Origin of the sequence: Dokdonella koreensis DS-123, assembly GCF_001632775.1 — a bacterium.
GTDB lineage: Bacteria > Pseudomonadota > Gammaproteobacteria > Xanthomonadales > Rhodanobacteraceae > Dokdonella > Dokdonella koreensis.
The window spans coordinates 403,701-460,792 of sequence record NZ_CP015249.1 but is presented as its reverse complement, the minus strand read 5'-3'; the positions used below and the strand labels follow the sequence as shown (position 1 = coordinate 460,792).

Sequence of the window (57,092 nt, the reverse complement as noted above, 5' to 3'; positions counted from 1 at the left end):
CGCGCCAGCGGTAGACCGAATGCGCGCTGCCGCCCCGCGTGGCGAGTCCCAGCAGGATCTGGCCGCGATGATCGGCCCCCAGCACCTCGCCCGCCGCGCCGGCCAGGATCTGCGTGCGGCCGTCCTGCCAAAGGACACCGCTGGCGCCCTGCGGTGTCTGCATCCAGCCGTAGACGCGCCCACCGTCGCCGAGCCCTACGGCATGCGTCGCCGCCCCGCGCGCCGGAACGGGCAGCTCGCGCAGGCCTTCGGCCGGTGACCAGACGAAGGCCGCCGGCCCTTCCGCGCGGCGGCGGGCGTTGCCCACCACGCGCGGCTCGTCGGAAATGCCGAACGCCTCGCTGACCTGGCCGATCGCTGCCCAGTCGGCCAGGCCGCCGAGGCGGTGCAACCGGCCGTCGGCATCCCAGTAGCCGGCCACCTGCCGCGCCTGCTCGTCGAACACCGATCCGGAGACGTAGCGGCCGCTGGCCGACAGGCCACGCACCGTCACGGCCTCACGCAGCAGCTCGACGCCGCCCGCCGCCGACCAGCGGAAGCCGCCGGCCGGGCCGCTGACCAGGCTGCCGGCAGCGAAGCAGCCATCGCGGGACAGCGCGACCACCTGGCTGCCCGGCAGGCCGAGGGGCGTGAATCCCGCGTGCGCTGCCGCCATCGGCAGCAGCGCGCCCAGCAGGCCGGCAAGTCCCTTGCGCATCGAGGGGATCTCTCTTCGGAACCGGTCCGGCACGGGCGTCAGGGCGCGGTGCCGTCGAAGCCGTCGCGGAAGATGTGCTCCTGCGTGTCCTCGACGAAGGTGGCCACGACCGTGCAATCGGCGCTGGCCGGCGCCGTGGTGTACTGGCTGCCGCTGAGCTGCCCGCCGCAGCCGGTGATCGTGTCGAGCCGGTGACCGGCGTCGGGCGCCACGGTGAACGTGAGGGTGGCGCCGTGCTCCACGACTCGCACGGTATCCGGGTCCAACCGCCCGCCGGGTCCGACGCTCGGCGTCACCAGGACCGTCGCCGCGCCGGACAGGTAGGCCAGGCGCACCGACGCGTGCAGCGATTCGGACGCCATCGACATCCAGTACGCCGGTGTGTGCTTCGGGATGCCGCGCGCGCGGACCCACACGTTGCGATTGCGCGGCAGTGCGATGCCGTCGATGCCCCAGCCGCCTTCGACGGCCTGACCGCTGCCGAGCCGGTGCCACGCTTGCTGGTCCTGTGACCAGTCGAACTCGACCCGCGCCAGCACCGCGCCGGCGCCACTGCGCCACCAGCGGATGCCGCGACCGTCGTCGACCAGGTCCAGCCGCTGCACCACCGCCTGCGCGCTCGACAGCCGCGCGACATTGGTGCGTTCGAGGCCGCCGGCGCCGGTGAACTCGCCGTAGACGATGGCCTTGCCGTCGGCCTGCTGCACGATGCCGCCGACGCGCCGGCCGCCCGTCGGCGAGCCGAACGTGCCGATGTTCGGGTCGTAGCCGGCATCGAGCACGCCGTCGCGGTCGAGCCGCGCGATGCCGGCCCGCGGCAGGCCGTTGACGCTGTTGAAGCGGCCGGCGACCAGCAGCGAGCCGTCGATCTGCTCGGCGAAGGTGTCCATGACACCGTTGACGGCCGCCGCCGCGAAACCGGTGTCGCGCGTACCGTCCGGCAGCAGCCGCGCGAAGTACGGTGCCGGCGCTCCGTTGATCTGGTCGAACTCGCCGCTGACCAGGATGCGGCCGTCGTCCTGTCGCGAAAACGAGGCGATGCGCGCGTTCATCAGCGGCCAGAACGTCGTGTCCATCGAACCGTCGGTGCCGAGCAGGCGCAGCTCGTTGCGGTAGTCGACCCCTTGCCAGCCGTTGGCGAGCACGCGGCCGTCGGGCAGCACCGCGACACCGTACAGGCCGCCGTTGTCGAGCGCGCCGGTGTCGAACGACGGATCGACGCTGCCGTCGGCGCGCAGGCGTGCGATACCGGTGCGCGGCACGCCATCGATCTGCCAGAAGCGGCCGGCGATCAACAGCGCGCCGGCCGCTTCCTGGCGAATGCCGTAGATCATGCCGGGCGTGGAGAAGTTGTCGAGGATCTCGAACGAGAAGTCCGGATCGAGCGTGCCGTCGGCCGCGAACAGGGCCAGGCCGGTCCTGACCTGGCCGTCGATGACCTCGAACGCGCCACCGGCGAGGATCTTGCCGTCGGGCCGGATCACGAGGCTCTTGACCCAGGTTCCGGCGGCCGGATTGCCGGCGACGCTGAAGTCCGCGACGTGGAAGGACGCATCGACCGAGCCGTCCGCATTGAGGCGTACCAGGGCGGTATGGCGGCCGCCCGGCGTGCTGCCGATGAAATCCAGGTTGCCGCCGATCAGGATCTTGCCGTCCGGCTGCGTCGCCACGGTGTGGATGTCGCCGAGCACGCCCGGAAAGACCGGATCGCCGCCGGCGAAGAAATCGACGTCGGCGCTGCCATCGGCGTTGAGGCGCGCCAGGTACTTCTGCGCCTTGCCCTGGATCGTGGTGAAGCCGCCGCCGAGCACGACCCTGCCGTCGTACTGTTGCAGCAGGGCCTGGACCTCGTTGTTCGTGCGCGGCTCGAAAGTCGGGTCGATGCTGCCGTCGACGTTCAGGCGCGCCGCGTAGTTGAACTGCGTGCTACCGGGCGCCGTGAACACACCGCCGATCAACAGCCGGCCATCGGCCTGCATGCTCACCGTGGAGACGATGCCGGTGACCCCGGCCGTGAAGCTGGCGTCGTGCGAACCGTCCGCGTTCAGGCGCAGGAGACCGGCGGCCGGCGTGAAGAACACGCCGGCGACGACGACCGTGCCGTCCGCCTGCGGGATGATCCCGCCGACAGGGCCGGTCGCCGGGGGATTGAACGTGGTATCGAGCGTGCCGTCGGCCTCGAGGCGCACGAGGCCGAGGCGCTGGGCGCCGCCGACCATCGAGAAATTGCCGCCGACGAGGATCCTGCCGTCCGCCTGTACCCCGATGCGCTCGACCGGCGCGTCGAACGACAGCGATACGAAGCTCGTGTCCAAGGTGCCGTCGGCATTCAGGCGCGCGAAGAACTCCCGCGGCTGGCCGCCGACCGCGGTGAACCAGCCGCCGATCAGGACCTTGCCGTCGGGCTGCAGCGCGAGCGTCGATGCGGGCGCGTCGAGCATCGGGCCGAACGAGGTATCGTTCGCGCCGGAGGCGTCCAGCCGTACCAGCCCCGGCTGCCCGGTGCCGCCGACCTGGGTGAAGCCGCCACCGACCAGCAGGCGGCCATCGGGCTGAAGGACGAGGCTTTCGATGCCGCCGTCGAACACGGGATTAAAGCTCGCATCGAGCGAGCCGTCGATGCGCAGGCGCGCGACGGAACTGCGCGCGACACCGCCGATCTGGGTGAAGTCACCGGCGATCAGCAGCTGGCCATCGGCCTGCTGCAACACGATGCGCGCCGGCAGATCGAGATTCGGCGCGAAACCATCGCGCACGTTCTGCGCCCACAGCGGTGCAGCGAGCACGAACAGCAGGAGCGACAGCGCGAGGCGCGGCAGGGCCTTCACGGCGGCGTGATTCATGGACGGATTCCCCGGGGTTGCGTTCGATAGGTTCGATGGTCTTGCCGGCCGCGCCGGACACCTGCGGGATGCGCGCAGGCTCATGGCCGTGCTCCGTCGAAGCCGTCGGCGAAGAGGCGATCGGCACTGCCGACGGTGAACGACAGCGGCAGCGCCGTGCGCAGATGCAGCGGATCGTTGCTGTGGATGCACAGGTTCGCGCGATGGACGCCATCGACCAGGCCGCTCGCGTCGAACGTCAGCGTCAGCGGCGTCGCCGGTGCGCCGGCGGCGATCGTGCCGCTGCTCGCGCCCAGTGCCAGCCACGGGATGTCGGCCGCCTGCGTGCACACCACGCCGCGCCGCGCGAACGCCAGCGCACCGAACTGGGCGTTGCTGGACAGGCCGGCGATCGGCGCCACCCAGCGGGCGGCACCGGTCTGCCGGTCGAGCGCGAACAGCGCCGAGCCGACCGGAAACGCGCCGCCGGCCTGCACGATCGCCGCCAGGTACAGGGTATCGGCGGCCGGGTCGAAGGCCAGCGCCGAGAACAGGCCACCGGTATCCAGGCCGATCGCGCCGATCGCCTGCGCCTGGCCGCTGCGCTTGTCGATCGCGATCAGTGCATTGAGGATGACGTCGAGGCCATAGAGGTTGCCGTCGTTGTCGAACTCCAGGCTGATCAGGCCGGGGGCGTCGTTGATGTCGCCGACCGGCCAGGCCGTCGCGGTCACCGGGTCGATCCGCCACAGCTGGCTGGCCTGGCCGTTGGCGGTGGCCAGGTACACCGCGCCGCTGGTCGGATCCTGCTTCAGTCCGCTGGCGAGGCTGCCGACCGGCAGGCCGGCGACGCGGCCGACCAGGTGCTCGCCGGCCGTGACACCGCTGGCGGCGTCGATCGGCGCGTAGCGCAGCAGCTCCTGGCGCTCGGTGTCGAACGCGTACAAGGTGCCGAAGTCGTCGTCGAGGAAGTCGGCGCCGGTGATCAGGCGCGTGTCGAAGGAGGCCTTGATCGCGGCGTTGCCGACATAGCCCGGCGCCGCCGGATCGGACACGACCAGGTAGCCGCTGCCGATGTCGAAGCCCCACAAGGCCAGCGCCGCATCGCCGCCGTGCGGCACGCCGGCGCCCGGAACGGCGAGCGGCGGCAACGCGTCGCGCTCCACGCGCACGCCGAACGGCGCATCCGCGGCGGGCGCGGCGAGCGGGCGCGGCGTCGCCGGCATGTGCCGGTTCGCCGCCGACAGGCCTGCGCGCCAATCGAGCCGGCCGTCGCCGGTATTGGCGATGCCCAGGACCGTCGTGGCCTGCCCGCCGGCCGGCGCCGCCGCTGCGACCGTCGTCGCATCCAGGTTCAGCACCGGCGTCCGGGCGTCGATGCGCACGGTGCGCGTACGCGTATGGATGGCCGGGTCGGACGGCGTCCACAGGATGCGGTTGACATGCTGCAGGCTCGGCGTGCGGAACGAGTACTGCTGCGCCTGGTCGTAGCGCTGCAGGCCGATCGAGGCGTTGCCGCCGTAGGCCAGCGTCGGCACGCCGCCGAAGACGACGTTGTCGTACTGGAACTCGACCCGGTTGCTGGTCTCGTGCAGGATCACCTGCGCGGTCAGGCCACGCTCCGGCGCCGGCGAGCCGGACATCACCTGCTGCTGGTGGTACTCGACGATGTACTTGCGTTTCGGCGCCTCGCCGATCGTCTTCTGGAACACCGTGCCGGGCGGGATCTCGTAGCCGTCCGCCGCGAACGTGGTCCAGTACAGCGCCAGCGAGGTGCCCATGATCGTCAGTTCGTTCTCCGGCAGGCGCTGCGGATAGGCGCCGGGAGCGACGATGTGCGTGGCATAGCCGGGGCACCACGGCCCCTTGGCCGAGGAGATCAGGCCGTAGTGCGCGACGCAGACGCGGTCGACGCGCTCGCCGTACAGCTGGAAATCGAAGTCGGCCGGGAACGCCGCGAACGCATCCACCGGCACCACGTCGCCGTCGGTGATGTCGATGAAGGCCGCCGGCTGGCTGTCATCGTAGCGATAGCCGGGCGGATCGGTGCGGGCAGTCCAGGTCGCCGACAGTGTCTGCGGCTGGCTCACGGTGACGGTGCGGTTGACCTGGTAGCTGGCGCCCGGTGCGAGCGGCTGCTCGCGCAGGTTGAAGATCACGCCGGCCTGGTCGTCACGCAGCCAGTGGTAGCGCAGCGGGGCATTCGTGCGGTTGGTCACGCGATAGCACAGGTTGACCTGGTCGCCGACGGCGACGTCGATCTCGGCCGCGCCGTCGCAGGCATCCGGGTCGGCCGGATTCGCGCGCGTGACGGTCACGTCCAGGTCGATCGGGCTCGGCGCGTTCTCGCTCTGCTCCAGCACGACGCGGTCGATGCCGATGTAGTTGCCGCGCAGCACGCCATCGTCCTGGCTGAGGAAGTAGCGGAACGCGATGCGGCCGCTGCCGGAGGTCGGCAGGCCCTCGGCGGCCGTCACGGTGTAGCGCGTCCAGCTCTCCGGATAGCCGCCGACCTGCTCGCCCGGGTTGATGTCGAGCACGAGCTGGCCGAATGCGCCGACGTCGTCCGGCTGAGTGCCGACGTCGCTGCAGTCGCCGCTGTTGCAGACGCGCACCTGCACGCGATCGGCCTGCAGGGCGCCTTCCGAGGTGCGTGTATAGAACGAGAACACGCTGTCGGCGGTGAAATTGACCGGCGGCGTCAGCAACCACGAGCTCATGCGGCCGTGGTCGAGGTTCGTCGCGTACCAGTTCTGCACGACGAAGGAACTGGCCGGCCCGTCGAGGGCGTTGAACACGTCGGCGCGGCCGCGGAACCAGATGCTCCACGGCGCATCGCTGTTGTTCTGGCGGATCCAGCCGCTGGCATAGAGGCCGCCACCGAGAACGGCGACCTGCTCGAAGCCTTCGTTCAGCGGGCGTGCCAGCGCACCGGTGCCGCGCGCCGCAGGCGGATTCGGTTGCGGCGGTCGCGCGTCCGCCGGGCTGCCCGGCAACGGGCCCTGGATCAAGGCGGCGTCCGGCGGCGTCGAGCCGGAGTCGATGCGTTGCGCCTGCGCGCCGGCTGCGCCTGCACACAGCAGCGCCAGCACGAGGATTCTCAAAACGGATTTCACGCTGCTCCCTCCCGCACGGTGAACACGCCAGAAGACCGGCCGATGCGCTCGGCATCCGCCGTCCTGCCTATCAGCAGCCTGCGTCGGGCGTGCGGCGAGGACCGCAACGGCGGCGCAACGCACCCGCAAAGCGCCCGCAAGGCACCCGGCAAACCCTTGCCCTGCAAGGAAAACGCGCCTCGGACCGGACGCCGGGGCGGCTGCCGGCCGCGCTCAGTACGGCAGCGCGGCGGCCTGCTCGCCGCCCAATGCGACCGCCTTGGCGACGGCGGCGTCGGCAAGCGCGCGATCGCCGTTGGCGCGGTACACCGCCGCGGTCGCCAGCGCGACGCGGTAGTCGCGGTCGACGAACCCGGCCAGGCGGCCGGCGACGGTGACTGCGCGCTCGGGTGCGCCGCCGTCGGCCAGCAGGTGGCGGATCTGCGCCAGTCCCGATTCCACGATCAGGTCGCTGTTCCCGTGCTGGTCGGCCAGGGCCAGCGCGCGCGCGAAATCGCGGTCGGCGTCCGCCGCCGCGGCCGGTGCCGCCAGCTCGGCGTGGGCCAGAGCGAGGGCGTACTCGTCCTGCCAGTCCATTTCACCGGCATCCCGGTTGCCGCTCTGGGCGTCGAGCCAGCGCCGGCCGGCCGCCGTGTCGCCGCCGCGCGCGGCGGCCGAGACGCACAGGCGCACCGCGTCGCGAAGACTCGCCTCGCTGGTCGGGTCTGCACGCCGGCGGATGCGCTCCAGCAGGCTGTCGCCGTCCCTCACGATGGCGGCGAAGTCGCCGCGACGATAGCGGATCTGGGCGCGCAGCAGGTCGAACTGCGGGTCGTCGCGTGCCGACGGCAGTGCGTCGAGGTAGGCGTCGAGTTCGGCGGTCGCCTCGGCCAGCCGGGCGTTGGCGGCCAGCGCACGCACGCGCGCCGAGGCGAGCCGGCGCTTGAGGATCGGATTCTCGAGCTGGGCCTGCAGGTCCAGGTAGCGCTGCGTGGTCGCCAGTGCGGCGGCGTTGTCGACCAGGTCCAGTTGCACGATGGTCTTGCCGTGCAGGCCGGTCGCCAGCATGTCGGCGACGCCGTAGCGCTGGCTGACCGCGATCGCGCGATCCATCGCCGCCAGCGCGGCGGCGTGGCGGCCGCGGTAGGCCTCGACCAGGCCGACGTTGAAGTCGAGCGCGCCGAGGGCGAGGGTGTCGCCGTTGCGCTCCATCTCGATGCGTGCCCGGCCGAAGTCGCTCATCGCCGCCTCGTACGTCCCGAGGCTGCCGGTGAGCATGCCGCGCTCCATGTAGGCAGTGCCGAGCAGGTCGCGCAGCCCGTGATCCTCCAGTAGCTCGATCGCATGGGACTGCGCGCGCGCGCCCTCGGCATAGTCGCCGCGGCGCAAGGCGACATTGCCGAGCCCGATGTGGGCGCGGGCACGGATCTCGCTGGCGATCTGCGGCGTGTCGGCGGCCAATGCCTTGAACAGGCGTTCGGCCTGGTCGAGCCGGCCGGTACGGAAGGCGATGCGCGCCTCGCGGATGCGCAGCTCCGGGCGCTCGCGGTACGCGGCCGGCGCGGTGTCGATCAGTTCGCGCGCCTGCGCGAGCTCGCCCTTCAGGAAGGCGGCATCGACGCGCTGCAGCAGTTCGGTGAATCCCGGCTGCGCGTCCGCCTTCGCCGGCACGGCGATGCCCTGCGCGGCCAGGAAGCTGCGGCTCGCCTCGGCGGCGGCATCGAGCGCACGCGCGCCGGTGCCGCTGTAGGTGCGCAGGTCGTCCTCGTGGTAGACGTCCAGCTCGAAGGTCCAGGCACTGGCGGAACGCGCTGCGCGCGGCATCAGCAGATAGGAGGCCCCGGTGATCGCGCGGATGCGGTGTACGTCGCTGGCATTGCGCAGCGCGCTCAAGCGATCCTCGCCGGCGACCGCCATCGCCTGGTTGCTGGACAGCACGCGCAGCCTGGCTTCCTCGCGCAGGCGCGCGGCGACGTATTCCATGCCGCCCAGCCGCAACCAGGCGTTCTCGACGTCGGCACCGGCGATCGCGACCGGCAGCACCAGATAGGTATCGTCTCCGTCGTTCACGGCCGCCACCGGCTCGGCGGCTGGCCGTGGCGGCGCAGCCTGGCGCAAGGCGTACGGCACGGCGACGAGCAGCGACAACACCACCAGCGCCGCAAGGCCCAGCCACAGGCGCCGGCGCGGCATGCGCGCTTCGGCGGTGGCCGGTACCGGTTCGCTCGCGGCCGGCGCCACCGGTGCGTCGGGAGCGTCATCCGCCTCGGCAGCGTCGGTCGCACCGCGTGCCGGCACCGGCAAATCCAGCGTCGCCTGTTCCACCGCGGCCAGCCAGCGATAGCCGAAGCGCGGCACGGTCGCGATCGTGGTCCGCTCGGCACCGGTGTCGCCGAGCGCCAGGCGCGCGCCGCGCAAGGTCTGCCCGAGCAGGTGGTCACTGACGTCCAGCCGGCCCCAGACCGCGGAAATCAGCTCGTCGCGCCCGACCGCACGGTCGCGGTGCTCGATCAGGTAGAGCAGGCAGTCGAACGACTTGGGCGGAATCGCGACCCGGCCGCCGTCGCTGCGCAGTTCGCGGAATTTCGCATCCAGCTCGAACCGCTCGAACCGGTAGATCAGCCTATGCATCGCGGGACCCGGTCAACGGCAACACCCTCATCGGCTACTCGGCACGGCGACCGCTCCCGGCCCCGCAGCACCCGCACGCGCATCCGGCATCCTCGGCGTCCGGCGACCGTCTCGTTCCGCATCGGCAGCCGGAGCGGCCACGGTGTCCGCGCCGATGCGCGCTGCATCGGCGGCGATCGTTGATTCTAGCGCCTGTCGCCGCGATGACGGGGAGACGGCCGACCCGGGGGATTGACGACAGGCCCTACAGCCTGCGGGCCTCGTGCCAGAGCCTGCGTTGACCCGTCCCGTCGAGCCAGGCCTCGAACTGCGCACGCAACGGCGCGAACTGCACGGGCATGTCCTCGGGCGGCGGCTCGCTCCAGGCGTAGGCCATGCCTTCGCGGAACCAGGCCGGCTTGCGCAGCATGCCGATCGCCCCGAGTTCCTGCGCTTGCAGGGCGTGGATCAGTTCGTGGCGTGCGAAATGCGGCGCCCACGACGTCGACGCGATCAGCGAGCCCAGCCACGGGTAGGTGATCGCACGCTCGGCGCCGCCGCCAAACGCGCGATAGCAGGCGTCGGTCGAGCAGAACGCCATGCGCGGCCGCTGCTGCAGCGGCGTGCCGCGCGCGGCGATCTTCAGCAGCGCATCCTCGTAGAGCGCCGCTGCCTCGGCCAGGCGCGCCGGCTCTTCGACGCAGACCGCACCGTCGCAGGTCATGCCGTTGAGCACCGGCGCCAGCAGCCGCACCGGCTTGGCCAAGGCCCAGGCCGCCGGCGGTGCCGACAATGCGGCCAGGATCACCCAGACCGTCAAGGCACGCGGCTTCTTCACCCCACACATCCGCTGCCCGACGGCCGGGCCGGGCCGCGCGCGGCCGATCCATGCGCGGAATGTCCCACCGGGACGGCCCGGTGCTCGGCCGGGCCGGCACCGGTCGGCACCGTGCCACGGCAGCCGGTCGATGCCGCCTGCCGTCGATCGCCATCCGCCCGGTTCGTGTCTGTCGCCATCGCCGTACTCTAGGGCATGTCATCAATCCCCCGGCAGGTCGCGTTGGCCCTGGAAAGTCGTCAGGGGGTGGTGTGTGGCGCCGCGCCTGACTGGCCGTCAGGTCAAGCCGCGCAACGCACGCTGGCGGCTTTCCAGGGCCAACCCGTAGGGCCGCTCTTGCGTGCGCCCGGGACTGCGTCATCGCTCGGGCGTGGACCGACGTCCACTGCCTCCCTCTTCCTTGTCACGGACGCACGCAAGAACGGCGCGGCCTACCGGGGGATTGATGACACGCCCTAGCGCACGCATCCGCCGGTGCGGCCGGTCATCGCGCTGCCGTCCCGGCGTCATCGGTCTGACGCAGGCGCTGCCTAGCCTGCCGTCCTGCTCATCGATCGAAACGACCGCATGTCCACGACGATCCGCCGCTGGGGAACGCTCGCTCCCCGGACCGAACTCAGTGTCGTCCTGTCCACCTACAACCAGCCCGCGTGGCTCCAGAAGACGCTGCTCGGCTACGCCGCGCAGACGGCCGGCAGCTTCGAGGTGGTGATCGCCGACGACGGCAGCGACGCGCGCACGAGCGAGGCGATCGAGCGCATGGCCAGCGCGTTCCCGGTCCCGGTCGTCCACGTCTGGCACCCGGACCAGGGGTTCCGCAAGAGCGTCATCCTCAATCGCGCGATCGAGGCCGCCCGCACCGACTACCTGGTGTTCTCCGACGGCGACTGCATCCCGCGCGCCGACTTCGTCGCCACCCATGCAGCCCTGCGCCGCCCCGGGCGTTTCCTCTCCGGCGGCTACTGCAAGCTGCCGATGACGACCTCGCAGCAGGTCGATGCCGAGGACATCGTGCAGGGGCGCTTCGCCGATCCGACCTGGCTGCGGCACCACGGCTGCACCGATGCGGCCATCTCGCGCAAGCTCCGCGTGCACGGCCTGCGCGCCCGCGTCTGGGACCAGCTCAGCACCGCCCGCGCCAGCTGGAACGGCCACAACGCCTCGGGCTGGCGCAGCGACATCCTCGCCGTCAACGGTTTCGACGAGCGCATGGGCTACGGCGGCCAGGACCGCGAGTTCGGCGAGCGCCTGGTCAATCGCGGCATTCGCGGCATCCGCATCCGCCACCGCGCGATCGTCGTGCACCTGGACCATCCGCGCGGCTACGCCACGGCCGAATCGATTGCGCACAATCGTGCGATCCGCGCCGAGACGCGGCGGTCGCGATCGACCTGGGCCGCCTCCGGCCTGCGGCCGGGACCGGCACCGGCGCTGGAAACCGGCACACCGGTGCTGGAATCGGCCGCCGGTTAGCGATTCCGCGACGGCCGCATCCTGCTGCCCGGGTCCGGGATCGGCAACCGCGAGAACATGTCCGGGAACGCGAAAGTACCGCACCGGAAACCGGCAAGGACACGCTCGCCCATCGTCGGCGGCGGCCACGACTGCAGCCGCACTCGGTACCGATCCCCGGCGCCCGCGCGGGCGCCGGGAACCCCTCAGGATTGCACCACCCGTGCGGTCAACTTGCGCACGAGCGGCAGGACCAGCAGCAGTACCGGGAACGCGACCAGCCACGACAGGCCCCAGGCACCGGGCCACATCCGCAGCACGTCCTCGCTCCAGCCCACGCTTCGCAGCGTGCTGATCAGCGAGACCATCGCGGTCATCAGGACCGACAGGAAGAACGGCATGACGATACCGGCATAGCGTGCCGGCAGCTTGCGCAGGCCGAAGGGAAAACGCGAAGAAGAAGTCATGAAAAGCTCCGTAAGCCGACCCAGCAAGGCGCCCTCCCCGTCGGCATCGACCAGGAGTACCGCCCCGGCGACAGCCGGCGGCAGTGGGCGCGTTGGTTGACGTGAACGCTTACGGCGGCGCCGCGGACGGGGCGCGCGGGCGCTAGCGTAGCGAACGGTGCCGGCCGGCGGCAAGCGGCCGCTGGGGTCCCGCGCGGCGCGCGCGACGGATCACGGCGCGATCACCCCTCTTCGGCGGCGTCCTGCGACTGCCGCGGCTGGACCAGGTCCCAGAGCGTGCCGTAGAGGTCGGCGAACACCGCGACGGTCCCGTAGCGCTGCTCGTTCGGCTCGCGGACGAACACCACGCCGCGGGCCTTGTAGGCCCGGTAGTCCCGCCAGAAATCGTCGGTGTAGAGGAAAAGGAACACGCGGCCGCCGGTCTGGTTGCCGACGCGCGAAGCCTGTTCGTCACCGACCGCGCGGGCCAGAAGCAGGCGCGACTCCGATGCGCCCGGTGGCGCGACCACGACCCAGCGCTTGTCCTGGTCCGGCAGGTAGGTGTCCTCCACCAGGGTGAAGCCGAGGACGCGGACGTAGAAATCGATCGCCTCGTCGTAGTCCCGCACGACGAGCGCGACCAGCGCGAGGGATTGCCTGCCGATGGATGAGGACATCGTTCGATCGCAGCCCGTGGCTGCCTCCTTGGAAGACGAGTGGCGGCCGGCACGACCAACGCCGCATCCGCGCCCCGGCTATCGGGGCGCCTCAAGCACCTGTGGCCACCGCCCGCGAGCGTACCGCGGCGACCGCCCGGACGGCGAAGCCCAGCACGATGAAACCGGCCAGGAGCCCGACCGCGTTCGCCAGCGCCCGAGCATAGCCGAGCTGGTCCACGTCGATGAACGGGTACGGGTAGCTGCCGATCAGCGCGCCACGCACCAGCGCATAGACGAAATAGGCCACCGGATACGCGCACCACGCCAGCGGCGCCCAGGCCGGCAATCGCTCGCGCGGCGGGAACGCGACCCAGCACGCCAGCGCCGCCAGCGGCACCGCGTAGTGCAGGGTGATATCGGCGATCCATTGCCAGCCCTGCGGGCTCCAGATATGACGCAGCAACAGGTGGTAGGCGATCCCGACCAGGACGATCGCGGTGGTGGCGCAGCCGCGCACGCTGCCGCTGCCGGGCCCGCGGACGAGACGCGCGGGCGAAGCGACCAGGCTCGCCGCGGCGGTCAAGGCCACGAGGATGTTGGTGAGCACGGTGAAATAGCCGAAATAGGCCACCAGGCCCTGGCCCAGGGATTGCCCGTTGCTGGCGGCGAGGCGAACCGACAGCCACAGCTGCAGGCATACGCCGAATCCCGCGAGGATCGCCAGGACCGCCAGCGCCGGACGACGCAAACGCTCTCGCTGCATGGCCATGGAGCCCTCTATCCGCCGTGGGTGGCGGTCGTCGTGCGGTCAGCGGGATTCGGCAGGTCCGTCATGCGCGGCCAGCCGCCGCATGGGAGCCCCCCGGATGCCGGACGAGCGGATCATGCCACGGCGCCTCGCCTGCCTGCACGGGCAAGCCCCAGCCGGGTCGTACCGTCAGGGAACGTACTCCAGCACCTCGTCGCCCAGGCCGTCGACCGCTCCCGTGGGCCTCCAGCCCAGGTGCCGGTAGAAGCCATAGGACCGGACCGCCGGGTTGGACGAGCAGCCGAGAAAGAGCCGCTCCAGACCCATCGCCTTGAACTGCGCGACCATGAGACCCAGCAGCGTCTTGCCGATGCCCCGGCCTTCGTAGTCCGGCAGCAGCGCGAGGACGACGATCTCCCCGGTGTCCCGCGCGCCGAAGCAGTAGCCCGCCAGCACGCCGTCGGCCAGCGCCACGTAGCCCGGCAAGGTATCGTCGGCGATGCCCGACCGCCAGCTTTCGAGCGTGACGCCCACGGCGCGCAGCTGCTCGGCCGAGAACGCGTTCTCGCGCGTCCTGCCGCGCAGGACGATGCAGGCCGGTGCGTCGTCCGGCACCGCCTTCCGATAGATGACCTTCATTGCAGCCCCCGAGCCGCGCATTGCGGAACCCATGACACGCGTCGTCAGCGCACCCGGCTCGCGTACGCATGCGCCGCCAGGCCCACGACGAGACAGGCCAGCGCGACGACATCCGCGGTGACGACGCGCCCGACCTGCGCATTGTAGCCAGCGACGGACCACGCCAGGCCGAGGAACGAGACGACGCTGACGACGCCCGCCACCAAGGCGCTCCACTGGTACGCGCGCCGGAACGCGGCGACGACCAGGAACACGCCGAGCAGGCCGAACAGCACCGCGCGATGCCGCAGCAGGATTTCGAGGTTCGGATCGGCCAGGGTCAGGCCGTAGAGCGCGGCCAGCCGCTCACCGCCGAGGACGCCGGGCAACGGCAGAAGGTGGATGAGACCGACCACGAGCAGCATCGCCGAGACGACTTGTCGCAGCGCTGCTACCGGTCGTCCTCGGGTGGTGCCCGGCACACTCACATCACGGCCCCTGCTTCGACGCGATCTTCTTGTGCGTCTCGTTGACCAGCATCAATCCGGCCGAGCCGTAGAACACGTGGTACTCGGCCACCATCTCGCCGTTGGCGACGACCGGGTCCTGCTCGACGTGGCGCTTGGCCTCTGCGGGATCGTCGGTGGCGAGGACGAAGAGACCACGCCAGCCGTCCACGCCGTCCAGCGGACCGGCCAGGGCGAGCTTTCCCTGGTCCGCCAGGCGCTGGATGTTCGCGAAGTGCCCCTTGAACATCGCATCGCGCGCAGGGCCGGGCGGCATCTTCTTGGGGCCGGCCTTGAGCACGACGAGCACGTACTTGCGCATGCCCAGCTCATCGGCACCGAGCGCCTTGGCCAGCGCGGCGTCATGGGCCGGCACGGCGACCGGATCGGCCCCGGCCGGGGTAACGGCGGCGGCGGCGAAGAACGCGAGGGCCAGGACGATTCCACCGCTGCGCAACGACATGACGCGTTCTCCTTGGGATCATGGGCGGACGACCGAAAGACCGACAGGGACCGCCTGGCCGTCCGTCCGCGGGACGGGCCGATGGATGGTACGCCTTCGCCGGCACACACGCCGGGCGCACGATGCCGATGGCGCCGGTGCGCGGACGCCCGCACCCGGCGTCGACCTGCGACACGGAACGCCTGCCTGTCCGGCCGATCGATGCCTCGGCCGACCGAACCGCCGTCCAGTGCGCTGTACCGGCCCGGTCGCATGTACCGGTCGCTGTAGCGCGCGTGTTCGATTGCGCATTGTCCGGCGCCGTGCAGCCCTCGACCATGGGGCTTCCTATCCCATCATTCGGAGTGCATCAGCATGCGTAGTACGGCGTTCTCGATCATCGCGACGGCTGTGGCGGCGGCATTGGCAGGCCCGGCAGCGGCCGCCACCTGGACCCGCGGCGCCGCGGGCACCACCCCTTCCGACGTGAGCGGCGCGCCGATTGCCCTGGGAGCGGCATCGATCTCGCAACAGACCGACAACACGCCCGGCACCGAGGGCGTTTCCTGCCCCAATGACGACGAAACCGGAACCAGCGAGAGCGCGTTCTACCGGCGCTTCTACCTGGCCGAACACGGTGCGGCGCCGAGCGCATCGGTCAGCGCGGTCACGATCGCCGTCCGGGACGGCGGCTCCGGTGGCAGCGATGCGTTGCCGATCACGGTCAACCTCTACACGATTCCCGCATCGACACCGGAAGACACGATCCCGCTCGCCGCGTTGACACCGATCGGCACGGCGACGATGCCGCTCTCGGTACCAGCCGGCAATGCGCCGACCAGCTTCACGATTCCGGTCACCGGCACCATCGCCGACACCACCGCCAGCAACCTGGTCGTCGAATGGACCAATGGTGCCGGCGCCGATACGGTTCCGTCGTTCTATCCTGCCAACAATCTCGCTGCCGAGACGCACCCCTCGTTCATTCGTGCGCCGGGTTGCGGCGCGACCGCACCGGTCACGTTCGCAAGCATCGACTTCCTCTCGTCGCTGATCATGGTCGTGGAGGGCAGCGGACTGCCGGTGTCGCTGCAGCAGTACACGGTGGACTGAGACCCACCCCGACGAACCGCCTCTTCCGTCGACGGCGGACGAGGCGGCTTCGCAGGCCCGGCTAGGCGTCGGGAAACGGCAGCGCCAGCGACGCGCCGACCGGCGTCGACGCCCATCGGGCGGTCAGTTCCAGCACTCGCCCGCGGACCGCTTCGACATCACCGATGCCGATGGCCAGCGGCGGACAGCCGCGTGCCTCGCAGGTGACGTGATAGAGATCCAACAGATCCTGCGGCGCACCGGTCCAACCCGACCAGCCATCCGCCTGGAGCACTTCCACCAGCCGCTCGACGCCGTCGCTCTGCGCCTCCGGCACCATCTGGAACACGGCCTCTTCGCCGGCAGCCACACGGGCGATGAAGCCGCGCGCGTGCAGCGTCACCTCGACCGCGTAATGCACCATGTCGTGCGGAATGATCCCTTGCTTGGGGCAGCCGATCGCCGCCTGCGGCACGCCGGCGCGGACCACGGCCATGCGGTCGTGCTTGCCCGCGCCTTTGGTGAAAACCAAGTGCATGCGATCCGGCCTCCGCTCCGATGCGCGCCGGCGCACCGGCATCCCGTTTCACCCCACCGCACGCCGTGCGGCGGGGGTTCCGGTACAGGCTGCCCGGGCTGCCCCGGGCGCGGCACGCGTCTTGCGTTCCCGTCAGGACTGGATGAAGGCCAGCAAGTCCGCGTTGATCGTGTCCGGATGGGTGGTGCACATGCCGTGCGGCAGGCCCGGATAGACCTTCAGCGTTCCCTTCTTCAGCAGCTTGACCGACAGCAGCGCCGAATCGGCGATCGGCACGATCTGGTCGTCGTCGCCGTGCATCACCAGCGTGGGCACCTCGATCGCCTTGAGGTCTTCGGTGAAATCGGTTTCGGAGAAGGCCTTGATGCAGTCGTAGTGCGCCTTGATGCCGCCCGCCATGCCCTGCCGCCACCAATTGTCGATGACGCCCTGCGACACCTTCGCGCCCGGACGGTTGAAGCCGTAGAACGGCCCGGCCGGCACGTCGACGTAGAACTGCGCGCGGTTGGCGACCAGCGCGGCGCGGAAGCCGTCGAACACCTCCAGCGGCAGGCCGCCCGGATTGGCGTCGGACTTGACCATGACCGGCGGCACCGCCCCGATCAGCACCGCCTTGGCGACCCGGCCGTTGCCACCGTGACGCGCCACGTAGCGCGTCACCTCGCCGCCGCCGGTCGAGTGGCCGATGTGGACCGCATCCTTGAGATCCAGGTGCGCGGCCAGCGCGGCGACGTCCGCCGCGTAGGTGTCCATCTCGTTGCCGCTGTCGGTCTGCGACGAGCGTCCGTGGCCGCGGCGATCATGGGCGATGACCCGATAGCCCTTCGACAGGAAGAACATCATCTGGGCGTCCCAGTCATCCCCGCTCAGCGGCCAGCCGTGGTGGAACACCAGCGGCTGTCCGGTGCCCCAGTCCTTGTAGAAGATCTCGGTACCGTCTTGGGTCTTGACGAAAGGCATGGCGTACTCCTGGGTGGGTGAAGAACGATGCAGTCGGGTCCCGAGCCTAGCGCAGTCCGGCGACACCGGTTCGCGACCGGCGCCCGACCGGACGACGGGGCCGGTGTATCCGGCCCGCCGGCCCGGTCAGCGCAGTCGCGCGTCGATCCAGGCGACGATGTCGGCCATCACGGCCTCCTTGCCGAGATCGTTGAGCAGATCGTGGGCGTGTCCTTCGTAGAGCCGCAGCGTCTTGTCGCGCGAACCGGCCGTGGCGTGGAAGAACTGGCTGCCGGCCGGTACCGTCGCCTTGTCCGCCGTGCCGTGCAGGATGAAGACCGGCAGCGTGATCCGCGGGAACTCGCGGCGCATGCGTTCGGTGGCCCGCACCAGCGCCGCCACGGTCTTCGCCGGCTGCGCTTCGCCCTGCGTCAGCGGATCGGCATCCAGCGCCGCCACCGCAGCCGGATCGCGCGAGAAATCGGCGTTCTTGAGCTTGAGCACCGGCAGCCGCGGCGCGATGCGCGCAAGGCCCTTGATGAGGGCGAGCACCACCGCCGGCGCCGGCACCTGGAACGCGAAGCTCTCGCAGATCAGGCCCTCCAGTTCCGCCTGCCGATCGAGCGCGTAGGTGCAGGAGACGACGCCACCGGCGCTGTGACCGAGCAGGTACACCGGCAGGCCCGGTTCGCGCGACTTGGCGAGATCGATCAGCGTGCCGAGGTCGTCCACGTAGTCGGCGATGTCGTCGACGTAGAAGCGCTCGCCTTCCGAGCGGCCGCGGCCGCGCAGGTCGATCGCGTAGACCGCGAAGCCGGCCGCCTGCAGCTGCTCGGCCGCCCAGACGTACTGCCCGCCGTGGGCGTTCACGCCGTGGCAGATCACGACCACCGCCCGCGGTGCCGGCGGATGCCAGGAGCGAAAAAAGATCCGGGTGCCACCACGACCTGCAAAGCTGTCTTCTTTCATGGGCGCGTTCCTTTCAGCGGACGGGGATCATCGGGACGTCGGGTCGATCGAGCGGACAACCGGCCGGCACCGCGCTCGCGACATCGAGCGCCCGGGCCAGGACGGCGCTCAAGACTACATCGGCCATCGCCTCGCCGATCGCTCCGCCCCGACGGCTGGCCGGCCCGGCCGGAGGTCGCATGCCGCACCGTCGGCCCCCCGGGACATGGCCGCCGCTCAGGCCAGGTGGCGACGCAGGAAGGCGAGCGTCCGCGCCCGCGACAGCTGCGCCGCGTCCGCGTCGAAATGCAGGCCGCCGTGCCGCGAGAACGCATGCCGGCAACCCGGATAGCTGTGGATCTCGACGCGCGGGTTTCCCGCCAGCGCCGCCGTGATCGCGCGCTGCGCATCCATCGGGATGAACTCGTCCGCTTCGGCCAGGTGCATCTGCAGCGGCGCGTCGAGGTCCGTCGCCTCGCCGAGGAACTCTTCCGTCCGGGCGCCGTGGAACGCCACGGCCGCATCCACCCGCGTGCGCGCCGCCGCCAGGAAGGTGAGCAGCCCGCCCAGGCAGAAGCCCATGACGGCCACCTTGCCGGTGGCCCCAGGCAGCGCCCGCGCAGCCGCCACCGTCGCCTCGACGTCGCGGACGCCGGCATCGAGGTCGAACGCCTGGTAATAGGCGATGCCCTTGAGCCAGTCCTCCTTCGACCGCACCGACAGGTCCACCCCGCGCGCCTGCCGCCAGAACAGCTCCGGGCACAGGGCGATGAAACCTTCCGCCGCCAGCTCGTCGCAGGTCGCACGCAGGTCCGCATTGACGCCGAACACCTCGTGCAGGACCACCACGGCGGGCCGGGGTGCCGCGTCCGGCCGCGCCAAGTAGGCGTCGAAGGTTCCTTCCGCCGACGCGATGCGCAGCGCATGGGCCGGATCGTTCTGCCAGGTCGGTGTGGTCATCGCGTCCGCTTCCCCTCCGAATGTCTGCGGCTCAAGATAGCGGCCGACCGTTCCGCCGGGGAGGGACGCAAATGACAAAGACCGGGCCGCAAGTGACAGACCACGCGCCGATCGAGATCGCGATCGTCTGCTATCCCGGATCGCAGGCCACCTGCATCCACGGTGTCACCGACCTGTTCGGCTATGCCGACTACTTCGCGCGCCTGCACCGGCCCGCCGCGCCCGCCCAGGTCCGCGTCACGCACTGGCGCCCGCCACCGGACGGCGGTGACCTCCACTGCGCCTACGACAGCCAGCCCGGGCCGGCCGGCGCGCCGACGCTGGTGGTCGTGCCCGCCAGCCAGCTCGCGCCGATGGCGCGCGGCCACGCGCCGGACTGCAGCGCCTGGATCGCGCGCCGGCATGCCGAAGGCGCCGTCGTCGCCGCCGTCTGTGGCGGCGTGTTCCTGCTGGCCGATTCCGGCCTGCTCACCGGCCGCCGCGCCACCACCCACTGGATGTTCGCCGAGGAACTGCGCCGGCGCTTTCCGGACCTCGCGATCGACGCCGACCGCCTCGTCATCGACGATGGCGACATCGTCACCGCCGGCGGCGTGCTGGCCTGGGCCGACATGGGGCTCAGCCTGGTCGAGCGGCTGCTGGGACCCGCGGTGATGCTGGCGACCGCGCGCTTCATGCTGATGGACCCGCCCGGTCGCGAGCAGCGCTTCTACAGCGACTTCACGCCACGCCTGCAGCACGGCGACAAGGCCATCCTCGCCGCCCAGCACTGGCTGCAGGCGCATGCCCCCGCCGCATTCTCCATCGCCGCGCTGGCCGGTCGCGCCGGACTCGGCACGCGCACGTTCCTGCGCCGCTTCATCAAGGCCACCGGCATGACGCCGAGCGAGTACCACCAGCAGCTGCGCATCGCCCGCGGCCGCGAGCTGCTGGAACTCACGCGCGACTCGATCGAGCAGGTCGCGGCCGCCACCGGCTACGAGGACAGCGGCGGCTTCCGCCGCAGCTTCAAGCGCCTGGTGGGACTGTCACCGGCCGAGTACCGGCGGCGGTTCCAGGGCGCGCGGCGTGCGGTGGCGGAGCTGCGCTGACTGGCAGCGGCGCTTCGTTCGGCATCCGGCCCCGGTTCTGCGACAAGAGCGGCATATACACGGAAACCCCTGGGATGCGATCCGGGTTGACACCTATTGCAACGGACGCAGCAAAAGCAGCAGGGACAAGGAGAGCATGAAGATTGCCACGAAGCCATCCAGCACGCGCCATGCCCGAATGCTGCGAAAGACCGGCAATAGAAAACGAGAACCGTAGCCAAGGGTCATGAACCAGGCCACGCTGGCAAGACAGGCGCCGGTCGCAAACGCCCATCGAGTCGAGCCTGGATACCGGACCGACACGCTTCCCAGCAGGATCATGGTGTCCAGGTACACGTGCGGATTGAGGAAGGTGAAGGCCAGGCAAGCCAGCAACACCCGGTGCCCGCTCTTCTCGGTCTCCGCTCCCGGCGCCAGGCTCTCACAGCCCCGCCAGGCACGGCGAGCAGCCATTAATCCATACATTGCCAGGAACGCCGCGCCACCAAAGCGCAGCGCCTGAAGCAGCGTGGGCCACTCACGCGCCAGCGCTCCGACCCCGGCCACGCCGCAGACAATCAGCGCGATATCACCAAGCGCGCAGACAGCGACTACGAGCCCGACGTGCCGTTGCAGCAAGCCTTGCCTTAGAACGAAGGCGTTCTGGGAGCCGATGGCGATGATCAGGCCGGCACTGGCAAGGAAGCCGGCGAGAGCGGCGGCGAAATGCATGGACGAAACACTCATGGAAGGGCCCGAGCATGCTGACGACGGCCACGTCATTAGTAAAGCTTATAAATCTGCACTATCCTTAGTATTTCTAATCAACACCTGTACTCTCGTGAACCTCCTCCACCCACAGTTGGCCGCATTCGCGGCGGTACTTGAGGAAGGCAGCTTCGAGGCCGCAGCCCAGCGCTTGTCGGTAACGGCATCCGCCATCTCCCAGCGGATCAAGTCCCTTGAAGACCGCCTCGGCCAAGTGCTGGTCGTGCGGCAGACCCCGTGCCGACCGACGGCGGCCGGGGAACGGCTACTGCTGCGGGTCAGGCCCATGAAGATATTGGAGGCGGAGGCACTGGCCGAATTCGTGCCGGCTGAAGACATGGCTCTGCGTTCGATTGCAATTGCCGTGAACGACGACTCGCTGCAGACTTGGTTCCTTGGCGGGCTGGCGGAGCTTCACCGGCGCCACGGCTACGTGTTCGACGTCCGGGTGGACGATCAGGACCACACGCTTGAATTGCTCCGCAATGGAACAGTGCTGGGAGCCGTCACCAGCCAAGCCCGCGCCATTCAGGGCTGCAACGTGCAGTCACTCGGCGCCATGCGTTACCACGCGATCGCATCGCCCGAGTTCGTGAACCGGCATTTCTCCGGCAAGCTGGACGCGGAGACGTTGGCGGCGGCTCCACTTGTCGTGTTCAACCGCAAGGACGACCTGCAGTGGCAGTTCATACGGCGGATAACCCGGGCCCGCTTGTCACCTCCGGTGCATTACCTGCCGACGTCCACGGGCTTCGTCGAAGCTGCCGCGCTGGGATTGGGATGGTGCATGGCACCCGACTCGCTGATCGGACCCGCGGTCAAAGCAGGACGTGTCGTCATGCTGGAGCCGGCGCGCAGGCTGGATGTACCGCTGTATTGGCAGTACGTGGCGGTGCGCTCCGATACCCTGAAGCACGTAAGCGACATCGTACGGAAGGCAGCAGCAGCCTCATTGCACCTTTGAACGCCGATTTCCACCCTGGGTCGAAAACCGCGTCCCGATAGCTGCGCCGAGCGCATTCACAGCGCCGGCCGTCCGAAGCTTCTAGAAGTACCCCCCGTTCGCCTCCAGCCACAGGGCATGGCCTTCCAGTTCCTCGTCGGACACCGAGGACGGCTGCACGAGCACCGCGCCCCAGGTCGAGAACGACGACAGGGAAATCGGCAGGTGGCCCATGCCCATCGGCTCGTCCTCGCGCTGGTCGATGCCGGCCATGTACAGCGTGGACTCGTCGATGCGGGCCGGCACCTCCGGATAGACATTGCTGTAGATGCGCACGTGCACGCCGTCGTCATCCACCTTGAGGACCTTCAGCGGTACGTACGCGCCGTTTTCGCGCGGGGCGACGTAGAGGCCGCCTTCCATCCATTGCGTGGCGGCAGGCGATGCCGCCGATGCCGTTCCGAACAAGAATCCGATGAGCCTGTCGAGCATGGCCGGTCGTCCCTGTGCGCCCCATGGGCGGGGCAAACGATGGTCGGCCTGTCGTGCGGGCGCGTCAAGCGCGACGCGGCGCCGGGGTTCGCGCCTTGCCGGCGCGCGCCTGCGCCCTCATCCGCGCGGCCTTTTCGCGTAACGCCGTCGACAAAGAAACAGCCGCCGGGCTACGTCCACACGTTGGCGTGCCGGTCGAATCCGTCACGATACGGGCTGCCGACGCAGAACCGCTGTCCGCTCGGTGCCTGCATCACCACCCAGGTCGCCTGCCTCGACACGATGGTCGCTCCCAGTGCCTCCAGGCGCTCGACTTCCGGCGCGATCGCGTCGGTCTCGATGTCCAGGTGCGCGCGCGCCGCGTGGTCGACCTGCTGGATGATGACCTGCACGTCGCCCGGTGGGGTCACGAGCTGGATGAAGCGGCCGGTCGCATCGGTGGCTGCCGGCAGCGGATAGCCGAGCGCGGAACTCCAGAAGCGGGCGGCCGACCACAGGTCGCCGCCCGGGCAGTCGATGACGATGTTTCCGAGCCGGCTCTTGTGCATCGTTGCGCCTCCTGCAGGACGCGCCACACCGCGAGGGCTCGGCGCTGAAAGCTAGATGATGGCCGCCCCGAACGTGAGCCAATCGCCATCGGGCATGCGCACCTGGAACTCGCGCTGACGGTAGGGCTTGTCCATCAGCGGCTCCACGCGGTCCGCCGGCAGCGCGGCCAGGGCCGGCGCCAGGTGCGCGTGCAATGCATCGATGTCGGCCACGTCCACGTAGACCGCCACCCGCGCCTTGCCGTCGGGCGTCAGCCTGCGCGTCGGCTCCTCCAGCAAGCGCAGGCCGCATCCTTCCAGCGTGACATAGGCGTATCCCGGCCGGTGATAGGTGGCCTCGAACCCGAGCACGCCGCAGAAGAACGCCAGCGCCTGCGGCAGATCGGGAACGTGCAGGAACGGTGTGATCTGGTGGATCGCTTTCATGTCGCGCTCCGAAGTCCGGTGCCGGCGGACCGGACACCGTGCAGGGCCTGTCGCCCGATCAGGCGCCGTCCTCGTGCCCCGGCGGTCCCGCGCCCGCGGAACACGGCGATGCCGTGGATGCGCACGTGCGCGCCGTCGGCGCGTCGCACGTGCCGAATACCCGCACGCCGTACGTCAGGGACGCAGATCGTCATCATTCATCGGCCTGCCGGCATACCGCAAGCGCTGGACCAGGTCGACCACGCCGCGGCTGCCCAGAACCAGCCACAAGCCCAGCGCAAACTCGACCGCCAATGCGACGAGGCTGGCCCTCTGATGAGGGCCGAAGCCGACGCCATCCTCCGCACCGAAGGCCTGCGCCAGCAGCGCGATCCAGTAGGTCAGGTCCATGAGCGACGTCGCCAGCACCCAGATGCCGATCACCGTGAGGGCCAGCTCCAGGGCCGTCCGCGATACCGGATCGACCAGGGGCTTGGGCTCCTTCATGACCGGCAGGAGCTTCCTGGCAATCGTCAACGGGAAGTACCAGAGCAGCGCCGCGACGGCCAGCGACGCCAGGCTTCCCACCGTCATCAGCGCGACGAAGCCGGCCGTGGACGAGAGCGCCTCCGCCGCGAAGAGCGCATTGGACACCGCCCGGATCGTCGTAACGAGCAGGAATACCGAGAACAACCGGGACGCTATCGCGACCACGTCTTCACGACTCATAGCCACCCCTGGACGTATGCAGACCCCCGAATCATGCCACGCCGCCGGCACTCCGATTCACCACCGCAGGCGCGACGCCGCGCAAGCCTGCCTCAGCCTGCTTCCGCCCGCCCGGCCGTGCCGAAATCATGAAAGACCCGGAACAGGTTGCCATCCGGATCGGCCGCGGTGAACTCGTGCAGGCCCCACGGCTTCGACTCCGGCGCGCAAAGCAGTCGCGCCTCGCTCGCGCGCCACGACCGGTAGAGCGCATCCACCTCGTCGTTGCTGTCGAGGTTGAGCCAGGTCAGCACCGGCCCGGCAGTGCCGTAGTGCTGCCGAAAATCCGCATCCGCCAGGAACAACCGGCACTGTCCTTTCGAGATGCCCGCAAGGCCGAGGTCCGTGGCCAGCCAGTCCAGCGTGAACCCGAAGTGGTTCTGGTAGTAGGCCGCAGCCGCCTGGATGTCCCTCACCGGAATCTCGGGAACGGCTGCCGGGAACGTCGGTTTCATTGCGACTCTCCGTTGGAATGAACACCCTGCCACGCGATCGACCAACTGCCGGTGACGCATCCGCATTGCTGCAGCCGGCAGTACCCGCTAACCGAGCGGCAGTGCCGGCCGTACCAGGTGCCGCGCCAGGTCCGCCGCGCCGACACCGCCATCCGGCGGTGCCTTCATCTTCACCGGCAGCGCATTGGAAAGCACGACCACGCCGATCCGCCGCGGCAGGTCCAGCACGATCGAGGCCGCCTGCCCGGCCGTCACGCCGTCCTTGACGACGTAGGGGTCCGTCCCGCCCGCCATCTCCCAGCCCAGCGCCTGGTCGCCGCCGATCGGCGGCGCCGGCCGGCGGATGCCCAGCAGCTGCTGTGCGGGTACCTCCAGCGGCGAACCCGAGCCGGGCAGTACCGCCTCCGCGAAGCGCAGCAGGTCCTGCGCCGTCGAGCGCAGCGCCCCGGCCGGCGCGAACAGGCCGAGGTCGACCGGCGGCACCGGTGCCAGCGTCGGGCTGTGCCCCACCGCCAGCCGATCGCGCGCCGTGCCGGCCGGATGCAGCGTCGTGTCCCGCAACCCCAGCGGGTCCAGGATGCGCCGGTCCAGCAGCCCCTCGTAGCTCGCCCCGGCCTGGTTGGCCAGGGCGAGGCCGAGCAGGCCGTAGCCGACGTTGGAGTACTCCCAGCGGGAGCCCGGGTCCCGCGACAGGGCCAGGCCCGCCAGCCATGCGCGCAGGTCCGCGGCGGTGTAGCGTGCCAGCGCCTCCAGCGGATGGCCCGTGAGCGGCGGGAACAAGGGCAATCCGGATGTATGCGTCGCCAGGTCCGCCAGCGTGATCGCCCGCCCGTTGTACTGCGGTGTCTGGAAGCCCGCGGGCAGGTAGCGATCGACCGGATCGTCGAACCGCAGTTGTTTGCGCTGCACCGCATCGGCCAGCAGCAGCGCGGTGAACACCTTGGTCAGCGAACCGATCTCGAACAGCGTGTCCGCCGCCACCGGCCGGCTGTCGCCCGCAGCCTGCGTACCGTAGGCGACCACGCGCCGGCGCCCGTCAGCGACGATGCCGACGACCATGCCGGTCGCGCGCCGGTCGACGTCGACACGGCGGCGCAGGATGTCGCGTATCGCCGCATCCGACAGGGCGGCGCCCTCGGCGAAGGCCCGAGGGAGCGCCAGAAAGCCGGCGCAAGCGCCGAGGACAAGGCCAAAGCTTCGCCGGTTCATCGGTTGCTCCCAGTGATCGCCTGGATCCACGCGAAGCGCAACGTCGGGCGTGTACCGCTAGTCCGTGCGCTCGCGCACCTGAAAGACATTGCCTTCCGGGTCCACCGCATTGCACACCCGGAATCCCGGTCCCTCCCACACCTGCGCCAGCACCTCGCCGCCGAGCGCCGGCGCGCGCATCCGCGCCTCGGCAAGGCTCGGAACCGTGAAGAAGAACTTCAGCGCCGTGTCTTCCCGCCGCAGCGGCGGACGGGTGATCTCGATCGATGCCGCGATCGCCGGCGGGATCGCATGGACGATCATCTGCATCGACGCGCCGTTGAGCACCACCAGCTCCGGCGACGCATGGGCGCGCGTCAAGCCGAGCAGCGCTTCGTAGAACCTGGCCAGGCCCGCCAGATCCTTGGCGTAGAGGAACACGCCGTCTTTTTCCGGACCCGCCATCGAAGCCCCCGAAGCACCAGGCAGCCACGCGCAGCCTGGGCTGCGACGCACCTCCCGAGGATAGCGAGAAGTGCCGCACGTGTCCCAGGAGCCGGCCAGACGCTCGCCCTGGACCGGGCCGAGCCGTGCAGACGGGATTGGGCCCGGCGACCGCGCTTGCCTAGTGAACCTTCTTGAACACGATGTTCTCCAAGGCGACGGCCTGGACCTCGCCGTTCGCCACGGCGAAGACCAGGAATTCACCCGCGTTGGGCACGAGCTCGACGCGGACGTGCTCGGGCTGCTCGGCCCCGGTGGCCGCGGCCACCAGCCGCCCCCAGCGAACGACCATGTGCTGGTCCGCATCCACCTGCACCGTCATGTCGCCCAGCCGATCGTGCCTGTAGGTGCCGGCATAGCGCGCGCGTGGCTGGGACAGGTTCCACGCCCGCGCCTGGATGACGCCCCGCTGCCGGGTCGCCGCGGTGCGTGCCTCGGCGGCCTTGGCCGGGAGTTCGCCGAACCGGCGCGTTGCCGTCGCCTCGATACCGGGCTCTCGCAGCAGCACGCCGTAGACGTAGTCGGCGATCAGGTTGGTCAGCTGCGCACCCAGGACATCGTCGTTGTTGAGCACCACCAGTGCGACATCCTGCTCCGGCATGAAGGACAGGTGTGCATGAAAGCCGGCGAAGCCGCCGAAGTGGTGCAGCATCGTCTTGCCCTTGTACGTGCCCGTGTACCACCCCCACGCGTAGCCGGATCGCGGGAAGTCCAGGTACTTCGATGCCAGCGCGATCTGCGGTACGTGGGATCGCTCGACCGCCGTCTTGGCGAGCGCTCCGCCCTCAGCCGGCCCAAGCTGGGCCATCAGGAAGCGGGCGAGGTCCGGCGCCGTCGAGACCAGGCCACCGGCCGCATGCATCGTGTCGTCCGACTTGGTGAGGTACAGCGGCTCGCGCGGCTGCACGCTCGCGAACGAATAGGGTCTTGCCATCGGCCAGCCGGCCGCCTGCGCCTTGCTGATGGAGGCCGTCGTGTGTTCCATGGCCAGCGGCCGGAAGACGGCGCGGTCCAACTGGTCCTGCCACCGCATCGCCAGGCGCTGGTCCATCCAGACGCTCAGGATGTTGTAGCCCACGTTGGTGTACTTGAAGGTACCGTGCGCGGCCTCCGCATCCAGCTCGGACGCCGCGACCAGCGCCCGCCGCGAGCCCGCATCGTGCACGCCACTGAACGCCGTCGCCCAGACCAGGGACGGGTTGTCCACGCCGGAGGCATGGATCAGGAGATCCCTGACTGTCACCGCCTGCGCATCGATGCCCGCGAAGCGGATGTCCGGAAACAACTGCTGCAGCGACCTCCGCATATCGAGCTGTCCGGCCTCCTCCTTCAGCAGCGCATTCAACGCGAAGAACGGCTTGGTCGCCGATGCGATATAGAACACCGTGTCCCGCGTGACCGGCGTCCGCGCAGCGATGTCCGCGTAGCCGAAGTAGCCTTCATAGACGATCGCGCCGTCCTTCACGACCGCCACGGCCGTGCCGAACGGGTAGCCGGTCGCTTCCTGGGTCTGCCGGACGAGGCCGGCCAGCGGGCTGAAATCCGGGGCGGCTGCGCCCAGGGCAGGAGACGATAGCGCCGCCAGCACAACGAGCGCCGTGGCCGTGAGGACGTTCATGGGAATGCCTTGCTCGGGATTCCCACGAGATACGGGCAGGAACGGCCCGGTTGCAGCCCTTGTCCGCGCTGGAATGCCCTAGGGCTATCGCACCCCCAACGCGGCTGCCATCAGCAGCCGCGTCTGATCACCGCCCTCTTCCACCATTTCAAGATGGGGTAGCACAGAACGTATTTGCTGGCGCTATACGCGCTCTACATCTCTCGGATCGAAACAGAACTCTTGAATGTAAAATTCACTCGCATCTCGTGGCGCCCGGATACTGCCCATCATGTCCGCAGGCTCGCTGTAGAAAAGATGGAAGATTGCGTAACCGTTCTCGTCCAGATCGACGACAGGCAGAATTCGACCTTCCAGCGCAACATATCGGGTGCGACCTACAGCATCAAAACCATCGAAATCGACATCTGGAATGGCAATGATCCTGGCTTCACACCCAACATGAAGTGTGCGTCCACCGCGGTCAACAGGCTTGAGAGGAAACTCCGACTGCTGATACTTGTGAGTCATCGACGTCACCATGAATGTCACACGCTTGAACAAGGCAGCGGGCGATGAGCGTGCTTGAACCGAGTAAGCGCACATCGCGGCCAGCAATGCAGCACCGCCTGCCCGCTAGTCTCCTGCACTGCCGGCGGACATGACGCCATCGATCCAGCCCGCATAGCGCGAGATTCGAACGCTGTAGACGACCTGGCCATAGAGCCCGGCGTGGAACGGACGGACGCTGCTCTGTGCGTACTTGTTCCACGACGCCAGGCCGGCGAGCTGCTGTCCGCCATCGGCATCGACGAGGACGGGCCCGCCGCTGTCGCCGCTGCCGGTGATGCCCTCCAGCGGCAGGCCGGCCGGAGGCGCGTCGAACGTATACGAGAGCCAGCGCACATCCGCGCCGGTCACGACATTGAAGGCGCGCCGCAGCTCGGTGCGGTGGTACGCGTGGAGGCCCTGGCCCTCGATGCCGGTACCGGTAGCACCCTTGCCGATGAGCGTGACCGTTCTCCCGATCTCGTCGCTCTGGCGGTAGAGCACCACCGGCGCGACATCGGCAACCGGCGCGGCAAGCCTGACCAGCGCAATGTCGTCGACGTTCGCAAGGAAGGCCATGACCTCGGACGCATCACCCGAGGCCACGGCCTGCTTCCCGAGCGCCTCGGGCAAGCGCTTGTAGCCGGGATGCGCGACGACGCGTTCGACCTTGCGCGCCACGCCGCCGATGGTGACGTCATCCAGGCCCTGCGACGGCACCGCGTGTGCCGCGGTCACGACCCAGTGCGGCGCGATCAGGACGCCCTGGCCCTCGCCGGGCAGGTCCGCGAGCGCCGGGAACACCGAGGCCGGAATCCGGTACTTCGCGTCTTCCACGTCATGGCGAATCACGACGGCACTCGCCGTGAGCGGAGCGGCGAACATCACCAACAGCAGGTATCGAATCATGATGAAGGAGTAATGAGGAGACCAATGCCGGAAACGACTAGGCGCATTCTGCCGGCAGCACCGACTCGATGGCGATGGCGGTTCCGAACGCGGGACCATCCCCCAGGTAGCAACCGAGCGCCCCAAGCTCCTCGACGGACATGGCGATCAGCGAATCGATCAGCCACTGGTCCGGCGGCAGCGCCGGCGTGCTGAACGGAGGAAAGCCGAACCTCCGGTCGAGTGCCTTGAGCAGCGCACTTGGCTTCTTCGCCTTGGCCGGAACCTCCCGGCTTGCCCAGGTCCACTTGAAGCCTTGCTCCGAATAGGTACCCAGGGCAAAAGCCCGGAAGCGATGAAGCGGCGCCCCCTTGGCCGACCCGAACGCCAGGATTCCGGTGGTGTAGTCGAAGTCCCACCGCTGGTGCGTCCCGATGCCGTACTTGCGGGTGAGCGCGCCGTTCTTGGCGCCAAGCCGCTTCCGGCAGGCCTTGATGTGCGCTTCCAGTTCCTCGTCGGTCATCGTCATGGAGCACCTGGCGCTCGAACCGGGTCGATCGGCGGGCGTGAGTCTAGCCCGAACACCTCCGCCGGCAGATGGCCCGGCGCTCGAATGACGCACCCGCCACCGTCAGCTCATGTTGAGCGGCCAGAGCCCGTGCAGCACCGCCGGAATCCATACGTTTCCGGAGCGGCGGTAGAGGAATCCGAAGAACAGCCCGATGCCGAATACGGCGAGAAGGCCCGCCCAGCGCACGCCGCCGGGCCCAGCCAGATAGTCCAGATGCAGCGGCCCCAGCGTAAACACCACGTTTGCGGCGAGCAGGCCGGCCACCGCGCCGAAGCGGCGCGTCAGCTCGGTCTGCAGCCAGCCGCGGTAGAGCAGCTCCTGCACGAAGCCCCAGACCAGCCCCGTGAGTACGGAGAACAGCACGAACCCGACCGGCCCGCGCTGCTCCAGCAAGGCCGTCAGGTGGCCGCGGAACACGATCGCGAAGACCACCGCAGCCAAGGGGATCACCTGGAAGACATACAGGCGCTCACGGCGGGTCCAGTCCGCGAAGCGCCGCAATCCGGCGGTGGCCATCGGCGCTCTCACGAACGCCGTTTGCGCCAAGAGGAATGCCCCGAGCAGCGCAACGACGAAACACAGGTTAGCCGCCGGCAGTCCGCGCACGCTCAGCGCGCCCAGCCCGAAGCGAAGTGCGAAGAACAGCCCGATGCCCACGGCAAGGAACGCCACCACCATGCGCCGGCCCACCGCATCCCCGTACGCCGGCGCCAGGGGAGCCTCGAACCTCAGCAGGTGGGCCAGCGCAGAATCGACCAGCAGCGACCGGTGACGACCGTCTCGTTCCATGGCTTCACTCCGACGCGGGATTGACGCGTGAACCAAGCTGGACCGCAACGCAGCGCCGCCGCGCGGGAATCACCCTTGACCGCAGCCGGCGCTCAGGAAGGATACCTTTCCACTCCTGGAATTGCTTCCAGGCCCGCGTCCCAGCCCGCCCGGCTCGCCACGAACAGATGGGCATCCGGGCGGCTGGAGACCGCGGTATCCAGGCTTCCGGCCGGAACGACCAGAAGCGTGCCCTCCGCCTGCAGGCTGGGAAGCGCCGAACCGCAGGTCGAGCAGAAGTTCCGGCTGTGCCGGGTGCCGGGCAGGTTGAAGAAGGTCACCTTGTCCTCGCCCGCGATCCATCTGAGCGCCGCCTGCGAAGAAAACAGGTTGGCGGCGTGAGCCGATCCGGTGTCCTTGCGGCAGTGCTGGCAGTGGCACAGATAGAAGCGCTCGAACTCGCCATCCACCGCGTAGCGCACTGCGCCGCACAGGCACGATCCGGTATGGGTAGTACTCATTTCTCGACACCCTCGTCCGTTATGTGGGAACCACCTGCCCGCGACCCGGACCGCCCCGGAAGGCGGCAATCGCCTGGGCGAACCGTCAGGCAATGCATTGGCCGGACCTCCCGCTTCCGAGGGGAATGGGCAGCCCGTGCTTCTCCACGTGGTAGTACAGCGACAGGATCTTCCACCGCGCGCCGTCCTTGTACAGCTGGATGCTGTTGACGCCGACGAAGTCCGCGGCCTTCGCAGCCTTGTCCGTCCTCGATTCGACGACGCTGTAGGCCACCGCAAAGCGGTCGTAGGCCTGGACCACGCGATGCACCTCGCACTCGTAGAAGCCCTTCTCGTTGACGCGCTGGTTGGCCTCGAGGAAATCGGCAACGGCCGAACGCCGTACCGCGGGTTGGCCGTCCTTGTATCGGCCGCCAAAGATCACGGCATCCTCGTGAAAGAGCTGCCGAAGCGCTGCGGCATCCGCACTGGCCCCCGGATCGTTGGACAACGCGCGCCATAGCGCGGACACGGCCGCCTCCGGCGTCTTCTCGACAGCGCGTGCATGGAGGGGCAGCACAAGTAGCAGAAACAAGAGAAACCGCATGCGTGGCTCCTTACTGGGGTTGCGCTTGGGCGGGCGTGACACGGGCTGTCCCCAGCCTGGACCGGTCACAAGACCATCGACCGTGATCGTCCGGCCGCAGCGCGGCATGCGCTGCCGGGCGGACCCGCCACACGGTATCGCCCCGTGCCGGGGGCCGGATCCTGCTCATTCCTCGGTGGCCTCGATCCCACGCTGCCCGAGGCTTTCGAGGTGAGCGTGCATTTCCTCGATCCGGTCCGGCGAATGTCCCTTCCACTCCGCCACCTCGCCGATGACGCGGAAGGGGTCGCGGGAACGGTAGGACTTCGTAGGATTCCCGGGAAATCGCCGGTTCGTCAGGTTCGGATCATCTTCGATCGCTCCGGTGGGTTCGACGATGTAGATCCTGCCGCGCCCCGTGCCAACGGCCAGCTCGGCACCCCAGGTGGCGGCATCCAATGTGGCGGTCAGGTAGACGAACGCCGCCTGCTTCCTCCGGCCATAGTTGGAGGCATAGCCCGGCTGGATCAGGTCACCGATCTTCAGCTCGGCCTTGGTGCCGTGGTAGTAGGTCTGCGCATCGGTCATCGCATCGCTCCGATTTCCTGCCTTTTCGACAAGCCGGCGATGCTGCATCACGCGCGGGACCTTGCCGCAAGCCCCCTGCGGGCGTATAAATTCGTCGTGGGGAGGCGCACGGCGCCTCCCTTTTTTGTTGCCGGTCGCGCCAACCGCCACGCTCACGAGAATCACCGGGCTGGCTGGCCGCGGTGACCTGATTGCCGCTGCCCAGCGTCCGCCCGCACCGCGTCACGGCGCAAGCCCCGCCGCGACCTGCCCCGAGCGCGCTCGGCTACGTCAAAGCCCGTCGCGCCCCGGTTGATCGTCCACCGACGTCCATGCCGGCAACGCTGCGCCGCAACGGCGACCCCGCGCGAACAGCCAGAAGGCCCTCGCCAAGGCCAGGCGCCCCCCAAGCGGACCCGGGGGCCCGCCGGTCAGACGATCGGCCTGAGAACCCACCGACCGTAGGCGACAAAGGCCATCACGAGGCCCAGCACGCCACTCAGGATCAGCGGCGTCACCTCGTGGTACTTGACGTGTACCCAGACGAAGACAAGGCTTTCGAGCGCCAGAAGGACGGCGGCCAGGATGGTCAGGTTCGGTCGCCACGGGAGCGCGGCCGGAACGATGAGCCCGATGGTGCACACGAGCTCCAGGACGCCCAGCGCCATCCAGGCTTCCAGCGGCAATGCGCCGAAGGACGGGACGTCCTGACTGATCGTTTCGAACAGGAACACCTTCATGACGCCCGACGATCCGTACAGGAGCGCGCCGAGGATCTGCAGAACCCACAACAGTACGTTCATCGCGTGTCCTTCGGCGCGTACGCCAGCCCGGCAGGGAGTATCCCAAGCCCTCGGATGCCCGTCACGTCTCATCCCTTCCGAGCACCGACTTGCACCCGTTACTGCACAAAGATGAGCAAAACACCGCAGGGATCCCAGACGTGGAGAACCCATGAACCATCGACGGCCTCCGGGGGCTCGAAGCGGACAGTGGAGAAGCCGCCGTTGTTCACAACGTCCCGCGCTCGCTGATGCCAGACCTCGATGTCCTCGACATCCAGCACGAACATGAAGTTCTCCGCCCACTCCTTGACGTAGTAGTCCTGCAGGCGGAAGCGATGGCCATTGAGCTCGAAGTCGGCGGTGCCGCCCCAACCCTCCGACATGCTGAAACCGAGCGCTTGATAGAAGCGCTTCGACTCCTCGAAGTCCTTGGCTGGCACGTAGGCCTTGAGGTCACGGATGCTCAAGGGAACCTCCATTGGCGCCTGGCGCCCGAACTACGTCACGCCGCCAAGCGGCAGCGGCCTGGATGAATTGTCCACACGCCTACATGCAAGCACGAGCCGCCCGCAGGCGAGGCCGAACGTGTCATCGCATGATCTTCTCCAGCGCCTTCCCTTTTGCGAGCTCATCGATCAGCTTGTCCAGATACCGCGCGTTCCGCACCAGAGGATCTTCGATTTCTTCTACACGTACACCGCACACCACACCCTTGATGAGCGAGCTGTTCGGATGAATTGCCGGAGCCTCGGCGAAAAAGGTCTGGAAGTCGCTTTCCTTCTCTATCTGCCGCTGCAATCCCGCCTTGGTATAGCCGGTCAACCAGCAGATGACCTGATCAACTTCTTCCCTGGTGCGGTTCTTGCGTTCCGCTTTCTCGACATACAGCGGATACACCTTCGAGAATTTGATCGTGGGAATACGATAGTCGTTCTTCATCGGCCCTCCGTCAGGTCGAAGTACGCGCGCTGCTTCTTGCGTATCAATGTCCGATCACGCCACGCCACGAAACAGCGCCATCCTGAATGAATGGTCAGACGGTGACCCATCCTTGGGTAAACACTAGTACGGCGAGCAGGCAAGCAAACCATGCACCACAAGCCAAAAACCAATAGCTTGCTGGTGCAGCCCCAAGTGCAGCGGGATAAAGGGCCGCCAGGAACGCAGGAACGGCAGTAATGGCTCGAACCAATAGGATGTCAGGCACGATCCATGAAACGAGGCCGGCAATGAACGGCTCAAGAGCCATGAGGGCAAAAGGGAGCCAGTAGCGCCGGAGCGCGACTGCCAGTGGAACGGCTGGGCCGTCGTCAAAGAAACCCATTGCCGCCCCACCAGAAGCATCACCTCAAATCCGAGGTAGTACCGGATGCTCAGCCTACTGTGGTACTGCGTCAAGTCGATGTCCTACATGAGAATGCGCAGTACACCGGGGCGCACCTGCTTGCCGAGCGCGATGGCAAACCCTGCCTGATTGCCTGCGGCATTGTAGAAGGCGCGGCAGCTGACGGATTGCCTCAGCCCGTGAGGGCGGTGGTTTCGGGTTCGGCTCAAGCGGTCGCTAGGAGGGAGCATCCCGAAGCATGGCCAGCCATTCCATCGCGGACCGCACTGTAAGCGGCCGCGTCGACACCGGGTTGGCCAGCTCGTTGATCGCAGCGCCGCTCAGGGAACCATTATTCCAGTCAATGTCGTCCCGACATTCGATCGCGTTCGCCCATCCCTCAACGTCCGTTGCGCTTAGTTCTTCGCATAGAAAGCGCTCCAGTATCGATATGACGTGAGACGACCTCAACGAAACCAAGGCTTGGTCGCAATCCCACGGATAGGTTGCCAGGCCCAAGGCGATCTCGGAGGCTGGCCGCGCCAAGCACATAAGTTCTTCGAGCAGGAGCTTGCGCACGGATTCAGCGGTCAGCACTGGAAAGCATCATCTTGCCAAGCAGCGACGGCGCCCAAGGGCATTCGGGTTCCTCCGCTCAGTTCAGGCACTGGATCGACAGGCGCGGTTCCGCAAAGAGAACGCGCCCACAAGGGCACGTTCGTATGCGTGACTCAAAGAGGAGCCCGCCTGTGTGCGCAGGCGCGTTCGTATCACGCCGCCTTCGCCTGATCCGTCACCGGCGCGCTGCTGCGGATCAGGTAGTCGAACGCGCTCAGCGCCGCCTTGGATCCTTCGCCCATCGCGATGACGATCTGCTTGTACGGCACCGTGGTGCAGTCGCCGGCGGCATAGACGCCGGGAACCGAGGTCTGGCCGCGGTCGTCGACGATGATCTCGCCGCGCGGGGAGAGGTCCACCACGCCCTTGAGCCATTCGGTGTTCGGCAGCAGGCCGATCTGCACGAAGATGCCTTCCAGCGAGACCGTGTGCGCGTCACCGCTCGGGCGGTCCTTGTAGACCAGGCCGGTGACCTTCTGGCCGTCGCCGAGCACTTCGGTGGTCTGCGCGGAGACGATCACGGTGACGTTGGGCAGGCTGCGCAGCTTGCGCTGCAGGACCTCGTCGGCGCGCAGCTGGCTGTCGAACTCGATCAGCGTGACGTGGCTGACGATGCCGGCGAGATCGATCGCGGCCTCGACGCCGGAATTGCCGCCACCGATGACCGCGACGCGCTTGCCCTTGAACAGCGGGCCGTCGCAGTGCGGGCAGTAGGCCACACCCTTGTTGCGGTACTCGTTCTCACCGGGCACGTTCATCTGGCGCCAGCGTGCACCGGTGGAAAGGATCACCGTGCGCGACTTCAGCGACGCACCGCTGGCCAGCCTGACCTCGACCAGCTCGCCGGGCACCAGCTGCTCGGCGCGCTGCAGGTTCATGATGTCCACTTCGTACTGGCGCACGTGCTGCTCCAGCTGGGCGGCGAGCTTGGGGCCTTCGGTTTCCTGCACGGAGATGAAGTTCTCGATGCCCATGGTGTCGAGCACCTGGCCGCCGAAGCGCTCGGCGGCGACACCGGTGATGATGCCCTTGCGCGCGGCGTAGATCGCCGCGGCGGCACCGGCCGGGCCGCCACCGACGACGAGCACGTCGAAGGCCGGCTTGGCGGCGATCTTCCGGGCCTCGCGCTCGACCGCGCCGGTGTCGAGCTTCGCGACGATCTCCTCGACGCCCATGCGCCCTTGCGCGAAGGTCTCGCCGTTCAGGAACACGGTCGGTACCGACATCACTTGGCGGCGGTCGACCTCGTCCTGGAACAGCGCGCCGTCGATGGCCACATGCTGGATCTTCGGGTTCAGCACGGCCATCAGGTTGAGCGCCTGGACCACGTCCGGGCAGTTCTGGCAGCTGAGCGAAAAATACGTCTCGAAGCGGTACTCGCCGTCGAGGTTCCTGACCTGCTCGATGACGTCCTGCGCCAACTTGGACGGATGGCCGCCCACCTGCAGCAGGGCCAGCACCAGCGAGGTGAATTCATGGCCCATCGGGATGCCGGCGAAGCGCAGGCTGATGTCGCCGCCGGGCCGGTTGATCGCGAAGGACGGCGTGCGTTCGCCGCCGCGGTGCTCGACCAGGGTGATCTTGTCCGACAGCGTGACGATGTCCTGCAGCAGGCCCTGCATCTCGCGCGACTTCTCGCTGTCGTCGAGGGCGGCCACGATCTCGATCGGCTGCGTGACCCGCTCGAGGTAGGCCTTCAACTGGGTTTTGAGATCGGCGTCCAACATGGGCTGTGCTCCGGTTGCGTGCGCTGATGTCGCGCAATCGATGAAGGCGTATCCGCCGCGAAGCCGCAGGGCGAGACCGCCGGGTGTCCGGGAATCGGGGCCGCCGCCCCGGCGTTGCGGGACGGCGGCGGTGTCGCGAAAAACACCCCGTGGCTGGCGATGGCTGGCTATCGGGGGGAGAGGAAAACCGCTTAGATCTTGCCGACGAGGTCGAGCGAGGGCTTGAGCGTCTGGGCGCCTTCCTGCCACTTGGCCGGGCACACTTCACCCGGGTGGGAGGCGACGTACTGGGCGGCCTTGACCTTGCGCAGGAGCTCCGACGCGTCGCGGCCGATGCCGTTGTCGTGGATCTCCAGCACCTTGATCTCGCCTTCCGGGTTGATGACGAAGGTGCCGCGCAGCGCCAGGCCTTCCTCTTCGATCAGCACCTCGAAGTTGCGGGCGAGCGTGGCGGTCGGGTCGCCGACCAGCGGATACTGGACCTTCTTGATCGCCTCGGAGGTGTCGTGCCAGGCCTTGTGCGCGAAATGCGTGTCGGTCGAGACGCCGTAGACCTCGACGCCCAGCTTCTGGAACTCGGCATAGTTGTCGGCCAGGTCTTCCAGCTCCGTCGGGCAGACGAACGTGAAATCGGCCGGGTAGAACACCACGACGGACCACTTGCCCTTCAGGGTGGCGTCGGTGACTTCCACGAACTTGCCGTTGTGGTAAGCCTGCGCCTTGAACGGCTTGATGACGGTGTTGATCAAAGACATGGTGGGTTCCTTCGGTTGGGTGAAAACGCGTTGCATGGTAGTGCAGCGGTGTTGCACAGCAAAATTGATTGATGGGATTGCGATGATTGATGCTGCCTATGGGATGGACCGGCCAGCCGGGACGCTGCGGAGCGGCCGGCGTGGCTGAGGCCGGACGCCGTGCCGCCCTGCTGCTGCGGGCCGCGCTGTACCACCGGGTACGGGCGTTCTTCGCCGAGCGCGGCGTGCTGGAGGTCGAGACGCCGATCCTCTCCGAGGCCGGCAACACCGAACCCAACATCGAGAGCTTCACCGCCGCTTTCAATGGCCCGGTGCAGGCGCGGCCGGGGCCACGCTGGCTGCGCACCTCGCCGGAGTACCCGCTCAAGCGCCTGCTGGCCGCCGGCGTCGGCGACTGCTACGAGCTCGGCCGCGTGTTCCGCAACGGCGAGGCCGGCCGCCGCCACAACCCGGAATTCACGATGCTCGAGTGGTACCGGGTCGGCTGGGACCACCTGGCGCTGATCGAGGAGACCGTCGCCCTGGTGCAGGCGGCGCTCGGCCTGGTCGATCGCGCGGCGACGGTGCGTTCGGTCACCTACCGGCAGCTCTTCGTCGATGCGCTGGCGCTGGACCCGTTCACGGCGTCGATCGACGACCTCGGCGTGCCGCTGGCCGGCTTCGGCATCCGCGGCGAGGGCCTCACGCGCGACGACTGGCTGGACCTGCTGATCACGCACCGCATCCAGCCGGCGTTCGCGCCGGACGCGATCACCGTGGTCCGCGACTGGCCGGCCAGCCAGTGCGCGCTGGCGCGCATCCGGCCGGGCGCGCCGCCGGTGGCCGAGCGCTTCGAGCTGTACCTCGGGCAGCAGGAACTGGCCAACGGCTACCACGAGCTGACCGACCCGGCCGAGCAGCGTGCGCGTTTCGAGCAGGACCATGCGCGCCGGCGCGCCCGCGGCCAGTTCGAGCCGCCGATCGACGAGCGGCTGCTGGCGGTGCTGGACGACCTGCCGCCGTGCGCCGGCGTCGCGCTCGGCGTGGAGCGGCTGCTGATGGCCCTGGCCGGCACCGACGACATCCGCGACGTGCTGGCCTTCGCGTTCGCCGACGCCTGAGCGCCGGGCCGGTTCAGGCGCCGGCCCGGCCCGGCCGCAACCAGACCGCGGCGATGGCCGCGGCCGCGAAGGCGACGCCACCGGCCAGCAGGAAGGCGGTCTCGCCGCCGGCGAGGCGCCAGACCTGGCCGGACAGCAGCGCGCCGAGCACGCCGCCGACACCGGAGGAAAAGCCGTAGAACACGCCCTGCCCGTGACCGTTCATGGCGCCGGGGAAGAACACCGCCAGGAACTGCATGCTGGCGGCGAAGAAGCCGGCGAAGCTGAGCGCGTGCAGCGCCTGCGCGAACGCCATCAGGGCGATGCTCTCGGGCCACAGCGCGGTCAGCGTCCAGCGCACGCCGGAGGCGAGCACGGCGGCCATCAGCATCGCCGCCGCCGACCAGCGCGCGAAGAACCGCGCCGAGAGGAAGAACACGGCGATCTCCAGCAGCACGCCGATCATCCAGAAGAGGCCGAGCGAGGACGCGCGGTAGCCGTGGGCGTCCAGGTAGATCGAATAGAACGTGTTGTACGGCCCGAACGACAGCTGCACCAGCAGCGCCACCACGAAGAACGCCACCACCTGCGGCCGCCGCAGGCGCACCCAGAAACCGTCCTCGCCGTCGCCGGCCGGCCGCCCGACCAGCGCCGGGCCGTAGTCGTTGGCGAACGCCGCCGCCAGCAGCCCGGCGAACAGCGGCAGCATCAGCCACGGCAGCCAGTCGATCGCGACATGGTCGAACACCAGGCCGAGCGCGCCGACCACGGCGATGAAGCCGATCGAGCCCCAGACGCGGATGCGGCCGTAGCGTTCGGGACGGCCGGCCAGGTGCGAGAGCGTCAACGCCTCGAACTGCGGCATCACCGCGTTGTAGGCGAAGCAGAACACCACCATCGTCGCGAACAGCGCCGCGAAGTCCAGCCGCACCACGAACACCGCGAAGCTGGCCAGCGTCAGCGCACAGCCGATGCGCAACCAGCGCACCGGCCGTTGCGCGCGCGCCGCCAGCACGCCCCAGGCGCTCGGCGCGACCGTGCGCGTGGCGTACCACAGGCTCATCAGCACGCTGATGGTGGCCACGTCCATGCCGCGCGCCTTCAGGAACAGGCCCCAGTACGGATTGAACGCCCCGAGTGCGGCGTAGTAGGCGAAATAGAAGCTGGACAGGCGAAACGCCGGAACCGGCGCAGCGGGAACGGACGACATGCGCGCAGTGTAGGGGGTGGCGTCGCCGAACGGGGCCGCCGCACGCCGGCGCGCGGCGCCTGCCTCGTCCCGGGCCGAACGCGGCCCGCATCCGGACCCGCGAACACCCGGCGTCCACGGACGGACGGCGCTGTCCGTCAACGGACGCCCGCCGCGCGGCGGGCCGCCGCATCCGCCTGCAACGCGTTGATCGGCCGGGCGGCCGGCACCGCGCCGCCCTGGCATGCTCCTTGGAAGACCTACGGCGACGCACCGTGCCCGCCGCACGCTGCGGCCCGTATCCTCCCGGAGCTGCCATGAACCTGACGATCCTCCTGACCGAGCTGCGCCGCAGCGTCCGCGCCAGCACCCGCCGGCCGGGCTTCGTCGGCCTGGCGACACTGACGCTGGCGCTGGGCATCGGCGCCTGCGCGGCGGTGTTCGCATTGGTCGAGGCGATCGTGCTGAGGCCGCCGCCGTATCCGCAGCCCGACCGGCTCGTCGTGCTGAGCCAGAACTACGGTGCCGGCAACTGGTCGGCGCTGTCGCCACAGCAGTACCGCCTGCTGGGCGACCTGCCCGGCGTCGTCAGCGTCGGCAGCCATTTCGTTCCCAAGGACGTCAACGTGGCCGGCGGCGGCGAGCCGCAGCTGGTCACCGCCTGGCCAGCCGACGCCGGCCTGCTGCCGACGCTGGGCGTGAACCTCGTCCATGGCCGCAATTTCACCGCCGAGGAAGACCGCCCGGGCGGTGCCGCGGCGGTGGTGCTGGGCCATGCGTTCTGGCAGCGGCAGTTCAACGGCGACCCGGCCGTGGTCGGGCGCACGCTGACGATCGACGGCGTCGCCACGCCGATCGTCGGCGTGCTGCCGGCGGCGTTCCGCCTGCAAGGCACGCCCGACCTGCTGCTGCCGCTGGCGCTGCCGGCGACCACGCGCGACAACGGCACCAACCTGAGCGTCATCGCGCGCCTGGCCGAAGGCAATACGGTGGCCGCGGCCGACGGCGCGCTCGACGTCCGCCTCCAAGCCCATGCCAAGGAACTGGGCTTCGGCGAGAACCAGCGTCCCAACTTCGCGGCGACCGCGCTGGCCGCCAACATGGGTGCGGCGGCGTGGCCGATCCTGTCGTTGTTCTTCGCCTGCGCGCTGTGCGTGCTGCTGCTGGTGACGGTCAACCTGTCCAACCTGATGCTGATGCGCGCGGTCGCCCGCAGCCACGACAGCGCGGTGCGGGCCGCGCTCGGCGCGTCCGGCCGCCAGATCGGCCTGCCGGCGCTGGCCGAGGGCCTGCTGGTCGGCGCGCTCGGCGCGACGGCGGGCCTGGCACTGGCTGCCGGCGCGCTGCGGCTGGGCCGCGCCTGGCTGCCGCCGGAATGGCTGCCCACGGATGCGGCGCTGTTCGGACCCAGCGTCTGGCTCTTCGCGTTCGCCGCGGGCCTGGGCGTCGCCGCACTGTCGGCCGCGTTCGGCGCGTGGCGCGCGCGCGGCGCCGCCGCGGTGCACGAGCTGGTCGCCGGCGCGCGCACCGGCCCCAGCCGCGGATCGAACCGCCTCGGCCGCTCGCTGGTCGTCGCACAGGCGGCGCTCGCCACCGTGCTGCTGGCCTCGGCCGCCCTGCTCAGTCACTCGCTGCTCAAGCTCAACCGCGTGGACCTGGGCTTCGACGCGGCCGGCGTGCTGGTGTTCCGCCTCAACCCGTCGCCGGGCCTGTACCCTGACGCAGCGGCGGTGGAGGACTTCTCGCGTCGCCTGCTCGACCGCCTGCGCGCCGAGCCCGGCGTGCGGCAGGCGGCGCTGACCACCAACCTGCCGATCGCCTCGCAGCTCAACCTGCCGGTGCGCATCGGCGAGGACACCGAGGTCTCCTCGATGCAGTTCCGCGCCGTCAGCCCGGCCGCGTTCGCCACCTTCGACGTCCCGCTGCTGGCGGGCCGCGACTTCGATGACGGCGACCGCGCCGGCAGCGAGCCGGTCGCGATCGTCAGCGCCGCCTTCGCGCGGCAGTACTTCGGTGGCGATGCGCTCGGCAAGTCGCTGCGGCTGGAGCTGGGACCGAACATGCCGAGCCTGCGCATCGTCGGCGTGACCGGTGACGTGCGCCAGTTCGGGCCGCAGGAGGACGTACCGCCGATCGTCCACGTGCCGCTGGCGCAGCTGTCCGACGACGTGCTGGGCATGCTGCGCCAGTTCATCCCGCTCAATGCCGCGATCCGCGTCGACGGCGATCCGGCCGCGTTCGCCGAGCGCAGCCGCGCGGCACTGCGCGAGGTGGCGCCCCAGCAGGGCCTGGCCGCGCTGCGGCTGCTCGAGCGCGACGTCGCCGACGCCACCGCGGGCCAGCGCATGAACGCGGTGCTGATCGGCCTCTTCGCCGGCGTCGCCCTGTTGCTGGCCGGCGTCGGCCTGTACTCGGTCACCGCCGTGGCGGTCGCCACGCGCCGGCGCGAATACGGCGTGCGCGCCGCGCTCGGCGCCGCGCCACTGCGGCTGATGCGCGGCGTGGTCGACGGCGGCCTGCGCGACGTCGGCCTGGGCCTGGTGATCGGCCTGGCGGCGGCCGTCGGCGCCAGCCGGCTGCTGGAGCGCTTCCTGTTCGACACCGGTCCGGCCGACCCGCTGGCCTTGGGTGCCACGGTGGCCGCGCTGTTCGTCGCCGGGCTGCTGGCGACGGTGCTGCCGGCCCTGCGCGCCGCGCGGCAGTCGCCGATGCAGGCCCTGCGCAGCGAGTAGCGGGCGGCGGCCGGCCCCGCGCCAGCGATAGGCCCGCCGGCAGCGCCGGCCTATCGCGCCGGCACGGGTGCCGCCTGCGCCCCGCCGCGACGGCGCCACAGCCATACCGGCAAGGCCAGCAGCGAGCCGAGCGTCGCCAGCGCCATGTCCTTCTGTGCATCCCAGACGTCGCCCTGGGTGCCGAGGTAGGCCTCGCCGAGCGCACCGCCGAACGCGCTCGCGGCAGCCCATTCGATCAGCTCGTAGGCCACCGCGTGCGACATCATGAAGGTCAGCGGCAGCACGAAGCGCCAGCCGCCGCGCAGCGGCACGCGACCGACGAGGACCTCGGCCGCGACCGGCGTGACCAGCAGGCCATAGAGGAAATGCACCAGCCGGTCGTACGGGTTGCGCTGGAAGCCGAACAGCGCATCGAGCGAGCGCCCGCCGCTCAACGCGCCGAACCATGCCTCGTACGGCACCTGCGAATAGGTGTAGTGCGCGCCGATCTCGTGGAACAGGCCGAACGCGAACAACAGCGTGTAGGCCAGGTTCGACAGCGGCCGCCCGCGCCGTGCGTCCGCGATCAGCCAGGCGAGCGCGACGACGACCAGGGCGTTCTCGAGCAGCCAGTCCTCGCGCGAAAGCGGCGCGATGCCGAGCACGACGAACACCGCCGCGAACAGCGCGAGCAGGCTCAGCCGATAGTGCGCGCTCGGCGCGTGCGCAGGACCGCGTTCCGCCATCGCCCTTCCCCTTCAGCGTCGCGCTCGCGCGCAGCGGCGCGATGATGCCTCAAGCGCACCGCGCGCGGCGGACGCCAAGTCCGACCTCTCGCCGCGCCTCGGCAGGCCCACCGCCATCGCTGACGCGCCGGGCCGTCGCGCGAAACCAGACCGGGACGGAGGCCCGGCCCGGCCGCCTCGTCCGAAGCACGGGTATTCAGCCTTCGCGCAGCGTGAACGGATTGAAGCGGCGCGCGGCCAGTACCAGCCACGCCGTCGCACCCAGGTGCGGCCGGCGGTAGTAGCGGAAATCGTCGGTCGTGCTGTCCGGGCCGATCGCCAGGCCCGTCGTGATCGACGGACGATCGGTCGCGTCGAGGTAGCCCGAGGCGCTGCGCACCGGCGGCAGCTCGGCATAGGCGATGCGCGCCTCGCGACTGCGGCCGGCGCGGCGGTAGACCAGGATCGCCTGCGCGGTGCCCTCGCTCCAGATGCCGTCGCGATCGGCGTTGAAGTCGAAGCCACCGCGCACGCCGTGCATGCGCTCGGCGAACGCCAGTGCGCGCCACCATTCGGCCGGCGCGTCGGCCAGCAGCAGCGGCCACAGCTGCGCGTCGAGACCGGACGTGGACTCGTTCGGCGTGATGCCGTCGGCCTGGGTGCCGACGCGGAAGCGGCCCTGCGCCGCATCCCATTGCGCGGCGACGAAGCGCCGCGCCTGGTCCGCATGCGTGCGCCAGCGCTCGGCGTCGGCACCGCGCGCCAGCAGGCCGAACACCGCGGCCAGATCGACGTTGTGCTCGGTCGATTTCCAGGTGAGGCGCTGCGGGGCGGCGTCGAAGCCGTGCACGCCGCCGGTGAAGCCGCCGTCCCCACGCGCATCGCCGGTATGGGCGAGCGCCCACTCGGCCAGGCGCACGGCGGCGGCCCGCCACAACGGGTCGTCGTCGCGCGCAGCCATCGCCAGCATCGCCAGCGCGGTCCAGGCGACATTGCCGGTGGCGGTGCCCATCTGGTGTGCGTCCTCCACCCAGCGGCCCTGCGCGGCATCCCACCAGCCGTTCGGCAACGGTACGCCCTCGCCTTCCACCGGACCGGCCCGGTAGGCATTGCGCAGGCGCGCTTCGCCCATCGCTGCCGCGCGCAGCGCCAGCGCGATGCGCCGTGCCTGCCGCGGACGCTCACAGGCGGTCAGCGCGAGGACGGACAAGGCGTTGTCGTAGCCGAAGGCGACGGTGACCAGCGCCGGCTCGTCCGCGGACGGCTCGCCGGGCGCGACCGGGTCGTAGCTGCGCAACAGCAGCGGCCCGTCGCCGGGGACCGCATCGACCTGTGCCGCGATCGCGCGGCAGGCGGCACGGCCGCCGGCCAGCAGGGCCGCCGATCGTGGCGCCGCGGAGGCCAGCACCGGCAGCAGCACCAGCAGCGTCGCCAGCACGATCCGGACGCCTCGGCAGCGACGCTCAGGACGCATGCGCCGCACCCTCCAGCGGAAGGCGCAGCCGCGCGACGCAGCCGCGCGCATCACTGCGGTTCTCCAGGCTCAACGTACCGCCGTGCGCCTCGACGATCTGCCGGGCCAGCACCAGGCCGATGCCGGAACCGCCGGGCTTGGTCGTGAAGAACGGCACGAACAGGTTGCGGCTCGGCGGCAGGCCGGGGCCTTCGTCGAGGATCTCCACCCGGACCTGGTCACCCTCGACGTACCAGCGCAACGCGACCGCGCGACCGATGCCGAGCGTGGCGTCGACCGCGTTCTGCACCAGGTTGATCAGCGCCTGCTCGATCTGGTCCGGATCGATCGTCAGCTGCACCGCAGGCCCCGGGGCGATGTCGACGGCGATGCGCTGTTCCAGCCGTGCCACGCGCTGGACCAGCTCGTCGAACGCGACCGGCCGCGGGCTCGGCGGCGGCAGCCGCGCCAGCGAGGTGTAGCGGCCGATGAAGCGCGACAGCGACTCGGCGCGGTCGCTGACGATCGCCAGGCCGCTGGCGGCGTCCTCACGCCAATCCTCCGGCAGCGGATCGTGGGCGAGGATCTTCGCCAGCGTCGCGGTCATCGAACGGATCGGTGTCAGCGAGTTGTTGAGTTCGTGGCCGAGCACGCGCAGCAGGCGCTGCCAGGCCAGGCGCTCCTCCTCGCGCAGCGCGCGGCTGAGATCGCTGATGACGATGAGGTCGTGCGGGCGGCCATCGTCGCGGAAGCGCGCATGGCGCACCTCCCAGCGGCCGCTCGCCCCCGGGAAGCTGCGCTCGACCAGGCCCACGCCCGGCATGTCGATGTACTCGGCCAGGCCGAGCGACCTCGCCGGCCGCCCGTCGAGCCGGCTGAACTCGGCACCCAGCAGGCGCTCGCCGGCGGCATTGGCGAGCTTGAGGAAACCGTCGCCGTCGAACGCGAACACCGCGATGTCCAGCGTCTCGATGACCTTGCTGAGCAGCGCGCTCTTCTCCTCGACGGCCAGCCGCTGGCTGCGCAGCGTGTCGGCCAGCGCATTGATCTCCCAGACCACCTCGCCCACCGCGTCGCCGCGCCGCGCCCGCGCGCCGCGCAGGCTGTAGTCGCCCTCGCGCAGCGCTTCGAGCAGGTTGGAGAGCGTCTGCAGCGGGTAGATCGCCCGGCGTCTCACCTCGGCCGCCAGCGCCAGCGTGACCGCGGCGACACCGGTCCACGCCAGCACCGCGATCACCGGTGTCAGCAGGTAGCCGAAGGCGACGGCCAGGGCGGCCAGGGCCGGTACCGTCGCCAGCAGCGTCGCCAGCAGCGTGCGGGTCTCGTAGCGCCAGCGGGACGGCGACGGGGTCACGTACGCCGCTCCGGGCCAGCAGCAGGGCGTGAAGATGGCTGTTCGAGCAGACACGATCCAGGCATACGCATTCCCGCGCCATCTGCATCATCATGTGCGACACGGAGCCGCGCCTCGAGCGCCGGCACATCGGCCATGGAGAACGCGTGATGCGACCGATCTGGATAGGAGTCCTGGCGTTGGCCATCGCTCTGCTTAGCGGCGCCGGGAGCGCGACGACGCAGCTTCCAGAGCGCGTCATCATCGATGGCGAGACCGCATGGATCGAGCTTGCAACGCCCTTGGCTGCGTACTGGAACGCCGAGCCCGACAGGTTCGCAGCGGTTCGCCGAGGCATCAGGTCTACCGCACTCTATCGCGGCTACAGAGGTACCTGGGAAATAGCCGGCGGAAGGCTGTGGCTGCGCAAGATCGAGATCGACGTCGAACACAGCACCGATGGAAAGATCATCGCTCGCGACGTGATACGCGAGGTATTCCCTTCGGGAATCGACCCTGTCGCTTCCTGGTACTCCGGGACGCTGATCATTCCACGGGGGCCGATCGCCCGCTTCGACCGTATCGAGCAGGAGGCGCTCTTCGAGCGCTACACCCTGATACGCATTGCCGACGGCAGGGTGGAGCGACGTCTGGACATGGAGGGCGAGGCCTTCGTGACGTATCGCGAGGCCCAGTTCCAAGCCTTCAAGCGAACACGAGCCTACCAGCAAGCCTTCGAGAAGGCCCGCGAACGGACGGTCGATCAGATGATCGACCCGCAACTTTTCGACTCCCAAGTCGACAGCTACCTCACTCTGAACGACCCGCCTGCCGTGCCGGCCACCACCGGTCCGGCCAAATCTCGCTCCGATCGTTGACGACCCATACCACCGGAGACTGGTCTGGCACAGCACCACGGCGTCATTGGATCCCGTACTTTTCCATGCGCCGGTACAACGCCGGCCGGCTGAGGCCCAGCAGCGCGGCGGCGCGCTGGATGTTGCCGCCGGTGGACTGCAGGGCGTCGCGCACCATCTGTTCCTCGGCCTGCTCGATCGTGCCGGCCGGCGCGGCGCCGCCGTTGCCCGCCGGCGGTAACGCCGCGGCCAGGCTGGCGCCGGAGTGCTGGCCGGCCTGCAGGCCCAGTGCATCGGTGTCGATGACGCTGCCGGCGCTCATCAGCACCGCGCGCTCGATCGCATGCGACAGCTCGCGCACGTTGCCCGGCCAGGCATAGTCCGACAGCGCCGACAGCGCCGAGGGCGCGAACCGCAGGCCGTCGCGGTTGTAGCGGCGCACGAAACGGTCGAGGAACGCCTGCGCCAGCAGCGGCACGTCCTCGCCGCGCTCGCGCAGCGGCGGCAGGCGCAGTTCCACGGTGTTGAGCCGGAACAGCAGGTCCTTGCGGAACACGCCACGGGCGACGTCGTCGGCCAGGTCGGCATTGGTGGCCGAGATCAGCCGTACGTCGACTTTCAGCGTGCGCGAGGAACCGACCCGCTCCAGCTCGCCGTCCTCCAGCACGCGCAGCAGCTTGGGCTGCTGCGCCGGCGGGATGTTGGCGATCTCGTCGAGGAACAGGGTGCCGCCGTCGGCCAGCTCGAAGCGGCCGATGCGGTCGCTCTTGGCGTCGGTGAACGCGCCGCGCACGTGGCCGAACATCTCCGCCTCGAACACCGACTCGGGAATGCCGCCCATGTTGACCTTCACCAGCGGCCTCGCCGCGCGCCGCGAGCGCGCATGCAGGCGCCGCGCGATCACCCCCTTGCCGGTGCCGTTCTCGCCGAGGATCAGCACGTTGGCGTCGGTCGGCGCGACCCGGTCGAGCTGGTCCAGCAGGTGGCGCATCGGCAACGACTCGGCGATGAAGCCGCCGTCCTCGTCGCCGCGCAGGATCTCGTTCTCGCGCTTGAGGCGCGCGGTCTCGCCGCGCGACTGCGCCAGCGCCAGCTGGTTGCGCAGCACGGTCAGCAGGCGCTGGTTGTCCCACGGCTTCTCGATGAAGTCGTTGGCGCCGGCGCGCATCGCCTGCACGACCAGGTCGATGCTGCCCCAGGCGGTCATCGCGACGACCGGGATCGCCGCATCGAGCTTGCGGATCGCCGCGATCAGCTCCAGGCCCTCCTGGCCGGACGTGGTATCGCGCGTGTAGTTGAGGTCCATCAGCACCAGCGCCGGCGCTTCCTTGCCGAGCTGCTCGAGCACCTCGCCGGGGCTGCCGGCGCGCACGGTCGGGATGCCTTCGCCCTTGAGCAGCAGGCGCAGCGACTCGAGCACGTCGGCCTGGTCGTCGGCGATGAGGATGGGCGGTCGTTCACGGGACACGGGCAGACTCCATTGGACAGATGCGCAGCGGTGCACGCCCGGCGCACACGCCGGCCGAGGATCGCCCGGCGCGGCCCGGGCGGCAAGTCCGGCGGCGGGTGGCCGGGTCAGTCACTGCGCAGCGCCAGCATCGGATCGGATGCGGCGGCGCGCCGCGCCGGCGACAGCGTGGCCAGCGTGACGGCGACCAGCAGGCCGGCACCGACCGCCGCGGCGGCCAGCCAGCGCCACGGCGTGGCGCCGTACAGGCTGGCGTCGACCAGGCCGGCCACGCCCCAGGCCGCGGCGAGGCCGGCCAGCGCGCCGAACAGGCCGATGCCCACGCCCTCGCCGACCACGCCGCGCGCCAGGCGCGCAGGCGCCGCACCGAGCGCGCTGCGCACGGCGTACTCGCGCTGGCGCACCGCCAGCAGGAACGAAAGCACCACTACGGTGCCCATCAGTGCCAGGACGACCGCGAGCACCGCGAAGACGCGGAACGCCGCCTCGGCCAGGTTGAGGCCGGCCACCGATTCCTGCGCACGGTCGGCCAGCCGCACCGTGTCGAACAGCGGCACGCGCGGGTCGACGCCGGCCGCCGCCCGTGCGAGCACGTCGGCCGCCGGCACGCGGCCGTCGCGGCCGCTGGCCAGCACGACGAACGCCGCCGGCAGCGCCGGATCCTGCGCGTGCGGGATGAATACCAGCCGCTCGGGCTCGGCCAGGGCGCCGCCGTAGCGGATGTCGTCGAGCACGCCGACGATGCGGCGCGCCGGCGCCTCGGCATCGCTGGCCAGGCTCAGCGTGCGGCCGAGCACGTCGTCGGTGCCCCAGACCTGCAGCGCCAGCGCGCGGCTGACCACGGCCACCGGCGGCGCATTCGCACCGTCGCGCGCGTCGTCCAGGTAGCGGCCATGCAGCAGGCCCAGGCCGAGCACGTCGGGTACCGGGCCCAGGCTGCTGCTGAGGCCTACGCTCAGTTCCTGCGGCCCGCCGGCGAGATCCGCGCGCAGCGCGGTCTGGCGGCGGTAGCGCTGGAACGGGGCGGCGTCGACGAAGGCGGCGTCGGCGACGCCCGGCTCGGCGCGCAGCGCCTCGCGCAGCCGCTCGGCAAACTGGCGCCGCGCAGCCGGGTCCGGATAGGCCGCCTGCGGCAGCGTCAGCCGCGTGGAGGCGACGCCGTCCACGCGCATGCCGAGCGCACGCGCGCGGATGTCCGCGGTGCCGGCACCGACGCAGAACGCCAGCACGCCGACCACGGTGGCCGCCGCGACCTGCAGTGCGGCCAGGCCGCGCACGCCGCGCAGAACACCCGCGCCGGCGCCGGTGCGCGCACTGGTGCGCACGGCGGCCTGCGCGTCGATGCGGCGCAAGCGCGGCCACTGCGACAGCGTCATCAGCGCCGCGCAGCCGACCACCATCAGCGGCATCCAGCGCAGCGAAGCGCCGGCGTAGACGAACCGTCCTTCCAGCTCACGCGGGATCCAGTCGGCCGAGATCATGCCGACGATGCGCTCGAACACGCCGCCGCCGAGCGCCCAGCCGAGGCCGACGCCGACGGCGGCCAGCAACAAGTTGGTCGCGAACGCATCGGCGTAGAGCCGCCGCGAGGTCGCGCCGAGCGCCAGGCGCACGGCCAGCTGCGGCTCGGTCACCACCTGGCGGATGTTGATCAGGGTCGCCACGTTGGCCAGCACCACCAGCAGCATCAGCAGCGAGGCGACCACCAGCAGGCCGACCGCCGGGCGCATCGGCCCCATCACCGCATCGATCACGTACTCGCCGGTGATCGTCCAGCCCGGCAGGTAGCGCGAGGCCGGCGCGGCGGCCACCAGGCGCTGGCTGAGCGTCGCCAGCGCGCCGCGCAGCGACGGCAGGTCGGTGCCGGGCTTGAAACGCACGTTGACCACGTAGGGCCGTGCCGCGTCCTGGTCCGTGTCCAGGTCGCTCGCATGCGGCACCCACAAATCGCCGCCCATGAAGTGGAACCGGTCGGGCATCACGCCGACCACCGTGTAGACCGCGTCCTCGACGCGCAGCGCGCGCCCGAGCACGGCCGGATCGCCACCGAAATGCGACTGCCACAGCGCGTGCGAGATCACCGTGGTCGGCGAGCCGGCGCGATCCTCGTCGGCCAGGAAACGGCCCAGCGCGGGCGCGACGCCGGTCACCGTGCGCGCCGACGGCTGGGTCTGCACCATCAGCATGCGCGTCGGGTAGCCGTCCGGGCCTTCGAGCGCCACCGGCCGGCCGCGGCTGGCCACCAGCTGCTCGAACAGCGCGCTGTCGCGCAGCGTGCGGAACTCCTCGGCGCTGAAGCCGTAGAGGCTGCGCGTGTCGGCGGCGGCGCGGTGGGTCAGCACGCCCAGCCGGACCGAGTCGTAGGTCCACGGCGAGACGAAGAAGTTGTGCGCCAGCGCGAGCGCCGCCAGCACCACGGCGACGGTGACGGCCAGCGTCGCCACCGTGACCGCGTTCGCTGCGCGGTGCTTCCAGGCCGCGCGCAGCAGATGACCCGGGTTCATGCGGCGCGCTTCCCGTCGCCGGCGGTCTCGCTCTCGATCCAGCCGTCGCGCAACCGGACGATGCGCTGGGCTTCCTTCGCGTAGTCCTCGTTGTGGGTGACCTGGACGATCGTGTTGCCCTGGCGGTGCAGCTCGTGCAGCAGGTCCATGATCATGCGGGCCTGGCTCGAATGCAGCGCGCCGGTCGGCTCGTCGGCGAGCAGCAACTTGGGCTTGGTGATGACCGCGCGCGCCACCGCCACCAGCTGCTGCTGGCCGCCGGAGAGCTGGCTGGGGTAGAGGTCCTTCTTGCCGACGATCTGGAAGCGGTCGAGCAGGTCGGCCACCTGCGCGGCGCGCTCCTTGGCCGGGATGTCGCGGTACTGCAGCGGCAGGTCCAGGTTCTCCCAGACCTTCAGGTCGTCGATCAGGTGGTAGTGCTGGAAGATGAAGCCGATCTTCTCGCGCTGCAGCGCCTGGCGCTGCTTGGGATTGAGCGCGTCGACGGCGACGCCGTCGAGCGCGTAGCCGCCCTGCCAGTCGTGGTCCATCAGGCCCAGCACGTTGAGCAGCGAGCTCTTGCCGGCGCCGGACGGCCCCATCACGCTGACGAACTCGCCCGGCGCGATGTCCAGGCGGATGTTGCGCAGCACCCAGGTGCGGCCACCGGCCAGCGGGAAGGATTTTTCGACGTTCTCGAGATGGATCATCGCAGGCTCCAAAGTGAATGGCAGGCGGCTTCTCGACCGCCTGCCGGTGCGATCCAGCAAGGATCGCTCCGGAAACGATTGCGCAGGCGATCGATTCGGGGAGGAGGTGCGCAAGCTCGGCTTGCGCCGTTCGATCGAGCGACGGGCCGGAGCGCGCTTCTCGACATTCGGGTAAAGGCGTTCATTCGTTGCGCAGCGCCACCGCCGGATCGGTCGCCGCCGCGCGGCGCGCCGGCCACAGGCAGGCGAGCAGGCCGATGCCGCCCAGCACCAGGGCGACCGCGGCGAGCGTGGGCAGGTCGAACGTGCCGACGTGGTACAGCCGCGCCGACAGCAGCCGCGCGAACAGCCACGACAGCGGCAGGCCGAGCACCACGCCGGCGCCGACCAGCAGCAGCCCCTGCGCGAGCACCTGGCGCAGCACGTTGCCGGCGCGCGCGCCGAGCGCCATGCGCACGCCGAACTCGGGCACGCGCTGGCGCACCGCGTAGGCGAGGACCGCATAGAGACCGACCGCCGCCAGCAGCAGCGCGGTCACGCCGAGCAGGCCGAGCAAGGCATTGAGGCGGGTGCGGTCCTTCAGCGTGTCGGCGACGCGATCACCGAGCGTGACGATCGGGCCGAGCGCATCCTTCGGCGCGATTTCCTCGCCGAGCGCCTTCAGCGGCCCGACCAGCGCGGCCGGATCGACCGTCGTGCGCACCGCCATCGCCGCATAGGGCGGCGCCGCGACCGGCCGGTAGATCGCCACGCGATCGGCGACCTCGTCGAGCGAACGCTGCTTGAGCGTCGGCACGACGCCGATGATCGCGACGTCAATATCCGGCTGATCCGGGCCGACACCGATCTTGAAGCGCTGCCCGAGCGGATCGGCCTCGCCGAAGTGCCGCTTCACGAACTGCTCGTCGACGACGGCGACCGGCGCGCCGGCGCGCACCTCCTCGGGGCTGAACGCACGGCCGCGCAGGATCGGGATGCCGAGCGCGGTGAAGTAGCCGGCGTCGACCTTCTGGTCGTAGCCGATCGGCTGGTCCTTGGCGTCTTCGTTGCCGGGCGCCGTGTAGCTGGTCGTGGCGATGCTGTGGCCGAACGGGATCATGCTGCCGAGACCGGCGGCGGCGACGCCGGGCAGCGCGCGCGTGCGCTCGGCCATCTCGGTCAGGCGCGCGGCGCGCAGCTCGGGCGCGGCACCGGCCGGCACCAGGTCGGACAGGGCCACGTACAGCAGGTGGTCGCGGCGGAAGCCGACGTCCTCGGCGAGCAGGTTCTGCGTGCTGCGCAACAGCACGCCGATGCCGAACAGCAGCGCGACCGTCAGCGCCACCTGCGCGACGACGAGCGACTTGCGCGCGGTCTGCGCCGCGCCGCCGGCCGTATGGCGCGAACCGCCGCGGCGGATCATGTCGTTGAGATTGCCCCGCTGGACCGCCAGCCCGGCGAGCGCGAGCACGACACACAGCGCGAACGCGAGCGCGGCCAGGAGCAGCAGCGTCGGCGCATCGATGCCGATTGCCTGCGGCGTCCCGGTCGGCAGCAGGTCGAAGTGCCGCAGCAGCGCCAAGCCGGCCGGCAGCAAGGCGCAGCCGAGCGCGACGCCGGTCGCGCACAGGACCGCCGCCTCGATCATCGCGATGCGCGCGCGCTGCCACGGCGTCGCGCCGAGCGCGGCCGTCACCGCCGACTCCTGGCGGCGCCCCAGCGCACGTGCCAGGAACAGGTTGACGACGTTGGCGCCGGTGACCAGCCACACCATCGACACCGCCAGCAGCATCAGCAGCAGCGCGTCGCGCCGTTCGCCGGTCCACAGCGCGCGGATCGGCCTGACCTGCAGCTTGAGGCTGTCGCCGAAGGCGCCGTCGAGTTCCGGCATCGCCTTGGTGATGCCGTTGAGCTCGTCCCCGACCGGTCCGATATCGCTGCCGCTGCGCATCCGCGCCAGCGCCAGCGTGCCGTCGAAGCTGCCGGCGCGCGAACGCGAGCGCTCGTCGGCGCTGAAACCGAGCGGCATCCATAGGCGGATCTCGCTGGTCGGAAAGACGAAGCCCTGCGGCAGCACGCCGATCACGCGGTAGTCCTGGTCTTCCAGCCGCAATGCGCGGCCGATCGCATCCTCGGCGCCGCCGTAGCGCTTCTGCCATTCGTCCCAGGACAGCACGACGCTACGCGCGGCGCCCTCGGCGACATCCTCGGCACCGAACAGGCGGCCGAGCGCCGGCTGCACGCCGAGCAGGCCGAACGCCTGCGGCTCGACCAGGGCGGCATCGAGCGAACCCATGCGGCGGCCGGTCTCGTCGCGCAGCACGACGTTCTTCTCGCGCCAGGCCGCGATGCCGTCGATACCGCGCGCGGCCTGCACGATCTCTTCGCGCAGCGGCGTCGACAGGCCGACGTCGAACGGGATGCCGAGCACGCGCGACTCCACCAGCACCAGGCGGTCGGCCTGCGGATACGGCAGCGGCTTGAAGAGCAGGCCGTAGACCACGCTGAACACGCAGGCCAGCGCGCCGAAGGCGAGGCCGAGCAGCAGCACCGACAGGGCGCTGAAGCCGGGCGCGCGCGACAGGCGGCGGAAGGTCTGGCGGAAGTCGGACGGGGTCATGGCATCTCCGGAAAAGCGGTGGGACCGTGAACGGTCGAGGCGAGGGCGCGATCGCCGCTGCGGCGGCCCCCGGTTCGGGTCGGACCTGCCATGGGCAGCGAGGCGGACGCGCTCATGCCCGCGACCGTTGCGGGCACGCGGACCCGCGGCGGCGGGCGCCCGCGAAGCGACACGAAAGCGGAGGTCGGGACCATCGGCACGGCAGGACGGGAACAAGAGGTGACGCTCCCAGTCTGGCACAGAGCATGCCAGCCACACGGCATCACCATCATGCTGTTTCTTCTAGGTTTTCCTGCGAAAGCACCGGACCGACCTGTCCGCTTTCGGTCAGGTTGCGGATCGGATGCGGACACCGCGCAGGAAACGCCCCATCGGCGCCTGTGCGCGCCACCCGTCCGGCCACCTGCACACGCCTGCCGAATCCCCGGCGCCTGCCGGCGGACCGTCATCGCCGCGCGCCGGCGTGGCGGACCCGCACCGGCGTCCGCGCTGGACAGCCGGCCTCCCCTGCGGATCGCCAGGGATCGCGGCCGGCTATCGAAACGCGGGCGCCCGGTTCATTCCTGCCGCAGCGCGACGATCGGATCGGTGCCGGCGGCACGGCGCGCCGGCAGGTAGCAGGCCAGCGCGGCGATTGCACCGACCAGCGCCAGGGCCGCCGCCCAGGTCGCCGGGTCGCTGAACGCCAGCCCGTGCAGGCGGTCGGCCAGCAGCCGCGCCAGCGGCAGGCCGGCCAGGAGACCGAGCAGCGCGCCCAGCGCGATCAGCCGGCCGCCCTGACGCATCACCAGGCCGCGTACGCGGGCCGAGGAGGCGCCGAGCGCCATGCGCACGCCCAGTTCCGCGGTGCGGCGGCGGACCGCGAAGCTCAGTACCGCCGCCAGTCCCAGTGCGGCCAGGGCCAGCGTCAACAATGCGAAGGTGCCGAGCGCGGCCAGCAGCGACCGCTGTGCGGCCAGCGTCTCGCCGACCAGCGCGGCCAGCGGCCGGTTGACGCCGACGTCGCTGCCCGGCGCGATCGCCTGCACGCGCTGGCGTACGGTCTCGGCGAACGCCGCGACATCGCCCTGCACGCGCGTGACCAGCCAGAAGATCGGCAGCGGTGCCTCGGCGACCTGGTACACCGTCGGCAGGTTGGCCTCCTCGTCCAGGCGCTCGTGCTTGACCGTGCGGGCGACCCCGACGATGCGCGCCGGGCGCGTCGTGCCCTGATTGTCGACCGGCACGTCGACATAGGCGCCGATCGGATCGACGCCGGGCAGGTAGCGCCGTGCCCAGAGTTCGTCGACCAGGACCGGGCTGTTCTCGCCGAGGTCCGCCGGCTCGAACTCGCGGCCGGCCACCAGGCCGATGCCGAGTGCCGAGAAGTAGCCCGGGCCGACCTGGCGCGCCCGCGCCTGCAGCGTGTCGGGCCGGCCCGGCGTGCGGAAGCCGGACACCGTTTCCCACTGGCTGAACGGCGGCGCCGTGGCGATCGCCACCTGCTGCACGCCGGGCAGGCCGGCGACGTCGGCCCGCAAGGCCTCGACCACCGGCTTGAGGCGCTCGTAGTCGGTCGCCGGATCGTAGCGGCCGCCGCTGATGCTGACGGCGGCCGGATCGACGACGGTCAGCAGCACGCCGGTCGCGTCGAAGCCGCGGTCCACCTGCATCAGGTTGACCGCGCTGCGCAGCAGCAGCCCCGAGCCGCCGAGCAGGATCGTCGTCAGCATGACCTGGGCGACGATCATCGCCGGCCGCACGCGGCCGAGGCCGCCGACGCCGGCACGTGCCGACAGGCGCACCGCGCCACGCGACACCAGCGCCGCGACCAGGCCGCTGCCGAGCGCCAGGGCGGCGACCAGCGCGCCGGCGACGACCGCGGCGAAGCCGAAGCCGGCGCCCTGCGGCAGGTCGGCCGGCAGCAGTTCGTAGTGCCGGGCCAGGTTCAGCCCGAACGGCGTCAGCGCCAGGCCGACGGCGAGTCCGGCCAGCACCGGCGGCGCCAGGTCGGCGACGATACCGCGCGTGATCGTCCGCTCGTCGGCGCCCACCGCGCGGCGGATGTCGAACTCGCGGGCACGCCCGAGCAGGCGATCGAGGTTGAGGTTGACCAGATTCGCCGCGACCACGACCAGCAGCAACAGCGCCGCCAGTTGCAGCAGCGCCAGCGCCCGCCAGTGGGAGACGGCGAAGCGGTCGCGCCAGGCCCGCGCATCGGCACGCATACCGGCGTTCTGCAGCAGGCCCGCCACGCTCGTGTCGGCGACGAAGAGCGCCTGCAGGCGCTCGCCGGCCTGGGCGACGCCCACGCCGGGCGCCAGCCGCGCCACGACGTCGAGATCGCCGACGTTGCCGCCGTCGGACTGCGCGCGCTCGGCCGCATTCATGACATACGGGCGCCACGCATCGACCGAGGCGTCCGGGAACACGAAGCCGGGCGGCATCACGCCGATGACCGTGTAGGTGCGCTCGTCGAAGCGCACCTCGCGGCCGATCACGCCCGGATCGCCGCCGAACTTGGCGCGCCAGGCCGTATCGGACAACACCACCACCGCGTCCGGGCCGTCGCGCAGGTCGTCGGTCGCGAACAGGCGCCCCAGCGCCGGCGTCACGCCCAGCACGCTGCCGAGATCCGCCGTGGTCCGGGCGATGCGCCAGCGCTCGCCGTCGACGTCCTTGCGCAGTTGCTGGGCCACGCGGTAGCCGAGCGCCCCGGC

53 protein-coding genes (2 of these 53 cut by a window edge) are annotated in these 57,092 nt (G+C 70.1%); 7 read left to right on the top strand and 46 right to left on the bottom strand.

Annotated elements, in window-relative coordinates; all coding sequences use genetic code 11:
- The 5 genes from I596_RS01770 to I596_RS01750 all read right to left on the bottom strand — a co-directional run.
- Positions 1-697 carry the 5' portion of a hypothetical protein gene (locus tag I596_RS01770; protein ID WP_067643305.1) on the bottom strand. 341 nt of this gene lie to the left of the window's left edge, so only the first 697 of its 1,038 coding nucleotides appear in the window; it begins with the start codon at positions 695-697; the stop codon falls past the left edge of the window.
- 38 nt (positions 698-735) lie between these two features.
- Entirely contained in the window at positions 736-3,540 is a 2,805-nt protein-coding gene (locus I596_RS01765; protein ID WP_067643302.1) for a delta-60 repeat domain-containing protein, read from the bottom strand.
- Positions 3,541-3,620: 80 nt separating this feature from the next.
- On the bottom strand, positions 3,621-6,635 hold the full coding sequence (locus I596_RS01760) for a choice-of-anchor J domain-containing protein (RefSeq protein ID WP_150131967.1): 3,015 nt from the start codon (positions 6,633-6,635) through the stop codon (positions 3,621-3,623).
- A 213-nt stretch (positions 6,636-6,848) separates the two neighbouring features.
- Complete coding sequence (locus tag I596_RS01755; protein WP_067643297.1) at positions 6,849-9,245, bottom strand: winged helix-turn-helix domain-containing protein; 2,397 nt, start codon at positions 9,243-9,245, stop codon at positions 6,849-6,851.
- Between the two features lie 244 nt (positions 9,246-9,489).
- The gene (locus I596_RS01750) at positions 9,490-10,062 is read right to left on the bottom strand and encodes a hypothetical protein (RefSeq protein ID WP_067643294.1); all 573 of its coding nucleotides are present in this window, start codon (positions 10,060-10,062) and stop codon (positions 9,490-9,492) included.
- A gap of 567 nt (positions 10,063-10,629) precedes the next feature.
- On the opposite strand from I596_RS01750, the gene I596_RS01745 reads away from it, so the two are divergent.
- Positions 10,630-11,535, top strand: a complete 906-nt coding sequence (locus tag I596_RS01745; RefSeq protein ID WP_067643291.1) for a glycosyltransferase family 2 protein — start codon at positions 10,630-10,632, stop codon at positions 11,533-11,535.
- 185 nt (positions 11,536-11,720) lie between these two features.
- Here the strand turns inward: I596_RS01745 and I596_RS01740 are convergent, their stop codons facing one another.
- The 6 genes from I596_RS01740 to I596_RS01715 all read right to left on the bottom strand — a co-directional run bounded on the left by I596_RS01740 (position 11,721) and on the right by I596_RS01715 (position 14,954).
- On the bottom strand, positions 11,721-11,981 hold the full coding sequence (locus I596_RS01740; RefSeq protein ID WP_067643288.1) for a DUF2798 domain-containing protein: 261 nt from the start codon (positions 11,979-11,981) through the stop codon (positions 11,721-11,723).
- A gap of 221 nt (positions 11,982-12,202) precedes the next feature.
- Positions 12,203-12,637 (bottom strand): VOC family protein, encoded by a 435-nt coding sequence (locus I596_RS01735; RefSeq protein WP_067643285.1) that lies wholly within the window; start codon positions 12,635-12,637, stop codon positions 12,203-12,205.
- 91 nt (positions 12,638-12,728) lie between these two features.
- Positions 12,729-13,388 carry a Pr6Pr family membrane protein gene (locus I596_RS01730; RefSeq protein WP_067643282.1) on the bottom strand — a complete coding sequence of 220 codons (660 nt, stop codon included), beginning with the start codon at positions 13,386-13,388 and terminating at the stop codon, positions 12,729-12,731.
- 168 nt (positions 13,389-13,556) lie between these two features.
- Complete coding sequence (locus I596_RS01725; protein ID WP_067643279.1) at positions 13,557-14,006, bottom strand: GNAT family N-acetyltransferase; 450 nt, start codon at positions 14,004-14,006, stop codon at positions 13,557-13,559.
- Between the two features lie 44 nt (positions 14,007-14,050).
- On the bottom strand, positions 14,051-14,410 hold the full coding sequence (locus tag I596_RS01720; protein WP_223303898.1) for a hypothetical protein: 360 nt from the start codon (positions 14,408-14,410) through the stop codon (positions 14,051-14,053).
- A 64-nt stretch (positions 14,411-14,474) separates the two neighbouring features.
- The gene (locus tag I596_RS01715; protein ID WP_067643275.1) at positions 14,475-14,954 is read right to left on the bottom strand and encodes a YciI family protein; all 480 of its coding nucleotides are present in this window, start codon (positions 14,952-14,954) and stop codon (positions 14,475-14,477) included.
- Positions 14,955-15,308: 354 nt separating this feature from the next.
- On the opposite strand from I596_RS01715, the gene I596_RS01710 reads away from it, so the two are divergent.
- Positions 15,309-16,046: a hypothetical protein gene (locus tag I596_RS01710; RefSeq protein ID WP_150131966.1), complete on the top strand. Its 738-nt coding sequence runs from the start codon at positions 15,309-15,311 to the stop codon at positions 16,044-16,046.
- A gap of 61 nt (positions 16,047-16,107) precedes the next feature.
- On the opposite strand, the gene I596_RS01705 is transcribed toward I596_RS01710, so the two are convergent.
- The 4 genes from I596_RS01705 to I596_RS01690 form a co-directional block, all read right to left on the bottom strand.
- Positions 16,108-16,605 carry a hypothetical protein gene (locus tag I596_RS01705; RefSeq protein WP_223303897.1) on the bottom strand — a complete coding sequence of 166 codons (498 nt, stop codon included), beginning with the start codon at positions 16,603-16,605 and terminating at the stop codon, positions 16,108-16,110.
- A 90-nt stretch (positions 16,606-16,695) separates the two neighbouring features.
- Positions 16,696-17,523, bottom strand: a complete 828-nt coding sequence (locus tag I596_RS01700; protein ID WP_067643266.1) for an alpha/beta fold hydrolase — start codon at positions 17,521-17,523, stop codon at positions 16,696-16,698.
- 126 nt (positions 17,524-17,649) lie between these two features.
- Complete coding sequence (locus I596_RS01695) at positions 17,650-18,471, bottom strand: alpha/beta hydrolase (RefSeq protein ID WP_067643263.1); 822 nt, start codon at positions 18,469-18,471, stop codon at positions 17,650-17,652.
- Positions 18,472-18,687: 216 nt separating this feature from the next.
- Positions 18,688-19,410 (bottom strand): dienelactone hydrolase family protein, encoded by a 723-nt coding sequence (locus I596_RS01690; RefSeq protein ID WP_067643260.1) that lies wholly within the window; start codon positions 19,408-19,410, stop codon positions 18,688-18,690.
- A gap of 92 nt (positions 19,411-19,502) precedes the next feature.
- Here I596_RS01690 and I596_RS01685 point away from each other — a divergent pair, with 92 nt between their 5' ends.
- Positions 19,503-20,501 carry a GlxA family transcriptional regulator gene (locus I596_RS01685; protein WP_223303896.1) on the top strand — a complete coding sequence of 333 codons (999 nt, stop codon included), beginning with the start codon at positions 19,503-19,505 and terminating at the stop codon, positions 20,499-20,501.
- A 93-nt stretch (positions 20,502-20,594) separates the two neighbouring features.
- Here I596_RS01685 and I596_RS01680 read toward each other — a convergent pair whose 3' ends face one another.
- Positions 20,595-21,212, bottom strand: a complete 618-nt coding sequence (locus I596_RS01680; RefSeq protein WP_067643254.1) for a LysE/ArgO family amino acid transporter — start codon at positions 21,210-21,212, stop codon at positions 20,595-20,597.
- 109 nt (positions 21,213-21,321) lie between these two features.
- Between I596_RS01680 and I596_RS01675 the strand changes: the two genes are divergently transcribed.
- Positions 21,322-22,212, top strand: a complete 891-nt coding sequence (locus I596_RS01675) for a LysR family transcriptional regulator ArgP (RefSeq protein ID WP_067643252.1) — start codon at positions 21,322-21,324, stop codon at positions 22,210-22,212.
- 81 nt (positions 22,213-22,293) lie between these two features.
- Here I596_RS01675 and I596_RS01670 read toward each other — a convergent pair whose 3' ends face one another.
- The 21 genes from I596_RS01670 to ahpC all read right to left on the bottom strand — a co-directional run bounded on the left by I596_RS01670 (position 22,294) and on the right by ahpC (position 37,786).
- A complete protein-coding gene (locus I596_RS01670; protein ID WP_083965293.1) occupies positions 22,294-22,683 on the bottom strand; it encodes a hypothetical protein in 390 nt (129 codons plus the stop codon).
- A gap of 170 nt (positions 22,684-22,853) precedes the next feature.
- Positions 22,854-23,231 carry a VOC family protein gene (locus I596_RS01665; RefSeq protein WP_067643249.1) on the bottom strand — a complete coding sequence of 126 codons (378 nt, stop codon included), beginning with the start codon at positions 23,229-23,231 and terminating at the stop codon, positions 22,854-22,856.
- Between the two features lie 51 nt (positions 23,232-23,282).
- The gene (locus I596_RS01660) at positions 23,283-23,657 is read right to left on the bottom strand and encodes a bleomycin resistance protein (protein WP_067643246.1); all 375 of its coding nucleotides are present in this window, start codon (positions 23,655-23,657) and stop codon (positions 23,283-23,285) included.
- Between the two features lie 174 nt (positions 23,658-23,831).
- Positions 23,832-24,365: a hypothetical protein gene (locus I596_RS01655; protein ID WP_067643243.1), complete on the bottom strand. Its 534-nt coding sequence runs from the start codon at positions 24,363-24,365 to the stop codon at positions 23,832-23,834.
- A gap of 92 nt (positions 24,366-24,457) precedes the next feature.
- Positions 24,458-24,859, bottom strand: coding sequence for a VOC family protein (locus tag I596_RS01650; protein WP_067643240.1), 402 nt, complete (start codon positions 24,857-24,859; stop codon positions 24,458-24,460).
- An 87-nt stretch (positions 24,860-24,946) separates the two neighbouring features.
- Positions 24,947-26,068, bottom strand: a complete 1,122-nt coding sequence (locus I596_RS01645) for a serine hydrolase domain-containing protein (protein WP_067643237.1) — start codon at positions 26,066-26,068, stop codon at positions 24,947-24,949.
- 57 nt (positions 26,069-26,125) lie between these two features.
- The gene (locus tag I596_RS01640; RefSeq protein ID WP_223303895.1) at positions 26,126-26,488 is read right to left on the bottom strand and encodes a VOC family protein; all 363 of its coding nucleotides are present in this window, start codon (positions 26,486-26,488) and stop codon (positions 26,126-26,128) included.
- Between the two features lie 184 nt (positions 26,489-26,672).
- Positions 26,673-28,169 (bottom strand): serine hydrolase domain-containing protein, encoded by a 1,497-nt coding sequence (locus I596_RS01635; protein ID WP_067643230.1) that lies wholly within the window; start codon positions 28,167-28,169, stop codon positions 26,673-26,675.
- A 183-nt stretch (positions 28,170-28,352) separates the two neighbouring features.
- The gene (locus I596_RS18350) at positions 28,353-28,679 is read right to left on the bottom strand and encodes a hypothetical protein (RefSeq protein WP_150131965.1); all 327 of its coding nucleotides are present in this window, start codon (positions 28,677-28,679) and stop codon (positions 28,353-28,355) included.
- A gap of 105 nt (positions 28,680-28,784) precedes the next feature.
- Positions 28,785-29,606: a S1 family peptidase gene (locus I596_RS01630; RefSeq protein WP_067643228.1), complete on the bottom strand. Its 822-nt coding sequence runs from the start codon at positions 29,604-29,606 to the stop codon at positions 28,785-28,787.
- 37 nt (positions 29,607-29,643) lie between these two features.
- Positions 29,644-30,114 (bottom strand): DUF6882 domain-containing protein, encoded by a 471-nt coding sequence (locus I596_RS01625; protein ID WP_067643225.1) that lies wholly within the window; start codon positions 30,112-30,114, stop codon positions 29,644-29,646.
- A 102-nt stretch (positions 30,115-30,216) separates the two neighbouring features.
- Complete coding sequence (locus I596_RS01620; protein ID WP_067643222.1) at positions 30,217-30,945, bottom strand: CPBP family intramembrane glutamic endopeptidase; 729 nt, start codon at positions 30,943-30,945, stop codon at positions 30,217-30,219.
- Positions 30,946-31,037: 92 nt separating this feature from the next.
- Positions 31,038-31,445 carry a GFA family protein gene (locus I596_RS01615; RefSeq protein ID WP_067643219.1) on the bottom strand — a complete coding sequence of 136 codons (408 nt, stop codon included), beginning with the start codon at positions 31,443-31,445 and terminating at the stop codon, positions 31,038-31,040.
- A gap of 85 nt (positions 31,446-31,530) precedes the next feature.
- Entirely contained in the window at positions 31,531-32,031 is a 501-nt protein-coding gene (locus I596_RS01610) for a Cif family virulence factor (RefSeq protein WP_067643216.1), read from the bottom strand.
- 165 nt (positions 32,032-32,196) lie between these two features.
- The gene (arr, locus tag I596_RS01605) at positions 32,197-32,598 is read right to left on the bottom strand and encodes an NAD(+)--rifampin ADP-ribosyltransferase (RefSeq protein ID WP_067643213.1); all 402 of its coding nucleotides are present in this window, start codon (positions 32,596-32,598) and stop codon (positions 32,197-32,199) included.
- Between the two features lie 410 nt (positions 32,599-33,008).
- Positions 33,009-33,380: a DoxX family protein gene (locus I596_RS01600; protein ID WP_067643211.1), complete on the bottom strand. Its 372-nt coding sequence runs from the start codon at positions 33,378-33,380 to the stop codon at positions 33,009-33,011.
- Between the two features lie 98 nt (positions 33,381-33,478).
- Positions 33,479-33,829, bottom strand: coding sequence for a VOC family protein (locus I596_RS01595; RefSeq protein ID WP_190278961.1), 351 nt, complete (start codon positions 33,827-33,829; stop codon positions 33,479-33,481).
- A 121-nt stretch (positions 33,830-33,950) separates the two neighbouring features.
- Entirely contained in the window at positions 33,951-34,301 is a 351-nt protein-coding gene (locus I596_RS01590) for a DUF2200 domain-containing protein (protein WP_067643206.1), read from the bottom strand.
- A gap of 94 nt (positions 34,302-34,395) precedes the next feature.
- Positions 34,396-34,686, bottom strand: a complete 291-nt coding sequence (locus I596_RS18345; protein WP_150131964.1) for a hypothetical protein — start codon at positions 34,684-34,686, stop codon at positions 34,396-34,398.
- Positions 34,687-35,456: 770 nt separating this feature from the next.
- Positions 35,457-37,031 (bottom strand): alkyl hydroperoxide reductase subunit F, encoded by a 1,575-nt coding sequence (ahpF, locus tag I596_RS01585; protein WP_067643203.1) that lies wholly within the window; start codon positions 37,029-37,031, stop codon positions 35,457-35,459.
- Between the two features lie 191 nt (positions 37,032-37,222).
- A complete protein-coding gene (gene ahpC / locus I596_RS01580; RefSeq protein WP_067643200.1) occupies positions 37,223-37,786 on the bottom strand; it encodes an alkyl hydroperoxide reductase subunit C in 564 nt (187 codons plus the stop codon).
- Positions 37,787-37,926: 140 nt separating this feature from the next.
- Between ahpC and epmA the strand changes: the two genes are divergently transcribed.
- Entirely contained in the window at positions 37,927-38,886 is a 960-nt protein-coding gene (gene epmA, locus I596_RS01575) for an EF-P lysine aminoacylase EpmA (protein WP_223303894.1), read from the top strand.
- A gap of 13 nt (positions 38,887-38,899) precedes the next feature.
- On the opposite strand, the gene I596_RS01570 is transcribed toward epmA, so the two are convergent.
- Positions 38,900-40,075, bottom strand: a complete 1,176-nt coding sequence (locus tag I596_RS01570; protein ID WP_067643194.1) for an MFS transporter — start codon at positions 40,073-40,075, stop codon at positions 38,900-38,902.
- Between the two features lie 296 nt (positions 40,076-40,371).
- On the opposite strand from I596_RS01570, the gene I596_RS01565 reads away from it, so the two are divergent.
- A complete protein-coding gene (locus I596_RS01565; protein ID WP_083965290.1) occupies positions 40,372-42,786 on the top strand; it encodes an ADOP family duplicated permease in 2,415 nt (804 codons plus the stop codon).
- Positions 42,787-42,836: 50 nt separating this feature from the next.
- On the opposite strand, the gene I596_RS01560 is transcribed toward I596_RS01565, so the two are convergent.
- The 3 genes from I596_RS01560 to I596_RS01550 form a co-directional block, all read right to left on the bottom strand.
- On the bottom strand, positions 42,837-43,511 hold the full coding sequence (locus tag I596_RS01560; RefSeq protein ID WP_067643191.1) for a DUF2238 domain-containing protein: 675 nt from the start codon (positions 43,509-43,511) through the stop codon (positions 42,837-42,839).
- Between the two features lie 196 nt (positions 43,512-43,707).
- Entirely contained in the window at positions 43,708-44,964 is a 1,257-nt protein-coding gene (locus tag I596_RS01555) for a hypothetical protein (RefSeq protein ID WP_067651270.1), read from the bottom strand.
- The gene (locus tag I596_RS01550) at positions 44,954-46,297 is read right to left on the bottom strand and encodes a sensor histidine kinase (RefSeq protein WP_067643188.1); all 1,344 of its coding nucleotides are present in this window, start codon (positions 46,295-46,297) and stop codon (positions 44,954-44,956) included. The genes I596_RS01555 and I596_RS01550 overlap by 11 nt, the downstream gene beginning before the upstream one ends.
- 179 nt (positions 46,298-46,476) lie before the next feature.
- Here I596_RS01550 and I596_RS01545 point away from each other — a divergent pair, with 179 nt between their 5' ends.
- Positions 46,477-47,154: a hypothetical protein gene (locus I596_RS01545; protein WP_150131963.1), complete on the top strand. Its 678-nt coding sequence runs from the start codon at positions 46,477-46,479 to the stop codon at positions 47,152-47,154.
- Between the two features lie 43 nt (positions 47,155-47,197).
- Here the strand turns inward: I596_RS01545 and I596_RS01540 are convergent, their stop codons facing one another.
- From I596_RS01540 to I596_RS01520, 5 genes are all read right to left on the bottom strand, one after another.
- Positions 47,198-48,601 carry a sigma-54-dependent transcriptional regulator gene (locus I596_RS01540; RefSeq protein WP_067643184.1) on the bottom strand — a complete coding sequence of 468 codons (1,404 nt, stop codon included), beginning with the start codon at positions 48,599-48,601 and terminating at the stop codon, positions 47,198-47,200.
- A 107-nt stretch (positions 48,602-48,708) separates the two neighbouring features.
- Complete coding sequence (locus I596_RS01535; protein WP_067643182.1) at positions 48,709-51,105, bottom strand: ABC transporter permease; 2,397 nt, start codon at positions 51,103-51,105, stop codon at positions 48,709-48,711.
- The gene (locus I596_RS01530; protein ID WP_067643179.1) at positions 51,102-51,794 is read right to left on the bottom strand and encodes an ABC transporter ATP-binding protein; all 693 of its coding nucleotides are present in this window, start codon (positions 51,792-51,794) and stop codon (positions 51,102-51,104) included. Before I596_RS01530 ends, I596_RS01535 begins: the two co-directional genes overlap by 4 nt.
- 181 nt (positions 51,795-51,975) lie before the next feature.
- Positions 51,976-54,393 (bottom strand): ADOP family duplicated permease, encoded by a 2,418-nt coding sequence (locus I596_RS01525; RefSeq protein WP_067643177.1) that lies wholly within the window; start codon positions 54,391-54,393, stop codon positions 51,976-51,978.
- Positions 54,394-54,950: 557 nt separating this feature from the next.
- Positions 54,951-57,092, bottom strand: the 3' portion of a protein-coding gene (locus I596_RS01520; protein WP_067643174.1) for an ABC transporter permease. The gene runs 261 nt beyond the window's last position; 2,142 of the gene's 2,403 nt are visible here — the last part of the coding sequence; its start codon lies off the right edge, out of view; its stop codon occupies positions 54,951-54,953.

Excerpts from the sequence above, each read along its gene's own strand:
- I596_RS18350 (WP_150131965.1), bottom strand. The coding sequence starts at position 28,679 with ATGACTCACAAGTATCAGCAGTCGGAGTTTCCTCTCAAGCCTGTTGAC.
- I596_RS01660 (WP_067643246.1), bottom strand. The coding sequence starts at position 23,657 with ATGAAAGCGATCCACCAGATCACACCGTTCCTGCACGTTCCCGATCTG.
- I596_RS01670 (WP_083965293.1), bottom strand. The coding sequence starts at position 22,683 with ATGCTCGACAGGCTCATCGGATTCTTGTTCGGAACGGCATCGGCGGCA.
- I596_RS01695 (WP_067643263.1), bottom strand. The coding sequence starts at position 18,471 with ATGAAAGAAGACAGCTTTGCAGGTCGTGGTGGCACCCGGATCTTTTTT.
- arr (WP_067643213.1), bottom strand. The coding sequence starts at position 32,598 with ATGACCGATGCGCAGACCTACTACCACGGCACCAAGGCCGAGCTGAAG.
- I596_RS01625 (WP_067643225.1), bottom strand. The coding sequence starts at position 30,114 with ATGACGATGACCGACGAGGAACTGGAAGCGCACATCAAGGCCTGCCGG.
- I596_RS01630 (WP_067643228.1), bottom strand. The coding sequence starts at position 29,606 with ATGATTCGATACCTGCTGTTGGTGATGTTCGCCGCTCCGCTCACGGCG.
- I596_RS01615 (WP_067643219.1), bottom strand. The coding sequence starts at position 31,445 with ATGAGTACTACCCATACCGGATCGTGCCTGTGCGGCGCAGTGCGCTAC.
- ahpC (WP_067643200.1), bottom strand. The coding sequence starts at position 37,786 with ATGTCTTTGATCAACACCGTCATCAAGCCGTTCAAGGCGCAGGCTTAC.
- I596_RS01715 (WP_067643275.1), bottom strand. The coding sequence starts at position 14,954 with ATGTCGTTGCGCAGCGGTGGAATCGTCCTGGCCCTCGCGTTCTTCGCC.
- I596_RS01700 (WP_067643266.1), bottom strand. The coding sequence starts at position 17,523 with ATGCCTTTCGTCAAGACCCAAGACGGTACCGAGATCTTCTACAAGGAC.
- I596_RS01620 (WP_067643222.1), bottom strand. The coding sequence starts at position 30,945 with ATGGAACGAGACGGTCGTCACCGGTCGCTGCTGGTCGATTCTGCGCTG.
- I596_RS01600 (WP_067643211.1), bottom strand. The coding sequence starts at position 33,380 with ATGAACGTACTGTTGTGGGTTCTGCAGATCCTCGGCGCGCTCCTGTAC.
- I596_RS01650 (WP_067643240.1), bottom strand. The coding sequence starts at position 24,859 with ATGAAACCGACGTTCCCGGCAGCCGTTCCCGAGATTCCGGTGAGGGAC.
- I596_RS18345 (WP_150131964.1), bottom strand. The coding sequence starts at position 34,686 with ATGGGTTTCTTTGACGACGGCCCAGCCGTTCCACTGGCAGTCGCGCTC.
- I596_RS01710 (WP_150131966.1), top strand. The coding sequence starts at position 15,309 with ATGCGTAGTACGGCGTTCTCGATCATCGCGACGGCTGTGGCGGCGGCA.
- I596_RS01705 (WP_223303897.1), bottom strand. The coding sequence starts at position 16,605 with ATGCCGGTGCGCCGGCGCGCATCGGAGCGGAGGCCGGATCGCATGCAC.
- I596_RS01565 (WP_083965290.1), top strand. The coding sequence starts at position 40,372 with ATGAACCTGACGATCCTCCTGACCGAGCTGCGCCGCAGCGTCCGCGCC.
- I596_RS01610 (WP_067643216.1), bottom strand. The coding sequence starts at position 32,031 with ATGCGGTTTCTCTTGTTTCTGCTACTTGTGCTGCCCCTCCATGCACGC.
- I596_RS01530 (WP_067643179.1), bottom strand. The coding sequence starts at position 51,794 with ATGATCCATCTCGAGAACGTCGAAAAATCCTTCCCGCTGGCCGGTGGC.
- ahpF (WP_067643203.1), bottom strand. The coding sequence starts at position 37,031 with ATGTTGGACGCCGATCTCAAAACCCAGTTGAAGGCCTACCTCGAGCGG.
- I596_RS01755 (WP_067643297.1), bottom strand. The coding sequence starts at position 9,245 with ATGCATAGGCTGATCTACCGGTTCGAGCGGTTCGAGCTGGATGCGAAA.
- I596_RS01735 (WP_067643285.1), bottom strand. The coding sequence starts at position 12,637 with ATGTCCTCATCCATCGGCAGGCAATCCCTCGCGCTGGTCGCGCTCGTC.
- I596_RS01555 (WP_067651270.1), bottom strand. The coding sequence starts at position 44,964 with ATGCGTCCTGAGCGTCGCTGCCGAGGCGTCCGGATCGTGCTGGCGACG.
- I596_RS01720 (WP_223303898.1), bottom strand. The coding sequence starts at position 14,410 with ATGCTGCTCGTGGTCGGTCTCATCCACCTTCTGCCGTTGCCCGGCGTC.
- I596_RS01590 (WP_067643206.1), bottom strand. The coding sequence starts at position 34,301 with ATGAAGAACGACTATCGTATTCCCACGATCAAATTCTCGAAGGTGTAT.
- I596_RS01690 (WP_067643260.1), bottom strand. The coding sequence starts at position 19,410 with ATGACCACACCGACCTGGCAGAACGATCCGGCCCATGCGCTGCGCATC.
- I596_RS01560 (WP_067643191.1), bottom strand. The coding sequence starts at position 43,511 with ATGGCGGAACGCGGTCCTGCGCACGCGCCGAGCGCGCACTATCGGCTG.
- I596_RS01645 (WP_067643237.1), bottom strand. The coding sequence starts at position 26,068 with ATGAACCGGCGAAGCTTTGGCCTTGTCCTCGGCGCTTGCGCCGGCTTT.
- I596_RS01740 (WP_067643288.1), bottom strand. The coding sequence starts at position 11,981 with ATGACTTCTTCTTCGCGTTTTCCCTTCGGCCTGCGCAAGCTGCCGGCA.
- I596_RS01680 (WP_067643254.1), bottom strand. The coding sequence starts at position 21,212 with ATGCATTTCGCCGCCGCTCTCGCCGGCTTCCTTGCCAGTGCCGGCCTG.
- I596_RS01525 (WP_067643177.1), bottom strand. The coding sequence starts at position 54,393 with ATGACCCCGTCCGACTTCCGCCAGACCTTCCGCCGCCTGTCGCGCGCG.
- I596_RS01745 (WP_067643291.1), top strand. The coding sequence starts at position 10,630 with ATGTCCACGACGATCCGCCGCTGGGGAACGCTCGCTCCCCGGACCGAA.
- I596_RS01765 (WP_067643302.1), bottom strand. The coding sequence starts at position 3,540 with ATGAATCACGCCGCCGTGAAGGCCCTGCCGCGCCTCGCGCTGTCGCTC.
- I596_RS01635 (WP_067643230.1), bottom strand. The coding sequence starts at position 28,169 with ATGAACGTCCTCACGGCCACGGCGCTCGTTGTGCTGGCGGCGCTATCG.
- I596_RS01665 (WP_067643249.1), bottom strand. The coding sequence starts at position 23,231 with ATGCACAAGAGCCGGCTCGGAAACATCGTCATCGACTGCCCGGGCGGC.
- I596_RS01535 (WP_067643182.1), bottom strand. The coding sequence starts at position 51,105 with ATGAACCCGGGTCATCTGCTGCGCGCGGCCTGGAAGCACCGCGCAGCG.
- I596_RS01730 (WP_067643282.1), bottom strand. The coding sequence starts at position 13,388 with ATGGCCATGCAGCGAGAGCGTTTGCGTCGTCCGGCGCTGGCGGTCCTG.
- I596_RS01725 (WP_067643279.1), bottom strand. The coding sequence starts at position 14,006 with ATGAAGGTCATCTATCGGAAGGCGGTGCCGGACGACGCACCGGCCTGC.
- I596_RS01655 (WP_067643243.1), bottom strand. The coding sequence starts at position 24,365 with ATGAGTCGTGAAGACGTGGTCGCGATAGCGTCCCGGTTGTTCTCGGTA.
- I596_RS01570 (WP_067643194.1), bottom strand. The coding sequence starts at position 40,075 with ATGTCGTCCGTTCCCGCTGCGCCGGTTCCGGCGTTTCGCCTGTCCAGC.